34 protein-coding genes and 2 pseudogenes are annotated in these 51373 nt (G+C 71.1%); 23 read left to right on the top strand and 13 right to left on the bottom strand.

Going from position 1 to position 51373, the window contains the following annotated elements:
* Nucleotides 1–144: 144 nt before the first annotated feature.
* Both FJ309_11260 and FJ309_11255 read right to left on the bottom strand, forming a co-directional pair.
* A pseudogene (locus FJ309_11260) lies at nucleotides 145–264 on the bottom strand (IS91 family transposase).
* Nucleotides 265–297: 33 nt separating this feature from the next.
* Nucleotides 298–867, bottom strand: a complete 570-nt coding sequence (locus tag FJ309_11255; protein ID MBM3955174.1) for a transposase — start codon at nucleotides 865–867, stop codon at nucleotides 298–300.
* Here FJ309_11255 and FJ309_11250 point away from each other — a divergent pair.
* Both FJ309_11250 and FJ309_11245 read left to right on the top strand, forming a co-directional pair.
* On the top strand, nucleotides 788–2281 hold the full coding sequence (locus tag FJ309_11250) for an IS21 family transposase (protein ID MBM3955173.1): 1494 nt from the start codon (nucleotides 788–790) through the stop codon (nucleotides 2279–2281). The two genes, FJ309_11255 and FJ309_11250, sit on opposite strands and share 80 nt — an antisense overlap.
* Nucleotides 2278–3051, top strand: a complete 774-nt coding sequence (locus tag FJ309_11245; protein ID MBM3955172.1) for an ATP-binding protein — start codon at nucleotides 2278–2280, stop codon at nucleotides 3049–3051. Before FJ309_11250 ends, FJ309_11245 begins: the two co-directional genes overlap by 4 nt.
* Nucleotides 3052–3470: 419 nt before the next feature.
* On the opposite strand, the pseudogene FJ309_11240 reads toward FJ309_11245, so the two are convergent.
* Nucleotides 3471–3686, bottom strand: a pseudogene (locus tag FJ309_11240) (ribbon-helix-helix protein, CopG family).
* 227 nt (nucleotides 3687–3913) lie between these two features.
* Here FJ309_11240 and FJ309_11235 point away from each other — a divergent pair.
* A complete protein-coding gene (locus FJ309_11235; GenBank protein ID MBM3955171.1) occupies nucleotides 3914–4948 on the top strand; it encodes a phosphodiester glycosidase family protein in 1035 nt (344 codons plus the stop codon).
* On the opposite strand, the gene FJ309_11230 is transcribed toward FJ309_11235, so the two are convergent.
* The 3 genes from FJ309_11230 to FJ309_11220 form a co-directional block, all read right to left on the bottom strand.
* Nucleotides 4863–5900 carry a serine/threonine protein kinase gene (locus FJ309_11230; GenBank protein ID MBM3955170.1) on the bottom strand — a complete coding sequence of 346 codons (1038 nt, stop codon included), beginning with the start codon at nucleotides 5898–5900 and terminating at the stop codon, nucleotides 4863–4865. The genes FJ309_11235 and FJ309_11230 overlap by 86 nt on opposite strands.
* Nucleotides 5901–5908: 8 nt before the next feature.
* Nucleotides 5909–6499: a sigma-70 family RNA polymerase sigma factor gene (locus FJ309_11225; GenBank protein MBM3955169.1), complete on the bottom strand. Its 591-nt coding sequence runs from the start codon at nucleotides 6497–6499 to the stop codon at nucleotides 5909–5911.
* Between the two features lie 224 nt (nucleotides 6500–6723).
* Nucleotides 6724–8004, bottom strand: a complete 1281-nt coding sequence (locus tag FJ309_11220) for a metallophosphoesterase family protein (protein ID MBM3955168.1) — start codon at nucleotides 8002–8004, stop codon at nucleotides 6724–6726.
* Nucleotides 8005–8175: 171 nt separating this feature from the next.
* Here FJ309_11220 and FJ309_11215 point away from each other — a divergent pair, with 171 nt between their 5' ends.
* The 3 genes from FJ309_11215 (at nucleotide 8176) to FJ309_11205 (ending at nucleotide 13145) form a co-directional block, all read left to right on the top strand.
* The gene (locus FJ309_11215) at nucleotides 8176–8586 is read left to right on the top strand and encodes a rhodanese-like domain-containing protein (protein ID MBM3955167.1); all 411 of its coding nucleotides are present in this window, start codon (nucleotides 8176–8178) and stop codon (nucleotides 8584–8586) included.
* A 271-nt stretch (nucleotides 8587–8857) separates the two neighbouring features.
* Nucleotides 8858–12166, top strand: coding sequence for a hypothetical protein (locus FJ309_11210; GenBank protein ID MBM3955166.1), 3309 nt, complete (start codon nucleotides 8858–8860; stop codon nucleotides 12164–12166).
* 13 nt (nucleotides 12167–12179) lie between these two features.
* Nucleotides 12180–13145 carry a sugar phosphate isomerase/epimerase gene (locus FJ309_11205; GenBank protein MBM3955165.1) on the top strand — a complete coding sequence of 322 codons (966 nt, stop codon included), beginning with the start codon at nucleotides 12180–12182 and terminating at the stop codon, nucleotides 13143–13145.
* 26 nt (nucleotides 13146–13171) lie between these two features.
* Here the strand turns inward: FJ309_11205 and FJ309_11200 are convergent, their stop codons facing one another.
* Nucleotides 13172–14365, bottom strand: a complete 1194-nt coding sequence (locus FJ309_11200; protein ID MBM3955164.1) for an ATP-binding protein — start codon at nucleotides 14363–14365, stop codon at nucleotides 13172–13174.
* Nucleotides 14366–14550: 185 nt separating this feature from the next.
* Between FJ309_11200 and FJ309_11195 the strand changes: the two genes are divergently transcribed.
* From FJ309_11195 to FJ309_11175, 5 genes are all read left to right on the top strand, one after another.
* Nucleotides 14551–15129 carry a Uma2 family endonuclease gene (locus FJ309_11195; protein MBM3955163.1) on the top strand — a complete coding sequence of 193 codons (579 nt, stop codon included), beginning with the start codon at nucleotides 14551–14553 and terminating at the stop codon, nucleotides 15127–15129.
* Nucleotides 15129–15782: a DUF1559 domain-containing protein gene (locus FJ309_11190; protein ID MBM3955162.1), complete on the top strand. Its 654-nt coding sequence runs from the start codon at nucleotides 15129–15131 to the stop codon at nucleotides 15780–15782. Before FJ309_11195 ends, FJ309_11190 begins: the two co-directional genes overlap by 1 nt.
* 159 nt (nucleotides 15783–15941) lie before the next feature.
* On the top strand, nucleotides 15942–17399 hold the full coding sequence (locus FJ309_11185; protein MBM3955161.1) for a PhoPQ-activated pathogenicity: 1458 nt from the start codon (nucleotides 15942–15944) through the stop codon (nucleotides 17397–17399).
* A 509-nt stretch (nucleotides 17400–17908) separates the two neighbouring features.
* Nucleotides 17909–19015 carry a DUF1559 domain-containing protein gene (locus FJ309_11180; GenBank protein MBM3955160.1) on the top strand — a complete coding sequence of 369 codons (1107 nt, stop codon included), beginning with the start codon at nucleotides 17909–17911 and terminating at the stop codon, nucleotides 19013–19015.
* A 184-nt stretch (nucleotides 19016–19199) separates the two neighbouring features.
* The gene (locus FJ309_11175) at nucleotides 19200–19673 is read left to right on the top strand and encodes a carboxypeptidase regulatory-like domain-containing protein (protein MBM3955159.1); all 474 of its coding nucleotides are present in this window, start codon (nucleotides 19200–19202) and stop codon (nucleotides 19671–19673) included.
* Here FJ309_11175 and FJ309_11170 read toward each other — a convergent pair.
* On the bottom strand, nucleotides 19660–20571 hold the full coding sequence (locus FJ309_11170; protein ID MBM3955158.1) for a prepilin peptidase: 912 nt from the start codon (nucleotides 20569–20571) through the stop codon (nucleotides 19660–19662). The two genes, FJ309_11175 and FJ309_11170, sit on opposite strands and share 14 nt — an antisense overlap.
* A gap of 261 nt (nucleotides 20572–20832) precedes the next feature.
* Here FJ309_11170 and FJ309_11165 point away from each other — a divergent pair, with 261 nt between their 5' ends.
* The 7 genes from FJ309_11165 to FJ309_11135 all read left to right on the top strand — a co-directional run bounded on the left by FJ309_11165 (nucleotide 20833) and on the right by FJ309_11135 (nucleotide 34829).
* Nucleotides 20833–22158, top strand: coding sequence for a DUF58 domain-containing protein (locus FJ309_11165; GenBank protein MBM3955157.1), 1326 nt, complete (start codon nucleotides 20833–20835; stop codon nucleotides 22156–22158).
* Nucleotides 22019–24520 carry a transglutaminase domain-containing protein gene (locus FJ309_11160; GenBank protein MBM3955156.1) on the top strand — a complete coding sequence of 834 codons (2502 nt, stop codon included), beginning with the start codon at nucleotides 22019–22021 and terminating at the stop codon, nucleotides 24518–24520. Before FJ309_11165 ends, FJ309_11160 begins: the two co-directional genes overlap by 140 nt.
* Nucleotides 24517–25467 carry a MoxR family ATPase gene (locus FJ309_11155; protein MBM3955155.1) on the top strand — a complete coding sequence of 317 codons (951 nt, stop codon included), beginning with the start codon at nucleotides 24517–24519 and terminating at the stop codon, nucleotides 25465–25467. The genes FJ309_11160 and FJ309_11155 overlap by 4 nt, the downstream gene beginning before the upstream one ends.
* Before the next feature lie 206 nt (nucleotides 25468–25673).
* A complete protein-coding gene (locus tag FJ309_11150; protein MBM3955154.1) occupies nucleotides 25674–26981 on the top strand; it encodes a DUF1501 domain-containing protein in 1308 nt (435 codons plus the stop codon).
* 98 nt (nucleotides 26982–27079) lie between these two features.
* On the top strand, nucleotides 27080–29557 hold the full coding sequence (locus FJ309_11145; protein ID MBM3955153.1) for a peptidase: 2478 nt from the start codon (nucleotides 27080–27082) through the stop codon (nucleotides 29555–29557).
* A gap of 87 nt (nucleotides 29558–29644) precedes the next feature.
* On the top strand, nucleotides 29645–32044 hold the full coding sequence (locus FJ309_11140) for a DUF1549 domain-containing protein (GenBank protein ID MBM3955152.1): 2400 nt from the start codon (nucleotides 29645–29647) through the stop codon (nucleotides 32042–32044).
* Nucleotides 32045–32096: 52 nt separating this feature from the next.
* Nucleotides 32097–34829 (top strand): hypothetical protein, encoded by a 2733-nt coding sequence (locus FJ309_11135; protein MBM3955151.1) that lies wholly within the window; start codon nucleotides 32097–32099, stop codon nucleotides 34827–34829.
* Nucleotides 34830–34925: 96 nt separating this feature from the next.
* Here FJ309_11135 and FJ309_11130 read toward each other — a convergent pair whose 3' ends face one another.
* Nucleotides 34926–36314 carry a DUF1501 domain-containing protein gene (locus tag FJ309_11130; GenBank protein MBM3955150.1) on the bottom strand — a complete coding sequence of 463 codons (1389 nt, stop codon included), beginning with the start codon at nucleotides 36312–36314 and terminating at the stop codon, nucleotides 34926–34928.
* 211 nt (nucleotides 36315–36525) lie between these two features.
* Between FJ309_11130 and FJ309_11125 the strand changes: the two genes are divergently transcribed.
* Both FJ309_11125 and FJ309_11120 read left to right on the top strand, forming a co-directional pair.
* Nucleotides 36526–39387: a DUF1553 domain-containing protein gene (locus tag FJ309_11125; GenBank protein ID MBM3955149.1), complete on the top strand. Its 2862-nt coding sequence runs from the start codon at nucleotides 36526–36528 to the stop codon at nucleotides 39385–39387.
* A 35-nt stretch (nucleotides 39388–39422) separates the two neighbouring features.
* Nucleotides 39423–40838 (top strand): DUF1501 domain-containing protein, encoded by a 1416-nt coding sequence (locus FJ309_11120; GenBank protein MBM3955148.1) that lies wholly within the window; start codon nucleotides 39423–39425, stop codon nucleotides 40836–40838.
* Nucleotides 40839–40863: 25 nt separating this feature from the next.
* Here the strand turns inward: FJ309_11120 and FJ309_11115 are convergent, their stop codons facing one another.
* Nucleotides 40864–41508, bottom strand: a complete 645-nt coding sequence (locus FJ309_11115) for a hypothetical protein (GenBank protein ID MBM3955147.1) — start codon at nucleotides 41506–41508, stop codon at nucleotides 40864–40866.
* A gap of 85 nt (nucleotides 41509–41593) precedes the next feature.
* Here FJ309_11115 and FJ309_11110 point away from each other — a divergent pair, with 85 nt between their 5' ends.
* Nucleotides 41594–42166, top strand: a complete 573-nt coding sequence (locus FJ309_11110; GenBank protein ID MBM3955146.1) for a thermonuclease family protein — start codon at nucleotides 41594–41596, stop codon at nucleotides 42164–42166.
* A gap of 109 nt (nucleotides 42167–42275) precedes the next feature.
* Complete coding sequence (locus tag FJ309_11105; protein ID MBM3955145.1) at nucleotides 42276–43544, top strand: beta-ketoacyl-[acyl-carrier-protein] synthase family protein; 1269 nt, start codon at nucleotides 42276–42278, stop codon at nucleotides 43542–43544.
* 155 nt (nucleotides 43545–43699) lie between these two features.
* Here FJ309_11105 and FJ309_11100 read toward each other — a convergent pair whose 3' ends face one another.
* Nucleotides 43700–45133 (bottom strand): hypothetical protein, encoded by a 1434-nt coding sequence (locus FJ309_11100; GenBank protein MBM3955144.1) that lies wholly within the window; start codon nucleotides 45131–45133, stop codon nucleotides 43700–43702.
* A gap of 296 nt (nucleotides 45134–45429) precedes the next feature.
* Between FJ309_11100 and FJ309_11095 the strand changes: the two genes are divergently transcribed.
* Nucleotides 45430–45717 carry a hypothetical protein gene (locus tag FJ309_11095; protein ID MBM3955143.1) on the top strand — a complete coding sequence of 96 codons (288 nt, stop codon included), beginning with the start codon at nucleotides 45430–45432 and terminating at the stop codon, nucleotides 45715–45717.
* A gap of 12 nt (nucleotides 45718–45729) precedes the next feature.
* On the opposite strand, the gene FJ309_11090 is transcribed toward FJ309_11095, so the two are convergent.
* Nucleotides 45730–47172 carry a DUF1501 domain-containing protein gene (locus FJ309_11090; GenBank protein MBM3955142.1) on the bottom strand — a complete coding sequence of 481 codons (1443 nt, stop codon included), beginning with the start codon at nucleotides 47170–47172 and terminating at the stop codon, nucleotides 45730–45732.
* Nucleotides 47169–50459, bottom strand: coding sequence for a DUF1553 domain-containing protein (locus tag FJ309_11085; GenBank protein ID MBM3955141.1), 3291 nt, complete (start codon nucleotides 50457–50459; stop codon nucleotides 47169–47171). Before FJ309_11085 ends, FJ309_11090 begins: the two co-directional genes overlap by 4 nt.
* Nucleotides 50460–51373: the final 914 nt, after the last annotated feature.

Genomic DNA, 51373 nt, shown 5'->3' with positions numbered 1-51373 from the left:
TGAAACCGCCCTTCTCACGGGCCGTCCGCACCGTGACATGGGATCCCGTCAGAGGCTGCGAATGTCGATCACGGGCAGTTCGTCGGGCGACGTCTGAGTCACGTCGCATTCGTTGTGGACCTGCACGAGGTCTCCCCAGTCGGTCGGTGGGCCACGGGCGGGAGAGACGGGCGGTGGTTCGAGCGGTTCGCCGAGATGTGTAAGGATCTTCCGGATCGGCCCCGGATCGGTAATGAACGCGATGAGGCGGATGTCGCCACCACACCGGCCGTCGGGTTGTTCTTGTTTAGAGCCTCCTCAGCAGAATCTGTGGGTGGAATCCGGCTCTGGTAGTCGTCCGAGGACGTGAAACAGGGCGATTTCGATGCCCTGTGACGTTCGGAAGCCGAACGCTTTTCTAGTGGTCAGTTTCGCCTTGCCGTTGAAACCCTCGACGACGCCCGCCGAGATCGTGCCTCCGGCCCGTAACCAGTTGAGGATCAGATGGCGATGGCGTCGCATGCTGCGGGCGACCTTCTTCATCGGGTCGAGGCGGCTCCGCATCGCGCCGGTGGTCCACTCGTCGAGGAAGTTTCCAGCCGCCGCAGGATTCGTGTACTCCCAGAATCGCTGGAAGGCCTCGCGGAGCAGATGGCGTGAACGCCGGTTGAAAAGTGCAGCGCGCGGCGGGTAGTCCCGCCGGTCGAAAAATGCAGCGCACAACTGTGCAGCGGTGTCGGTCAGGAGAATCGCGGCGAAGCCGCGATCTCCCCCTACCGAGAGCGAGGCACGAGGAGTGTATGCAGCGATGGAGATGTGGACCGAGGTCCGGCGCCGGGTGCTGACCGGCGAATTGTCGAAGCGGGCGGCCTGCCAGGAATACGGCATCAACTGGCGGACGCTTGCGAAGATGCTCGCACACGCCGAGCCGCCCGGGTACCGCCGTCGGACGAAGCGTGAGAAGCCGATCCTGGGGCCGCACCTGGCGTGGATCCACGAGGTGCTGGAGCAGGACCGGGAGGCGCCCAAGAAGCAGCACCATACGGCGCAGCGGATCTTCGACCGACTGAGGGCCGAACGCGGCTACACCGGCGGCGTCACAATGGTGAGGGCGGCAGTCCGGGAGTGGAAGGACTCCAGGAAGGAAGTCTTCGTGCCGCTCTCGCATCCACCGGGCGAGGCCCAGGTCGACTTCGGCTTCGCCTATGTCGACCTCGCCGGTGAGCGGCATCAGGTAGCGCTGTTCGTGATGACGCTGCCGTATTCGGACGCGCTCTACATTCAGGCGTTTCCGCGGGAGTGCACCGAGGCTTTCCTCGAGGGGCATAATCGGGCCTTCCGCTTCATCGGTGGCGTGCCGCGAAAGATCCGCTACGACAACAGCAAGATCGCGGTGGCGAAGATCACCGGCAGCCGCGAGCGGCAGGTGACGAGGGAGTTTCAGCGGCTCCAGAGCCACTGTCTGTTCGAGACGCAGTTTTGCCTGGTGCGGCGGGCGAACGAAAAAGGGCACGTCGAATGCCTCGTCGACTTCGGTCGGGCGAACTTCCTCGTACCGGTGCCGAGCGTCGAGTCGCTCGCGGAACTCAACGAGACGCTCGAGCAGCGCTGCCGGGCGGATCTTGCCCGGCAACTGCGGGGCAAGGATGGCACGAAGGGAGAGAGGCTCTTGGAGGAGCGGAGTGCCTTGCTGCCGCTTCCGGCCCAGGAGTGTGAGGCGCGCCGGATCACGCAGACCGGGGCCAATTCGCTGTCGTTGGTGCGCTTCGACACCAACAGCTACAGCGTGCCGGTGAAGTACGCCCACCGGACGATCACGGTGGTGGCGACGGTCGATGACGTGAAGATGATCTTCGAGGATCGTCTGATCGCGAGGCATCGCCGCCACTGGGGCCGGGAACGCTTTTTCTTCGATCCGATCCACTATCTGGCGCTCCTGGAGCGCAAGCCCGGTGCCTTCGACTACGCCCGTCCGCTTGCCGACTGGCAGCTCCCAGACTGCTTCGATGTGCTCCGCCGTCGGATGGAGCGCACCCCTGACGGACTCGGGACACGCGAGTTCATCCGGGTGCTCTTGCTCTTGGAGAAGGCGACGCTCGATGAACTCGCCACGGCGCTCGACTACGCGCTCGGACAGGGCGTCGCCGATGCTGACACGATCCGCGTCATCCTGGAGCACCGCCGTGAGTCTCCGGTCGCGCTCTTCTGCCTCGACAGCCGTCCCCACCTGAAGCTCGTGCACGTCCCACCGACCGACATCAGCGCGTACGCGTCGCTGCTGGAGACGGAGGTGTCCGTATGAGCAAGACGAAGTGCGCGGTGCTCGTGAAGCATCATCTCAAGGCGCTCAAGCTGCCGACGATGTGTGAGGAGTGCGAGAAGGTCGCCTCGCAGGCGGCGATCGAGAACCTCGATCACATCGCCTACCTCCAGCGGCTGTGCGAACTGGAGCTGATCGAGCGGGAGCGGCGAGCCGCCGAACGGCGGCTCAAAGCGGCCCGCTTCCCGCAAACGAAGACGCTCGACGAGTTTGATTTCGATCAGCAGCCCTCGATCAACAAACCGCTCGTGCTCGAACTCGCCAAGGGGCAGTACATCGACGAGCGCGAGAACGTCCTCCTCATCGGCTCCAGCGGCGTGGGCAAGACGCATCTGGCGATCGCCCTCGGCCTGGCGGCCTGCGGGCAGGGGCGGAAGGTGCGATTCTTCGGGGTCACCGAGCTGATCACGCTGCTGCTGGAGGCCAGAGAGGAGAAGTCACTCATCCGCCTCCGCAAGCAGATCAAGCAACTCGACCTCGTGATCCTCGACGAACTCGGCTACGTGCCCACCGGTAAGGCCGGGGCCGAGCTGCTCTTCGACGTGCTGTCGACGGCCTACGAGCGTCAGAGCCTGATCGTGACCACGAATCTCCCCTTCGAGCAGTGGACCGAGGTGCTCGGCAGCGAGCGGCTCACAGGGGCTGCCCTCGACCGCCTCACACACCGCTGCCACATCCTCGAGGCGAAAGGCGAGAGCTATCGACTCAAGGATGCCCGGAGACGGCAACGCAGGGCAGGACCGTCGGCCTGACAGATCGATCCTTGGAGCAAGTGACTTGACGGAGTAGATTCCAAACCCAACCCCAGCGCTGCACTTTTCGGCCGCTGCGCGCTGCACTTTTCAACCGGCGTTCACAGCCCGTTGCGACTTGCTGCAAACCCTTGCGGCGCCGGCTTTTTTCCCACCCCGCGCGCCGGTTTTTCGCGCCCCTCGCTTCAGCTGCTCATCGGCTTGGCGACGCCTGCCGCATCACCGGCCAGTCCAGGCAGGGCGAATTCCGCCATCGCAACGGCCGTCGGCCGGCCGCGGAGCGACGAGTCGCCGCTTCCCAGGTCGCCTGCGTCAGAAACCGGCGGCCGATCACGTTGGCCACCGCGCCCCCCTATCCACCCTTGGCTGCGCGGCGGTGGCGGCGATCACCACGTTGGCATCGAGGACGACCCGCGTCTTCACGACAGGGCCTTGAAGACATCCTCGTCGGTCAGGAGCCCCTGAGCCTCGGCAAACGGAAGAGCCCTTCTCCGCAGCGCCCTGAATCTCTCGACGGCGATCTAGCGCCGCAGCGATTCCCTGACGATGTCGCTGACGGCTTTGTTCTCGTCTCGACTGAGTTTGTCGAGCTCGCGGCGCAGCTCGTCGGGAAGCCGAATCGTCAACGTCGACATGGTAGACCCCGTTGCACGACATTGTCTTGCAGCGATGATCGGGGTGTCAACCGATCGCGGCTGACGTCGCCGCGACCCCGGCAGGGCCACGGGCTCCTCCCGGGGACCAGGACCGCCCCCCCATCGCGCGCCACCGGTTTTCAGACGACACAGAAAACAGCGTGATTGGACGACCGAGGGCGCCACGACCGCCGCCGCTGTCCGAGGAACGCGCGGAGACACTCCGAATGCATCAGCGATACCACCATCGCGTCACACGCTCCCCCTTGGTCGAGCCGCACTCGTGCTGCTGCCGCATCACAGGGACACGCGCGGGGGCGGTCCTGCTCGCGGCCGCGGCAGCGGTTCTCGCCTGCAGCGTCCGCGTGGCCCGCGCCGACTTCGATTGGGCGCGGGCCGAGGCACTCGCGCCGGGTGTCGAGATGGTGACGACGACGATCGTCAAGGAGCCCGAGGCCGGGCTCACCTGCCCGCAGTACGCCGCGTTCGATCCGGCGGCGCCGCGGAAAGTGGCGCTCGGCTGTGTGCGCGTCGACCTCACCCGGCCCGGCACGCGCTGCGAGGCCACGCCCCGCGCGGCCGGGTGGGGCCAGCCGATGCCTCCCCATGGAGACAAGGCGTTTCCCGACCTCGTGATCCGCACGGCGCTCCAGACCGTGCCCGATTTCGTCGCCGCCGAACGGGCAGCCGGCGTGCCGGTCGTGCTCGGGGTCAATGCGTCGCCGTGGGAGCCGTTCGTGCCGGGGAAGGCGTTCGAACATGCCGACCGGATGGGGCTGGTCGTCGACGACGGCGTGGTCGTGTCGCCGGCCACGGGGCGACCAGCGCTGGTGATCGGCCACGACGGCAGCGCGGAGCTGCGCGTCGTGAATCCTGGCGACGACCTGACCGCGATCGAGACGGCCGTCAGTGGGTTTTCATTCTGCTTGATCGACGGCGTGCCCTCCGCCCCCGACGATGTCCTCCATCCGCGGACCGGCTTCGGGCTGTCGGCCGACGGAAAGACGCTGTTCATCCTCGTCGCCGACGGCCGCCAGGCGGCGAGCCAAGGACTGACCGTGCGCGAGGTCGGCGAACTGCTCCGCGACATGGGCGCCGATGACGGCGTCAACATGGACGGTGGCGGCTCGACGACGCTCGTCGCCGCGCCGCCCGGAAGCGACGGGTTTCGCGTCGTCAACCGGCCAAGCGGCGGCCTGCGGCGCAACGGCGCCAATCTGGTGATCGCGGTTGACAGGGCCCCGCGCGACGGCCGCGAGTGAGCGGGGCACCGCCGGACCGACGGCGCACAGTTGCCCGCGGCGGGGTCAGATCGGCGGGCACGCCGGCGACGAGCGCGCCCAGCGGCCGGAACTCCCCCGCCGCGGCGCGGCGGAGCGATTCGGACGTGCTCTTGGCATCGAACGGCGCCGAGCCGCACAGCAGCCAGTAGAGCAGGCCGCCGAGGGCGTGGATGTCGGCGGCGGTGCCGACCTGCCCGAGCGCCGGATCGAGGCCGGTCTGCTCCGGGGCCATGAACGAGGAGGTGCCGACGGCGATCCCGTCGCGCGTCACCGCCGGCCCGGGATCGGCGTCTGGCCGGGCGAGGCCGAAATCGACGAGCTTCGGCGTCGGGCGACGGCCGCCGGCGGCGGGGGCGAGGAGCACGTTGGCGGGCTTGATGTCGCGGTGGATAATGCCGCGCGCGTGGAGCGCCGCCACGCCCCGGCCGACGTCGGCGACCAGCGCCGCGGCCTCGGCCGCCGGCAAGGTGCCGGCACCGACGCGCTCGTCGAGCGACGGTCCGTCGATCCATTCCATGACGATCGCCGGTGCGCCGGCGACATCGGTGACGTAGAGGATCTGGACGACGTTGGGATGGACGATGCGCGTCAGGAGCAGCGCCTCGCGCTCGGCTCGCGAGCGCCGCTCGGGCGTCGGTGTGGCGTCGGGGGCGAGCACCTTGACGGCGACGACCCGGTCGAGTCGGGATTCGCGCGCCCGGTAGACCACCCCCATGCCGCCACGGCCGACCTCGACCAAATCGGTGAGCCCGGGCACAGCCAGAGGTGGCGACGGCGGTGGCTCGGGTGGCCGAGCCGCGAGGCGACCGACGATTGCCATCGTGTCGGGCCCCGGCGCACGGCGCGGGCGCGTGATCAATTCCATCAGGGCCACGTCGGCGGCGGGGAGAGGCGGGCCCGCGGCAGCGTCGTCGGGAACGGGCGCCGTCATCGCCAGCCTCACGACGGTTGGTGGACGGAGTCGGCCGCCGACCGTTCCCGCCGGGCGACCGCCCGGCGGAGCAGGCGGAGGACGTAGCTGCGGGCGCGGTAGGCGTTGTCGACCGTCATCCCCAGCCGGCCGGCGACGTCGGCGGCCGGCACCCGCTCGATCGCCAGCAAATGGAAGGCCTGCCAGGTCCGCGGCTGCACGCGTCGCTTGACGTCATCGAGGGCCAAGTCGAGCACCTCCATGTCGAACGCCTCCTCGATCCGGCGGACGAGACTGTCTCGCGCCGGCACGGTGGCGAGGAAATCCTGCAGCGTCGCGGCGCCCGTACCGAGTCGGTCGGCACGGCGCGCCGCGCTCCAGTCGGACACGGCGGCGACGACCATCTGCCGGAGGTAGCCGCGGAACCGCCGCGCCGGGTCGTGGCGAAACACCGCCGCATGGCGCCAGAAGCGGACGAGCACGTCCTGCGCGACGTCGTGGGCGTCGTCGTGCTGGAGGCCGTGACTACGGCACCACTGCACGACCGGGCGCCCGTAGATGGTGACGAACTCGGTCCACGCGCCGGAATCGTCGGGCTCGTCGCGAAGCCGCGGGAGCAGACTCGCGCGTGGTGCGCAGCGAGGCCATGGGAAAACCTTCGAGGGCGTTTGTCACCCACGCCCGGCAGCGATTCCCGTCGTCAGTGTCAAAGATACCCGCGCGCGGGAGGCGGTCCAGCCGACCAGCCCAGGGAAGCCCGGATCCGATCCGCTCATGATCCGCCCTGCCCATGATCGGCTCACGATCCACGGGCGACTCCCGCCCGCGGTCTCGCGCCAGGCCGTCAATCCGCAGCCGTGACCGGCTCGGCCTGGGCCTCGGGACGTGTGCGGATCGGGAGCAGCTCGAATTCGTCGAACACCACGCCGTCGGCGTCGATCGCCCGGACCAGGGCCGTGGGGGGCCCGCCCGCCGCGCCCGGCCGCAGGTTCACGCACCACAAGTGGTTCCTCGCTTCGGCCCGTGCCAACCACCAAGCCGCCTCCGGTGACGGCACGGGACGCGTGCGCACCCCCCAGGCGCCGTCGCCCAGGTAGAGGATGCCGTTGGTGTCGTCGCGGCGGTGGCCGCGAAGACGGTGAGAACGCTTGAACGTGTGGTGGTCGTGCTCGAACACCGCCGAGACACCGTGGCGCTCGAGGTGCGGCGTCCAGTGCTCACGGATCTCGACAGAGCGCGGGTGCTCGATCGGCAGCTTGTCGGCAGGTGCCTTGGCGGTGCCGTAGGCAGGAAAGTGGTAGGCGGCAAACAGGAATGGCCGCGCCTGGCGGGCAGCAAGCGCCTCCCCGAGCCAGTCGGCCTGCGCGGGGATCGGCACGGTGTGACCCGAGTCGAGCATCACCAGCGACAGGTAGTCGCCGACGTCGGCCGCGAAATGGCTCCGCCCCCCCGGCCGGACGAACAGGCCGTAGTAATACGGAGCGTCGTTGGGGATCGCGCCGCCGTAGCCGCCGCGGACCTCGTGGTTGCCGATCCCGATCACCAGCGGAATCAGCCGGCGGTCGGCCGCCGCGCCGGCCGTCGTCCACGAAGAGAGCCAGTCGATCCAGCGCATCGCCAGAGCGCCGTTTTCGTAGGCCAGGTCGCCGCCGAGGAGGGCGAAGTCGGGGTCGAGCCGGGCCGCCTGGCGGTTCATCCGGTCGAGCGACTCGCGCGCGTGCATCATGTCGCCGCCGGCGACGAAGCGCACCGGCCGGGAGAGCGTGGCCGGCATCGTGCGCGCAAGCCACCCCTGCGAGGGCGTGTCGGGGCGGCTACCGATCCCGAACCTGTACAGCGTGTCGGGGGCGAGACCGGCCAGCTCCACGCGGCGCAGCACCAGCGCCGACGGCGCGAGCTGGAGCTCCTCCGCCTCGGCGCTCGACCAGTCGGCATCGTCGGCGGCGTCGGCGCGGCGGAAGAAGACGGTGGTGGCGTTCTTCGGGTACAGGTTCACCCAGTTGACGACCATCCCCCGGGTCGGGTCGTCGGGCCAGGTGAGGAACACCCCGACATGATCCTGCCCGACAGCGCGGCCGGCGAAGAGGAAAACCGTGATCGCCAAGGCCAGTGAGGGGCGCCGCATGTCGTGCTCCTGTCGCGGTCGATCGGCCGACGGGTCAGCGTTGCCGGCTTTCGGCCGCACCATCGTAGTCGCCGCGGTGGGGCCGCACCGGCCGGGCCGGGAGCCCTTCCGGCATCGGCCGGCCATGTGCTATGCCATGATCAACCGTCATCCCGTCCCGAGGAGATCCCGATGTCCACCCGTCTGACTCGCCGCGACTGTGCCTTCGTCGTCGCCGCCCTGGCAGGGGCCGCCGCCCTGCCGGCCCTCGCCGAGCACACCACGGACACCCTCGAGATGGTCAAGAAGGGGCTGGTCGAGAAGAAGGCTGTGATCGTCGACGTCCGCGAGGCCGACGAATGGGAGGACGGGCATCTCCGCGAGGCCCGCCACCTGCCGATGAGCAGCCTCAAGCAGATCGACAAGGAAGCTGTCGCCAAGGTCCTTCCCAAGGACAAGGTGATCTACCTCCACTGCCAGGCGGGCGGACGCTGCCAGAAGGTGGCCGATCTGCTCGAGCCGCTCGGCTACGACGTCCGTGCCCTCAAGCCCGGCTATCCCGATCTCGTCGAGGCCGGGTTCCCGGCGACGAAGGGGAAATAGCCGGCCGGGCGGAAGCGAAACCGGCGTTCGTTCACGTCCAGCGCGCGATCTCGTCCCCGCTGCGGGCGCCGGTCGCGAGCGGCAGCGCGGCCGGTGGCGAGCCGCTGATTCTCCTGCTGCCTCCGCGCGGCGCGGTCCGTATACTGCATACTGACGCTCTGTCCGGGGGAGGGGATCACGTCGGCGGGGATCCGGCCAGGCGGCCGACCGCCGCGATTCGTCGTTGGCGATGCCGTGGTGCGCGCGGCCGCATCCCGGGGAGGAGGCTTCCATGTCGAACCGACGGCGGCGGGGGATGGCACGGCGGGCGGCAGCCCGGCGGCAGGCAGCGGCGGCGGTGGAACCTCTCGAGGCGCGGCTCGCGCTGTCGGCGTCGGCACTACGGCCGTTCATCGACCTCGGCCCGAGCGACAACGTCGCCCTCGACCAGCCGCGGGTGACGGTCGAGCTCGGCAACTCCCAGGGGCAGTCGATCGGCCCCGACATCTTCAACAGCTGGCTGCTCGACACCGGTGCCAACACGATCCTCGTGTTCAAGACCGGCGTCGACGACATGAACGAATCGCCGCCGCCGTACCAGGTCGAGGGAGTGTTCGAGGAGCTCGGCGTCGGCGGCGCGCAGCTGTTCGACATCTCCGCGCCGTACCAATTCGACTTCGCCGGCACGTCGGGGGTCCGGCAGACGCTCGTCGACGCGCGGGTGATCTCCGACGCGACGCGCGACGTGAGCATGTTCGGGCCGTTCGGGATCGTGGGGATGCCGGCGATGACCGAGCGTGTGACGACGCTCGACTTCACCCCCTGGCTCTCGTTCGACGAAGGCAACTTCCTGATGGCGACCGACTTCGCCATGGAGGTTCCGGCGGCGACCGTGCCGCGCTACACGGTGAGCGTCGACGACCGTGTCAACTTCTCCCCCGACGGCCACGTCATCGAAGGCGAGTTCCCGCCGGTCTGGGCCGACATCCCCTTCTTCTCGGCCGAGGTCCACCACGGCGACGCCGTCGTCGGCGGCAACTTCATGTTCGACACCGGCGCCCAGGTGACGATCATCTCCTCGGCGATCGCGATGTCGCTCGGCCTCGACTCCAACGGCGACGGTGTCCTCGACGAAAACGACGTCGGTTACACGCGCACCGAGACCGTCGGCGGCGTCGGCGGCTCGCGCGACGCGCCGGTGTACATGATCGACGCCGTCCACGTGCCCACCGACCAGGGCGTCGACCTGGTGTGGACCAACCTCTTGTGGCTGGTGATCGACATCGCCCCGGGGATCGACGGCGTGTTCGGCTTCGACACCATGACCAGCGGCTGGATCGATGCCGTGTTCTCCGGCGGCGAGGCGGGCTACCTGCGGCAGGCGCACCTCGACTTCCGCGGCTGGGAGGCGAACGGACAGGGGAAGATGCATTTCGACATCAACCCCGACCTGGCGGCGATCCAGACCGTCGCCGGCCCCGGAGCGATCGTCGTCGAGACCGGCGGCGTGACGACCGTCGCCGAGTCGGGCTACGAGGATTCCTACACGATCGTCCTCCGCGAGCAGCCCACGGCCGACGTCGTCGTCGATCTCGTCGCCCCATCGCACAAGCTCCGGGTCTTCCCGACGGGCGACGAGCAGGCGACGAGCGTCGTGTTCACGCCCGACAACTGGAGCGTGCCGCGGAGCGTCACGGTCCGCGCCGTCGACGACACCGTCGAGCAGAGCCTCCACCGCTCGACGATCCGCCACGTGCCCCGCAGCGCCGACCCCGCCTACGACGGCGTGGGGATGCCGCGCGTGCTGGTCAACATCGTCGACAACGACTACCCCGCCGTGCTCGTGATGCCCACCGACGGCGAGACGCGCGTTGTCGAGGGGGGCGAGCCCGACACCTACGCGCTCGTGCTCACGCGCGCCCCCGGACAGGACGTGACGATCAACCTGGCGCCGGCCGACGAGGGCATCACCGCCGAAAACGCCGCCGGCGGCACGGCGCTGACGTTCACGCCGGCCAATTGGAACGTCCCGCAGGTGGTCGCCGTGACAGCGGCTGCCGGCAGCGCCGCGCCGGGCGGGCGGAAGTCATACGTCAACCACCAGATCGTCACCGGCGACACGCTCTACGCCGAGGCGTACGTCCTCCCCGAGATCGTGTTCATCGACGATGCCGCCCCCCCTGCCGCCACGCCTCCCACGCTCACCGCCGGGTCCACGGCCGTGAGCGGCACCGTCGGCGGCACGATCGGCAACATGGGCACATGGGGATCCCCCGACGCCGGCCACACGGTGGTGCTCACGGCGTCGGCAGGCACGATCACGCAGGATCCCGCGGGCACCTGGACCTGGTCGCTCGTGCCGGCCACGACGCTCGGACTGGAGCCGATCACGATCATCGCCACCGACGACCGCGGGCTGTCGTCGCAGGCGGCGTTCACGGTCACGGCGCGCGGGTTCCCCACGGCCGTGGCGGGAACTGCCGGCGACCGCCGGGTCGACCTCGCGTGGAGCGCACCGCCGGCGGTCCCCGGCCTGCCGGTGACGGGGTACCGCATCCAGTCGAGCACCGACGACGGGGCGACCTGGAGCGATCTGCCCGACACCGCGTCGGCCGACACGGCCCTCGAGATCACGGGCCTCACCAACGGCACCCCGTATCGGTTCCGGATCGCGGCCCGCGACGCGGCCGGCACCGGGCCGTGGAGCGATCCGTCGGCGGCCGTCACCCCGGTGGCCCCCCCCGCTCCGGCCAGCGCCCTGCTGGCGACCGGCGGCAACCGAAGCGCGACGCTCCAGTGGCAAGCGCCGGCCGACAGCGGCGGCACGCCGGTCACCGACTACGTCATCCAGTACCGGCGGTTGAGCGCGGTCGAGTGGTCGACGTTTGCCGACGGCGTGTCGACGGCGACCCAGGCCACGGTCACCGGTCTGGTCGGCGGTGCCAACTACGCCTTCCGGGTGATCGCGCGCAATGCCGTCGGCGACGCCGCTCCGTCCGGCCAGCGGACGGCGACGGTGCTCGGGCCCCCGGCCGCGGCGACGGGCCTCCGCGCCGTCGGCGGGAACGGCAAGGCCGACCTCACCTGGAACGCGCCGGCCGCAGCCAACGGTTCGCCGGTGACCGACTACGTCGTCCAGTACCGCCGAGCGAGCGCCGCCGTCTGGTCGATGTTCGCCGACGGCGTCGCGCCGCGGACGCAGGCGACCGTCACGGGCTTGGTGCCCGGGGCCAATTACGTGTTCCGGATCGTCGCCCGCAGCGCCTTCGGCGACGCCACGCCCTCGGGCACGGCCGTGGCCACGACCGCCGCTTCCCCCGGCCCGCCAACCTGGCTGTCGCTGTTCGCCGGCTCCGGCTCGGCGACGCTGACCTGGATGATGCCGTCGAACAGCGGCAGCGGGCCGATCAGCGACTATCTGGTCCAGTACCGGCGGCTCAACACCGACTTCTGGAGCACGGTCGAAGACGGCGCGTCGATCTCGCGGACACGGACCGTGACGGGATTGGTGCGCGGCGCGAACTATGCCTTCCGGATCGTCGCCCGGAACGCGGCCGGCGACGGCGCCCCCTCGGCGCAGCGGATGATCACGATCGGCTGACGGGCGCGACGGCATGCGACACGGTCGACGACCGCGGCAGACAACCGGGCGCTCCGCTCCGGCGGCCGTGCAGCGGCGCCGCCTGCTGGCCGCAGCGCTGCTGGCCATACCGCTGGCGCGGGCCGACGAACAGCGCGCGGCGCGGATCACGCTCGGCATCGGCACCTACGGCATGCCATCGCTTTCCCCGGCGGCGGCCGTCGATCTCGTCGCCGACACCGGCTTCGATTCGATCGAGATCGCGGTCCTCACCGACTGGCCGACGGCACCCGAGCGGCTCACCGCCGTCGACCGCCACGACCTCCGGGCGCGGCTGGCCGGCCGGGGCCTTGTCCTCTCGGCGCTGATGGAAAACCTCCCCCCGGCCACCGACGAGACGGCGCACCGCATGCAGCTCGATCGGCTCGTCCGCGCCGCGGCGCTGGCGCGCGACCTCGCCCCCGACCGGGTGCCCCTGGTGCAGACCGTGCTTGGCGGAGGGCGCTGGGACGACGTGCGCGCGCTGCTGCTCGACCGCGTCGGCGCCTGGCGCGACCTCGCGGACCGCGACGGCTTCCGGATCGCCGTCAAGCCGCATCGCTTCGGCGCGATGTCGACACCGGCCGAGGGGCGCTGGCTGATCGACCAGCTCGGCGGTCCCGGATCGGTGGGGCTGGTGTTCGACGCCAGCCATCTCGTGTTCCGCGGCATCGATCTCGCCGCCGCACTGGCGACGGCAACGCCGCGGCTGTTCCACGTGGCGGTCAAGGACGCGGCCGAGGCGGATGGGAAGGTGGGCTTCGAGCTGCCCGGCACGACGGGCACCCCCGACCACGCCGCGACGCTTCGCGGCCTCGTCACGGCCGGCTACGGCGGCGACGTCTGTTGCGAGGTGAGCAGCCAGGTATCGAAACGCACCGGCTACGACGCCGCGGCAGCGGCCCGGCAGTGCCACCGCGCCATCACCGCCGCCTGCGTCGCCGCGGGGATCGCGCGGTGACGGCGAGAAGACGACGGACCTTCCGGTCAGGTGGCGGCAGTCGCGAAGCCGGCGGCTTCCTCGACCGGCAGGGCGAACACGGGGACTGGATCGCCGGACGAGAGACGGTGCCGGTGGGCCGTGCGGCAGATCAGCGCCATCCGCTGCACACGGCCGCGGGGGAGTTGATCGCCGACCCTGCGGAGGCGCGCCGCGTCGGTGCCCGACGGCGTCTCGGCCCACTTGGCGTCTGCGAGTGCAAACCTGCCGCCGGCGTGGATGAGAAAGTCGGCTTCTTTCGTCCGGTCGCGCCAGAAGTGCAACTGCCGGCCGGATCCGGCATCGGCGAGGGACTTCCGCAGTTCGGCACAGACGAAGGTCTCCCACAGCGGCCCGACCAGCGGCGAGCCACGGAGCTCGGCGACGCTGCCGATTCCCGTCAGGAACGCCGCCAGACCGGTGTCGCGGACGTAGAGTTTCGGCGTTTTCACCAACGCCTTGCCACGGTTTGAGAACCAGGGCTCGAGGAACGACACGATCGAGCCGCGCTCGAGCAAACCGAGCCACTCTCCGGCGGTCGACCCGGCGACTGCGACATCGCGGGACAACTCGGCGCGGTTGACCAGACAGGCCGTGCGCAGCGCCACGGCACGGACGAAACGCTCGAAATCGCGGAGGCTACCGACACGGAGCTGGCTGCGGAGGTCGCGCTCCAGGTAGGTGGCCACGTAGGCGTGCATGAACTCGACAGGTTCGATCGCCGGATCGGCGTGGAGCTCGGGAAAGCCGCCGCGGAGGATGACCTCCTCGATCCCCACGTCCGGCCGGGCACGGCGGATCTCGGCGAGCGACAGGCCCTCGACCTCGACGATCGCCGCCCGCCCGGCCAGTGACTCCGCCACTCCACGCATCAGCGTGAAGGGCTGCGAGCCGGTGAGGATGAATCGCCCGGGTTCGCCGCGCCGCTCGTCGACGGCGCGCTTCAGGTACCGGAACAGCCCGGGCGCGTACTGGACCTCGTCGATCACCACCGGCGGCGGGTGCGACTCGAGAAACGTCGCGGCATCGTGTTCGGCCTGCGCGGCGATGCTCGGGAGGTCGAGCGACACGACGCGATGGTCGGGAAACAGCCGCCGTGCCAGGGCCGTCTTGCCGGTTTGCCGCGCGCCGGTGAGGACGACGACCGGGCGCGTCGCCGCGAGTGAGTGAATCCTCGGCTCGATCGAACGCTCTATCCACATCGTGCAAATCGTAGGCTGAAATCCTACGATTTGCAATCAGCGAGGGGCGGCCTCGGCGGCGGCGAACGTGGTAGTCTCCCGACTGCCAGGCCGGCAGGTCGTCGCCCCATGAGCCCTCCGCGCGGGATCTTCCGCGGGGCGACTCCCGCGCGGCGCGTCCACGCAGTTCCCGGACCAGTGCCGCCATGAGCACCGCACCCCGCTACGAACCGCGCTCTACGGTCGCCGACTGGCGGCAGTGGGAGGGGCGCTGGGAACTGTGGAACGGCTTGGCCGTCGCGATGACCCCGAGCCCGTTCGGACGGCACGCCAAGGCGCTGACCGACGCGGCGGCAGCATTCAAGTACGCCGTCGATGACGCCGAGAATCGCCCCGGGGGCTGCCGGGCGACGGTCCTCACCGAGATCGATTGGATCGTGGCCCATGACACCGTGGTCCGCCCCGACCTGGTCGTCGTCTGCGGGGGCGTGCCGGAGCGGCACGTCGAAACGGCACCGGCGATCGTCGTCGAGATCCTCTCGCCGGCGACCCGCGAGCGGGATCTGACCGTGAAGAAGGACCTGTACCTGGACCAGGGTGTCGCGTGGTACGTGGTCGTCGATCCCGACGACGGCACGGTCGAGCTGTTCGAGCGCGTCGCCACCGGTGCGACCGCGCGGTGGACAAGCCACCCTGTCGGCAGCGGTACGGCCGACATCATGATCTGCGACCGCTGCCGGGTGACCGTCCCCCTCGCCGCGCTCACCGCGGCACGAGGTGCCTGATGACACGCTGCGCCGTCCGCCGCCGTGGCGTCTCGCTCGTCGAGCTGCTCGTCTGCCTGGCGATCATCTCGATCATGGTGTCGCTGTTGTTTCCGGCGATCCAATCGGTCCGTGCGGGGATGGCACGGGCCGAGTGCGCCGACCACAAGCGGCAGCTGTCGCTGGCCCTCGACATGTTCTGCGACTCGAGCCGGGGCGTCCTGCCGCCGCCGCCGGCGCCCCCCAACCCCGGTGGCTGGGCGCGCGAGATCCTCCCGTTCATGGAGGAGCGGGCGCTGTTTCAGGCCCTCGACGTCCGTCTGCCCGTGGCCGCGCCGGCCAACGCCACCGCCGCGCGGACCCGGCCGCCGATGATGCGCTGCTCGTTCGCGCCGTGGCGCGACAGCGACGTCGCCGGCGTCGCGCCGAGCGATTTCCTGCTGGTGGTCTCCCCGAACAACCCCGGCAGCCAGCCGCGCCGCCCCGGCCCACGGCGAACGAAGGACTTCTCGGCGTTTTTCTACCACGCCCCCAAGGACGCCACCGCCCCGTGGCCGGCGTCGGTCGAGATCGACCTGGAGTCACTGAACCGGCGCCACGCGGTCGACTGGCCCGTGTGGCATCCCCCGGCCCCGTCGACCGGCCTCGGGTCGCTGACCGACGACGGCCTGTGACGCGCCGGCGCGCACCCCTCGGACCGAAGGCCGCTTGCCGAACAAGCGCGTTGAAGTTGAAGAAGAGAGCACGCGGTAGCCCGCTATACTCCGCGGGAATGCGGGCGGCGGTGCGCGTCGCCCGCCGGGTTTCGCGGCAATCCACTCGGGGAGGTTCGTATGGTCGCGGCACGATGGATGGCGTGGGGCTTGATCGTGGCGGCAGGGTTCGCGGCCGCCGCCGGGCGCGGGTGGAGCCAGGCGGTGGTCGAGGCCGACCTCGCCACGGCGATCGACGACTACGTCGCCCGCCCGGAGGCGGCCTACGGCTGGACGGTGGAAAACACGTTTCCCGGCAATCCCTCGAAGACGTTCGTGATCAAGCTCACGTCGCAGACATGGCGCGGCCCCGAGGAGGTCGATCGCCCCGTCTGGCAGCACTGGCTCACGGTCGTCAAGCCGGAGTCGCTCAAGACCGACAAGCTGTTTCTCTTGGTCAGCGGCGGGGCCAACGACCGCGGCCCCCCCGACAAGCCCAACCAGGTGATCGCGCAGATCGCCCAGGCCACCGGCAGCATGGTGGCCGAGCTGCGGATGATTCCCAACCAGCCGCTCGTGTTCCACGGCGACGGCGTGCCGCGCAAGGAAGACGACCTGATCGCCTACTGCTGGGATCAGTTCCTCGACAGCGGCGACCCGACCTGGCTGCCGCGGCTGCCGATGGTCAAGAGCGTCGTCAAGGCGATGGACTGCCTCCAGGAGTGGTCGGCCAAGGAAGGGGCACCGGTGGCGAAATTCGTCGTCGCCGGCGGCAGCAAGCGCGGCTGGACGACCTGGATGGCGGGCGTCGTCGACAAGCGCGTCGAGGCGATCGTCCCGATCGTGATCGACGTCCTCAACGTCGACGAGTCGATGCGCCACCATGGCGCCGCCTACGGCTTCTGGGCCAAGGCGCTGGGCAACTACGTCCAGCACGGCATCGTCCAGCGCCCCGACCATCCGCGGATGCAGGACCTGCATCGGGTCGAGGATCCGTTTTCCTACCGCGAGCGGCTGACGCTCCCCAAGTACATCGTCAACGGCAGCGGTGACCAGTTTTTCCTCCCCGACTCGTCGCGCTTCTACTACGCCGAGCTCCTCGGGGAGAAGCACATCCGCTACGTCCCCAACACCGACCATGGCGTCGACGGTTCGTTCGACGCGGTGACGAGCATCGTCGCCTTCTACCAGATGCTGATCGCCGGCAAGCCGCGACCGGAAGCCGCCTGGACGTTCACACCCGACGGGTCGATCCGCGTGACGAGCGCCGTGAAGCCCAAGTCGGTCACGCTCTGGCAGGCCCACAACCCCTCGGCACGCGACTTCCGCGTCGACACGATCGGCAAGACCTGGACGAGCACGCCGCTCGAGGCCGGCGCCGACGGGGCCTGGACAGGCAAGGCCAAGCCGGCCGACAAGGGATGGACGGCGGCGTTCGTCGAGCTCGCATACGAATCCGGTGGCCTGTTTCCTTTCAAGGTGTCGACCGCCGTCCGCGTCACCCCCGACACGCTGCCGTTTGACGGGCTCGACCAGAAGACCTTGCCCTGGGAGGGGGACCCGGGGTTCGTGCGGCCGGCCGCCCGAGGCGCCGAATAACGCGAAAAAGCGGCGATTCGAGGTCTCCTGTCGCGGCGCGGATTCACGGCCACGACACGGCCGGGGTGGATGGGCGGAAACGGGGACCGGTAGGGAACCTGTGTCCCGGACCCACATGACGCCACCGATCCATTGCAGCAATTGTCCCGACTCCGTATAGTGAGGGGTGGGGAAGGGAATGGTGGTCGTCCGCATCCGTGGGTCGGCGTGCATCGAGAGCGAACGCACACGCGATGCACTGCGTACGACACCTCGGTCGTTGGCCGACCGCTCACGAAATCTGCCAACCAGGGGCATCTCCGCCGAGCTCGGTTTCGACCTCAACGAAGCTCACCATCCGATTCGATGAAGATTCGATGAAACTGTCGTCCATCCGCGTCGCCTGCAAAGGTCGTCGCGGTGTCGCCCGGCTCTCCACCATTCGGTGAACCTCCCGGGCTGGTCTCTCGTCAGCGATTTTTTCTTCATTACCTGTCCTTCATTCCGCTCCGGAGAAGAGGAGTCTCATCATGAATCGTCCCCGTCCTGGCTCACGGGCCGGCTTCACGCTCGTGGAGCTGCTCGTGGTCATCGCCATCATCGGCACGCTCGTCGGTCTCCTCCTGCCCGCCGTCCAGGCGGCGCGCGAGGCTGCCCGGCGCTCGGCCTGCTCCAACAACCTCAAGCAGCTCGGCCTCGCGTATCACAACTACGAAGGCAGCTACAAGGGTTTCCCCACGTGGAACCGTCACTTCTCGCAGGCCGAGCTGAACGCGCTGTCCCCGCCGGCGCCGTTCGCCAATGCTTCTCAGGACACGCGCCGTGGCTTCGCCGCCAACGGTCAGGTCCTGCCGTTCATCGAGGAGGCGACAAGGTTCGCCCTGTTCGATACCAAGCGGCCGCTGGTCGATCCCCGCAACCTGCCCTCTCCCTATCCGGGCGCGACGGTTCCCGCCTCGAGCCGTGAGAACGTCCAGGTCTTCATCTGCCCGTCGACGCCGAGCGACAAGAGCGACTACGGGCCGTGGGGGCAGTCCGGCGGCCTGCCGGGTTGGCCCCCTTTGTACAAGCTGGGACGGACCGACTACGTGCCGACCCGCGGCGTCGCCGGCAATCTCGCCGCCTGTTCCGGCTTGTCCAACGCCAACCTGGACAACGGCATGCTGGGCGCGTCTGACGCCGATTGCTCGGGACTCAACTGCCCGACGCTCGAGCGGACGCCGCGGATCAAGCTCGCCGCCGCCACCGACGGCACGTCGAAGACGATCCTGCTGGCCGAGATCGCCGGCAAGCAGGAACGCTACTTCATGGGCAAGCTCGTCCCGGCGTCGGTGGTCGACGGCATCAACGACCGCGGCGTGTCGGGGGAGCCGATCCACTTGAACTCGTTCTGGGGCGATTGGAACACCGCCCGCCGGATCCAGGGCTACAGCGGTGCCGACGCGACCATCCCGTCGCAGGCCGGTTGCTCGGCGATCAACATCCTTAACCGCGACGGCATCTATTCGATGCATCCGGGTGGCGCGATGGTCGTCCGGGCCGACGGGTCGGTGAGCTTCCTCTCCTCCGAGACCGCGGCGAACATCGTCGTGGCGATGATCACCCGCGACAGCGGCGAGAACTTGGCGATGGACTGATTCACCGGGGTCGCCGACCGGCCCGCCCTGGTCGATTCCATGGCGGTCGGTTGTGTTTCCCCTGTCAGAGCGTGAACAATACGCCCGCCCGTCCGGGACCGCGCGTCCCGGACGGGCGGGCCGCTTTCCCGGAGCCTGTGAGCCGAGTCGCTGCGTTCGTGTCGTCCCCGAGGGAGCCGTCGCCATGCACCGTTTCGTGACTTCTCATCCCCTGTCCGGTCGCTGCCATGGCGGATCGGTGGTGACGGCACTCGTCGCCGCGGCCGGCCTGGCACTCGCCGGCTGCGGTGGCCCGGCGAGCGAAAAACTCTATCCGGTGACCGGCCGCGTCACCGTCGATGGCAAGGCACCCGAAGGCGTCGTGCTGCTGTTTCACCGGGAAGGGGCGCCGGGCGACGTCGGCACGGGGACGACCGATTCAAGCGGTTCCTACAAGGTGGTGTTCAAGACCAATCCCGGCCTCCCCGCCGGAAAGTTCAAGGTGACCGCCTCGTGGCCCGATCCTGCCAAGAGCAAGTTGCCGGTCAGCATGGGAGCGACGCCCGACATCCCCGACCTGCTCCGCAGCCGGTACGCCATGCGCGACCGTTCGGAGATGTCGGTCGAGGTCAGCGCCTCGACGACCGAACTGCCGACGATCGAGCTCAGCACCAAGTGAGCGCGACGACCGAGGCCTGCGCCGCGCCGAACAGAAATCCGTGAATCCAGCGCCACGCCACGAGGTGAATCGTGGCGGAGGCGAGAAACAGCCACGGCGCCGGAAGCGGCAGCCACGGTGTCGATCGCGATGCGAGGCGGTCGGCCGCGACCAGCCCGGCCATCACCAGGGCGGTTCCCACGACGGCCTGCCATCCGCACGCCGCCCCCCACAGTGCCAGGCAGGACGCCGACCACCATGACGGGCCGATCGACCGGCCGGCAGCGCTGCCGACGACACCGCCGACCGCGAGACCGACGAGTGCCACGGCCAGACCTCGGGAGAGCCAAGGTGGCCCCGGCATGTCTCCCGGGACGAGCGGCACGGGATGGAGCCACGGCCACGCAGTCGTCACCGCGACCACCAGGCCGAGCATCGTCGCCAGGTGGCGGGGCGGAAGCCGGCCGCCGTCGGTGGCGACGAGGGTCCAGACCACCAGGACCACCATCACGCCGACGTGGAACAGGAACAGGCCGATCAGGTCGAGACGCGGGTAGAGGATGACCCACGCCAGCCCGGCAAACAGGTTCGGGGGGCGGACCGGGAGCGTGGCGCCTCCGGAGAGCAGCTCGCACTCCCACAGGAGCAGTGCAAGACCACCACAGATCGCCTCGACGATCGGATAGCGGGGGGAGATCTCCGAGCCGCAGTCGCGGCAACGCCCCCCGAGCCGCAGCCAGCCGAGGACCGGAACGTTGTCGCGGGCGCGGATTCCATGGCCGCAAGCCGGGCAGTGGGAGCGGCCGTGGAGCGGCGAACGCCCCAGCGGCAACCGGTGGACGACGACATTGAGGAAGCTTCCGATCGTCGCCCCGAGAGCGAACACGCCGGCGGTCAGCAGCGCCTCGACGAGCCCCATCCGTACTTGCTCCGCCGCCGACTCCTCGACGAGGCGGCGTACGGGGCGGGCGCTCGCGTCGACCGCCACGGCGACCGGACGAAGCAGCGGCAGCCCGATGCACAGGGTCAGGACCGCGAGCACCAGCGGCCGGTCGGAGTGCCGCTCCGCCGGGGACGGCAGGTGGGGGAGGCCGGGCTCCGGGTCGTTCACCGCCGCGTTCTCCGGACCGATGCCGGCGGCCGCATGGTGCGGCCCGATCGCTGACCCCGCCGGCCCCGCATGATACGATGCGCTTGTGCAACCACGTTGCTCGTGCAGACTGGTTGTCGATCCTCGTTGGCAGGGTTCACGATGCGGCTCCAGGTGCAGGCCCTCGGCGCGGCGCTGGGGCGCCTCCTGACACACGATTTCTGCCCCGGCGCCAATCGCTGGGTGTACTGGATGAAAAAGCCGATCGCCAGCCTTTCACTGGCGCTGGCGGCGGCCGTGTTGTGCGCCGTGTTCGTCAAGCCGATCGCGCTGGTCGCCGCGGTGGCGATCGGCGTCGTCGTGGCGCTGGGATATGCCTGGCCGTCGATCGCGGTCCGCGGCCTGTCGGCCACGCTCCGCTTCCAGCAGCCGCGCGTCGTCGAAGGAGACGTGGCCCGCGCGGAGGTAGCGGTCCGCAACTCGTGGCCATGGCCGGTGTGGGGAATCTCCCTGGAGGGCGATCTGGGGGGGCCGGCGAGCGTGGCCCTGGCGCGCATCGCGGGACTGTCGACGGCGACCTTCACCTGGGAGTTCGTGCCGCGGCGCCGTGGCTGCCATCCGGCACTGCCGCTGCGTCTGGTGACCGGGTTTCCGTTCGGCCTGCGGCAGGCGAGCCGGACGGTCGCGACGGCGCGCCCGATCCTCGTCTGGCCGCGGACGGTGCTCCTCGAGACGCTCCTCGACGCGGCCGAGACGCGCCCGTCGAGCGACCTCGTCTCCGAGTCGCGCGCCGGCGAGTCGGGCGATGCCATCGGCACGCGCCCGTTCCGCGACGGCGACTCACTGCGGCGCGTCCATTGGCCGCTCACCGCGCGCGGCGGGACGATGGTCGTCAGTGAGAGGCAGGCGCCGGTCCTGTCCGCGGTGCGGATCGTGTTCGATCCGGAGCCGGCGCTGCACGAGGGGGAGGGGCCCGACGGGACGCTCGAACATGCGATCCGGATCGCCGCCAGCATCGCCACCGCCTACCAACGCCAGCACGCCGCGGTCGAATGCTGCTTCGGCCACACCACCCTTCGCGTCGCCCCCGGTGAAGCCGGGCTGCGCCGCTTCCTCGACGACCTCGCCCGGTTCCTGCCACGGACCGACCGCGACGACTGCCACCACGGCACCGCGCCGGGGTGCCGTCGGATCCACCATCGAAACTGCGGCGTGTTCCAGGTTTCGATCGTCAGCCGACGGGCGCTGACGCGGCGCGTCGAACACCGCCACGTCCATGGCGACCGGCTGTGGATCGTCATCGACAACGACACCGCCGGCCCGCGGTCCCCCCTGCCGGGCCGTAGCCTGTGGCTTTCGGGCGACGTCGCCGACAGCTTCCGCCGCGGCTGGAGGAACCTCTGCCATGCCGGCTGAGACGACGCCCCCCGCACCGGCCACGGGCACCAGGCTGCTCGCCGTGGGGCTGGCCGTGGTCGCCGTGGCGACGCTCGAGGCGACGGGGCTGTTCGTCGACGGCGCACGGGATGTCTTCGCCTTCGGGGCCGCGGCTGTGGCCGGCGCGGTCGGCCTGTGGCTCGGGGCCCGGACGGTGGCCCACGCCCCCTGGCTGGGGCGCACGCCGCGGCAGCGGCTCGCCCTCGTGGCCTGCGGCACGGTGGCGGCGTTCGCGGCCGAGGTCGCGGTCCGCCTCGCCGTCGAGGCACCCCTGCCGGTCGAGAAACTCCCCTTGGCGCTGTTCCGCAACGCGGTCCTGCTGCTCGCCCTGTTTTCGCACCATGCCGATGCCCAGCGGATCGGCGGAGTGCTGGCGACGTTCCTGGTGATCTTCGCCTCGGCGCTGGCCGGCCATTTGTGGATCCAGGGGCTGGTCGTGGCCTTCGCGCTGGTCGGGGTGTGGTGGCTGATGGGGAGCTACTGGGAGAGCCTCGACGGTCAGCTCGTCGCCAGCGCCCACCGTGGCGTGCCGCGGCCATGGCTGGTCGCCCTACCCGTGACGCTCCTCCTCCTGCTCCTCGCGCTCCCGGTCGCCGGGAGACAGATCCACGCCCTCGACGGATTCATGCCGACCTCGGGCGGTCAGGACCGCGGTGCTCCCTGGGCGAGCTCCGGTGTCGGTGACGGCGACGACCTCGTCGCCGGCCTTGACAACATCAAGAGCTTCGCGCCGATCGACGACGCGCCCTTCATGACGTCGCACGAGCCGGCGCTGTACGACATCTTCAACGACACCTACAACGAGCCGCGGAAAACCACGCAGCAGCAGCGTGCGATCAGCCTGCCACCACAGACGGCGCAGGTTCCGGAGCGCCATGATGCGGCTACCGCCAGCCGCGCCAGCCGCGAGTTCTCCCTGGTGCGCAAGCCGGGGCGCCCCGACCGCCGCGCGATCGGCGACGTCGCTTCGCCGGCGGTGTTTCACGTCAAGGGACGAGTGCCGCTCCACCTGCGACTCGAGTCGTTCGACCGCTACGACGGAGTCGAGTGGCATCCCGAGCCCGAGCCCGCGCCGGCCGACGGAGTCCTCGTTCCCCGGCTCTCGATGGACACCGTCCACGGGCGCCCCTGGCTGCGGATCGAGTCGGTGGTCACGCTCAACGGCTACGGTCCGCCGGAAACCCACGCCGTGAAGATCGTCAACCTCCAGAGCAACCGGATCCCGGCCCCCGCACGCCTCACCGGCGTCCACGTCGACAAGCTCGGCCAAGCCGATTTCTTCCGTTGGGCGCAGCCCGGGATCCTCCGGCTCGACCGCGATACGATCCCGTCGCTGACCCCGATCCACCTCCAGACACGCGCCGAGAGCCTGCGGGCCCGCGACCGCCTCCCGCTGTTCGCCAACTCCGGCCCCGACTCCTACCGGCAGTGCGGCGACGATCCCGAATCGCACCGCGTCCGCGAGCTGGTGGCGTCGTGGGTCGCCGACCTGCCGCGCGGCTGGAAGCAGATCGACCGAGTCCTGGAACGGCTCCGCACCGACTACGTGCTCGATCCGGAAGCCCGGGCCGGCGCCGACACCGGTCACGCCGTGGCCGACTTCCTCCTCCGCACGCGCCGCGGTCCCGACTATCTGTTCGCCTCGGCCGCCGTGGTGGCGCTGCGCGGTCTCGGCTATCCCGCACGGCTCGTGAGCGGGTTCTACGCCCGTCCCGAACGCTACGATCGCCGCGCGGGTCACACCGCCGTGCTCGCCGACGACGTCCACGTCTGGGCCGAGCTGTTCCTGGCGACGGGAAACTGGGTCACGCTCGAGGCCGCGCCCGGCTACGAGGTCCTGCGTCCACCGCTGTCGTGGGGCGAGTGGGTCGCCGCCGCAGCCCACGGGGCCCTCCGCGCCGTCGCGCGGAACCCGCTGCTCGCGGTGCTCGCGGTGGCGACGCTCATGGCCGCGGTCGTCCTGCGGCGCCGTTTCGTGGACGCCGTCGATGCAGCGGTGCAACGGCTCCGGCCGACACCCTCGGGGCGCGACGCGGTGCGGGCGCTGGTCGCCAGGCTCGACCGGCGCTGCCGGCGGGCAGGAGTGCCTCGGCCTCCCCATGTCACACTTCCGCGCTGGCTGGCGGCGCTCGCCGCGGCATCGGAATCCGATGCCGTCGGCGCCGCGGAGGCCCTCCGCTACTTCGAGACCGCGCTCTACGCCCCGGCCGGCATCGACATCGGGGAGCGGGCCGTCCGCTCCGCGGCGGCCGTCTCCGAGACCTGCTGGTCATGGGCGCGGCTGCGCCAGCGCGCCAGCGTGCCGACGCCACTCCTTCCCACCCCGGGAGCCCGACGATGACCGCGACGACGATGCCCCGTCTGGCCGCCGACGACCGGGTGGCGATCGATGCCGTCCGCCTGCGCCTCGAGGTGGTGCTCAAGGGCAAGCCCGGTGTCATCCGCCGCGTCCTCGAATGCCTGCTGGCGCGCGGCCACCTGCTCCTCGAGGACCGTCCCGGCCTCGGCAAGACGACGCTCGCCAAGGCACTCGCCGATGCCCTCGGCGGCCGTTTCGCACGGCTGCAGTGCACCCCCGATCTCCTCCCCAGCGACATCACCGGGTTTTCGATCTACAGCCAGAAGACGCAGGAGTTCGAGTTCCGCCCCGGTCCGGTGTTCGCCGAGATCCTGCTCGCCGACGAGATCAACCGGGCCACGCCGCGGACGCAAAGCGCGCTGCTCGAGGCGATGGCGGAGCGGCAGGTGACCGTCGACACACGGCGGTTTCCGCTGGCCGAGGCGTTTTTCGTGATCGCCACGCAAAACCCACACGAACAGCATGGCACCTACCCGCTCCCCGAGGCGCAGCTCGACCGGTTCGCGATGAAGCTCGAGATCGGCTACCCCGCCGCCGACGACGAGGTGGCGATGCTTGCCGCCGCGATCGAACACCCCGACCGACCACACACCACCCCCCCCGCGGCCCTGCTCGCCCCCGGTCAGCTCGACCGCATCCAGGCCACCGTCGCGGCGGTCCCGGTGGCGACCGACGTACAGCGCTATCTCGCCGAACTCGCGCGCCGGTCGCGGAGCCATCCCGGGGTGAGTCTCGGGGTGAGCCCCCGCGGACTCCTCACATGGCAGCGCGTCGCCCAGGCACGGGCCTGGCTCGAAGGACGCGGATTCGTCAGCCCTGACGACGTCCAGCAGGTCGCGGAGCCGGTGCTGTCGGTCCGGCTGGGCATCGAGGTCGGCGAGGCCGGGGCCGTGACCGACGAATTGCTCGGCAGCGTGGCCGTGCCCTGACGCATCCCGGCTGTCTTCCCGTGGACGCGGAACGTGTTCGCACGAAGGGTGTTGCGCGCGGCGGTCGTGCCGCGCCACCCCGCCCTGCGGGGGTTTTTTCTCGACAGCGCTTTCTCCGTGTGGCAGACTTTCGGGCCTGCGTCAGACCGTGATCCCCCGCCCTCTCGCACCGCGCACTCGGCGCGGCCCCCCCCCGGAGCAGTCTGATGAAGTGCACCGGCAACTGGCTCGATCGCCGAGGATTCCTTTCGGTGGGCGTCGCCGGCGGACTGGGGATTACGCTCGCCGACATGCTGCGGATGGAGCAGGCCCGGGCCGACCTCAAGAACTACGAGAGCAAGGAGGGGGTCGCCAAGAGCGTGATCTCGATCTTCCTCCCCGGCGGCATGGCCCACCAAGAGACGTTCGATCCCAAGCCGTTCGCCCCGGTCGAATACCGCGGCCCGCTGGGGAGCATCGAGACGGTCGTGCCGGGTGTGCGCGTCGGCGAGGTGCTGCCGCACACCGCCAAGGTGGTCGACAAGCTCGCGATCTGCCGGTCGATGACGCACGGCGAGGCGGCCCACGAGCGCGGCACGCACAACATGTTCACGGGCTACCGGCCCAGCCCGGCGCTCCAGTATCCGAGCATCGGCTCGGTGGTGGCCCACGAGTTCGGCCCGCGCAACAACCTCCCCCCCTACGTCTGCATCCCCAACCAGCCCAACGAGTTCGCCGGCACCGGCTACCTGAGCAGTTCCTACGCCGGGTTCTCGCTGGGGAGCGACCCCGCCGACGGCAATTTCCAGGTCCGCGACCTCGCCCTCCCCGGCGGCGTCGACGCCGGGCGCTTCGACAAGCGCCGCAAGATGCTCGACGTCGTCAACGGCTACTTCCGCGCCAAGGAAAAGAGCGATTCACTCGACGCCCTCGACACGTTCTACGACCGTGCCTACAGCCTGATCAGCTCGGAGAAGGCCCGCGAGGCCTTCGACATGACGAAGGAACCCGACGCGATCAAGGACGAGTACGGCCGCAACCAGGCGGGGATGCGGATGCTCCTGGCCCGCCGGCTGGTCGAGGCGGGCGTCCGGTTCGTGACGCTGACCTACGGCGGCTGGGACATGCACGACAACATCGCCGGGAGCATGAAGGGGCAGATGCCGGTGCTCGACCAGGGGTTCGCGACGCTGATCCGCGACCTCGACCGGCGCGGCCTGCTGGCCTCGACGCTGGTCTGCATCAGCTCGGAGTTCGGCCGGACCCCGAAGATCAACGGCACCGCCGGCCGCGACCACTGGCCGAAAGTGTTCAGCGTGGTGATGGCCGGCGGCGGCATCAAGCAGGGGCTCGTCTACGGATCGAGCAACGCCACCGCCAGCGAGCCGGAGGACGACCCGCTCACCGTCGAGGACTGGGCGACGACGATCTACGACCGGCTCGGGATCGTCGCCGACAAGGAGCTGATGGCCCCCGGCGACCGCCCGATCGAGATCGTCGACGGCGGCAAGGTGCGGCGCGACCTGGTCGTCTGACGCCTGTCCGCCGCCGCTGCGGCGGTCTGCGGGCGTCGGTTTCCCTCCCCCTTCCTTCCCCTGGAGCGCGACGCGGCGGTCTCCGTCGTACGACAGCCATGCAACCGAAGCGGGGCCTGGTGGGGTGCCACTGGATCGCGGTGGCGATGGCCGGCGTGGCCTGGGGACTCGGTGCGGCGGACGCCCTGGCGTCGTTTCCGCAACTGAGCGTGATCCTCCCTCGCGGCGTCCAGCGCGGCGGCCAGCGCGAGCTGCTCTTCCAGGGGGCGCGGCTCAAGGACGCCGAGGAGCTGCTGTTCCACGCCACCACCCCCGACGCCCCGGCCGGGTTCGTCGTCACGGCACTGACCCCCGTCGACGACAATTCCTTCAAGGCCGTCGTCGAGATTCCGGCCGATTGCCGGCTCGGCGAGCACCTCGTCCAGGTGCGCTGCAAGTCCGGGATCTCCGACTTCCGCTCGTTCGTCGTCGGCGCGCTGCCGGTGGTCGACGAGATCGAACCCAACGGCGCGCTCGACGAGGCCCAGGCGATTGTTCCGGGCACGACCGTCCATGGCGTGGTCACCAGCGAGGACGTCGACCTGTTCGCCATCAAGGTGGCCAAGGGGCAGCGGATCGCCGTCGAGGTCGAGGCCCTGCGGCTCGGCAGCCACCTGTTCGATCCGGCGATCGCGATCCTCGACGGGCGGCGCTTCGAGGTGGCGAGTGTCGACGACGCCGCGATCGCCCAGCAGGACGGCGTGCTCTCGATCCTCGCCCCCGACGACGGCACGTACTACGTCCAGGTCCGCGAGACGAGCTACGCCGGCGACGGCAACTGCCGCTACCGTCTCCACGTCGGCTCGTTCCCACGCCCGACGGCCGTCTACCCGGCGGGCGGCAAGGCCGGCGACACGACGGCCGTGACTTTTCTCGGCGACGCCGCCGGGCCGATCCGCCAGGACGTCGCCGTGCCGGCGGCCGGCAGCGTACTCAAGCTGTTTCCCACCGACGGCAGCGGGATCTGCCCGTCGCCGTTGCCACTGCGGATCTCGGCCCTGGGCAACACGCTGGAGCAGGAGCCGAACAACGACCTGCCGGTGGCCACCGCCGCGGCAGCGGAGACCGCCTTCAACGGCGTCGTCGAGACCCCCGGTGACGTCGATTGCTTCCGCTTCGCCGGCACCAAGGGCCAGGCGGTGGCGATCGAGTGCTACGCGCGCCGGATCCGCAGCGGCCTCGACCCGGTGATGAACCTGTTCCACGCCGACGGCCGGGCGATCGCCGGCAACGACGACTCGCGCGGCCCCGACTCGTTCCTCCAGCTGCAGCTGCCCGAGGACGGCGACTACGTGGTGCGGATCACCGACCACCTCGGGCGCGGGCGGCCCGACTTCGTCTACCGTGTCGAGATCGAACCGGTGAAGCCGAGCCTCGCCCTCTCGATCCCGCGCGTCGACCGCTACTCCCAGACCCGCCAGCAGATCGCCGTGCCGCGCGGCAACCGCTACGCCGTGCTGGTCAACGCCACCCGGGCCAACTTCGGCGGCGAGCTGGTCCTCGAGCCGGGGCAGCTCCCCTCCGGCGTCACCGTCCACGCCCGGCCGATGCCGGCGAGCGTCGCGCAGATGCCGGTGGTCTTCGAGGCGGCCGCCGACGCCCCCGTCGCCGGCGGCCTGACGGTCCTCGAGGCCCGGCCGACCGCCGACGAGCCGAAGATCCGCGGCCGCTTCGAGAACTTCGCCGACTTCATCCTCGGCCCCCCCAACAACGCCGTGTATTACGGCGCCCGCGTCGACGCCCTGGCGATGGCGGTGATCGAGGCGCTGCCGTTCCGCATCGAGATCGTCCAGCCCAAGGCGCCGCTGGTGCGCAACGGCTCGATGAACCTCAAGGTCGTCGTCACCCGTGCCGAGGGCTTCGCCGGAGCGGTGACGGTCGAGTTTCCCTTCCGTCCGCCGGGGATCGGCGCGCCGCCGTCGATCACGATCGCCGCCGACGCCACCGAGGGGCTCTGCACGCTCAATGCCGACGCCAACGCGGCGCTGGGCAACTGGCCGGTCTACTGCATCGGCCAGGCCGACGTCGGCGGCCCGGCCTGGGCTGCCTCACAGCTGGCGAGCCTCGACATCGCCGAGCCGTTCACGACCGCGACGCTCGCCCGCGCCTCCTGCGAGCAGGGGCAGCCGGCGCAGATCGTCTGCACGCTCGAGCAGAAGGCGCCCTTCGACGGGGAGGCGGTGGCCCGGCTCCAGGGCCTGCCCCCGGAGACGAGCGCTCCGGAATTGAAGTTCACCAAGGACACCACGCAGCTGGTGTTCGACGTGGCGACCTCCGACAAGAGCCCGGTCGGCAACCACAAGACGCCGTTCGTGGAGCTGATCGCGTCGGTCGCCGGCGAGCCGGTCCAGGCGCGCGGCGGCCAGACCGAGCTGCAGATCGCCGCCCCGACCAAGCCCGCCGCTCCCTCCGCCGCCGCGCCCCAGGCGGCAGCGCCCCCCCCGCCCGCTCCCGAGGCGGCCCCCGCCAAGCCGCTGTCGCGCTTGGAAAAGCTCCGCCAGCAGGCCAAGGGCCCAAGCCCCTCTCCCGCCCCCTGACCGCCCGTTCAACCCCACCCGAACCCCGCCCCACCTCACCGGATCCCTCCCGTGACCTTCGCCGTCCGCGTGCTTTCGCTCGTCGCCATGTCGCTCACGGCCCTTGCCGCCCCGGCGCTCGCCGACGGTCCGGCGCTGGTCGCCGTCGACGTCCATCCCGCGACCGTGCAGCTGGCCGGGAGCCGTGACCGCCAGTCGCTCGTCGTCCAGGCCACCTACGCCGACGGGATCACGCGCGACGTCACCGCCACGGCGACGCTCACGGCCGCCGATCCGGCGATCGCCGCGCTCGACGGCCGTGTCGTCCGGCCGGTCGCCGACGGGACGACGACGATCGCGGTGAGCTTCGGCGACCGCACGCTGTCGGTGCCCGTCACCGTCGCCCGTGCCGCGGAAACGCCGCCGCTGAGCTTCAAACTCGACGTCATGCCGGTGTTCATGCGCTCCGGGTGCAACACCGGCAGTTGCCACGGTGCGGCGCGCGGGAAGGACGGCTTCCGCCTGTCGCTGTTCGGCTTCGACCCCGACGGCGACCACCACCGGCTGACGCGCGAGATCGCCGGCCGCCGCCTCAACCTCGCCCTGGCGGCGGAGAGCCTGCTCCTCGAGAAGGCGACCGGCACCGTGCCCCACAGCGGCGGCGCGAAGATCAAGGTCGGCGACCCCGCCTACGCCACGTTGCTCGAGTGGCTCGAGAAGGGGGCGGCCACCGATCCCGGCCCGGTTCCCGCCGTGACGAAGGTCGAGATCTTCCCGGCCGGCGCCGTCCTCGACGGCGCGGGGGAGACGCAGCAGCTCACCGTCCGCGCCATCTACGCCGACGGCAGTGACCGCGACGTCACCCACCTCGCCGTGTTCCTCACCGGCAACGACAACTCCGCCGCGGTCTCTCCCGACGGGCTGATCACCGCCAAGAACCGCGGCGAGGCGTTCGTGATGGCACGCTACGACACGCACACGGTGGGGATGGACGTGATCGTCCTTCCCAAGGGGCTGTCGTTCACGTGGGCCGATCCCCCGGCCGCCAACGCCGTCGACACCTTCGTCAACGCCAAGCTGCGGAAGCTGCGGATCAACCCCTCGGAGCCGTGCAGCGACGAGGAGTTCCTCCGCCGCGTGTCGCTCGACATCTGCGGCGCGCTGCCCACCGCCGACGAATACCGCTCGTTCATGGCGAGCACCGATCCCGACAAGCGTGCCCACCTCGTCGATTCGCTCCTGGCGCGGAAGGAGTTCGTCGAGATGTGGGTGATGAAATGGTCGGAGCTGCTGATGATCCGCACCGCGCAGCAGATCAGCTACAAGGCGATGCTCCTGTACTACAACTGGCTCCAGGAGCGGATCCAGGCCAACGTGCCGATCGACCAGCTCGTCCGCGAGCTGCTGTCGGCCAGCGGCGGGACGTTCACCAATGCCGCGACGAACTACTACCAGAACGAGACCGACACACTGAAGGTGGCCGAGAACGTCGCCCAGGTGTTCCTCGGGATGCGGATCCAGTGCGCCCAGTGCCACAACCATCCCTTCGACCGCTGGACGATGGACGACTACTACGGGTTCGCCAATTTCTTCGCTCAGATCGGCCGCAAGCCGGGGGAGGATCCGCGCGAGACGGTGGTCTTCAATTCCGGCGGCGGCGACGTCAAGCACCCGGTCGGCGGCCGTGTCGTGCCGCCGAAGTTCCTCGGCGGCGCCTCCCCCGACCTCGCCGGCCGCGACCGCCGGGCGGCGATGGCCGAGTGGCTCACCGCCCCGGACAATGCCTACTTCGCCCGGAACCTCGTCAACATCGTGTGGGCGCACTTTTTCGGCCGCGGCCTCGTCGACGAGGTCGACGACGTCCGCGTCAGTAATCCGTCGGTCAACGAGGAACTGCTCGACGACCTGGCGCGGCGGTTCGTCGAATCGAAGTACGACTTCAAGAAACTCGTCCGCGACATCTGCACCTCGCGGACGTACCAGCTCTCGACCGCGACCAACGAGACCAACGCGACCGACGAGCGCAACTTCTCCCACGCCCTCCTGCGGCGCGTGCGGGCGGAGGTCCTCCTCGACATGGTCTCGGCCGTCACCGACACGAAGAACAAGTTCTCCGGGCTGCCGCTCGGGGCCCGGGCCGTGCAGATCGCCGACGGCAACACGTCGACCTACTTCCTCACCACCTTCGGCCGGGCGACGCGCGGGAGCGTCTGCTCCTGCGAGGTGAAGATGGAGCCCAATCTGTCGCAGGCCCTGCATCTTCTCAACGGCGACACCGTCCAGGGCAAGATCCAGGCCGGGGGCCTGGTGAAGCGGCTCCTCGACGCCGGCCAGTCGCCCGAGCAGGTGATCGAGGAGATCTACGTCCGCGCCTTGTCGCGCCGGCCGACCGACACGGAAAAGGCCGATCTGCTCGCGCTGGTGACGGCCGAGGCGAATCCGCAGCAGGCCCTCGAGGACGGATTCTGGGCGATCCTCAACTCGCGCGAGTTCGTCTTCAACCACTGACGCCCGGCACCGGCGCGCTTTGACGGTGGCGCCGCATCCCGCAGGTGACCCGATGAGGTTTCCCTCCGTTCTCCCCCGGTTCGCCATCGCCGCCGCGCTCCTCGGTGGGGCAGCGCCCGGCCATGCCGCCGACGGCGAGAAGGTGACGTTCGACGACCATGCTCTCCCGGTCTTCCGCCAGCGCTGCGGCACCTGCCACAACCCCGACAAGAAGGCCGGCGGGCTCGATCTGACCACGTATCCCGGCCTGATGGCCGGCGGCGGCTCCGGCGCCGTGGTCGAGGCCGGTGACCCGTCGGCGAGCTATCTGTACCAGCTCGTGACGCACTCGAGCGAACCGAAGATGCCCCCCGATTCGCCGCCGATCCCCGAGGCGGAGGCGAAGATCCTCGAACGCTGGATCGCCGGCGGGATCCTCGAGAACAAGGGGAGCAAGGCGGCGGCGCCGAAGAAGAAACCGATGCTCGCCGCGACCGACGCCGCCCCGTCGCAGCGCCCGGCCGTGGTCCCGCTCCCCGCCCGGCTGCCGCTCGAGCCGGTGGTCCGCACGGCGGCCGACGGCGCCTGCTGCTCGATCGCCACCAGTCCCTGGGCGCCGCTGGCGGCAGCGTGCGGTCAGAAGCAGATCGTCCTGTGGCGCACCGACACCGGCCGGCTCGCCGGCATCCTCCCCTTCCCCGAGGGCCGGCCGCAGGTGGTGGCCTTCAGCCGCTCCGGCAGCCTCGTCCTCGCCGGCGGCGGGCGCGGCGGCGCCAGTGGCCGCGTCGTCGCCTGGAACGTCGAGGATGGCCGTCGGGTGCTCACCGTCGGTGACGAGCTCGACACGGTCCTCGCCGCCGACATCAGCGCCGACCACGCCCTGGTCGCGCTCGGCGGCCCGCAGAAGGTGGTGCGGATCCACTCCGCTGCCACCGGCGAGAAGCTCCACGACCTGCGCAAGCACACCGATTGGATCACGGCGCTGTCGTTCAGCCCCGACGGCGTGCTCCTGGCGACCGGCGACCGCAACGGCGGCGTGATCGTCTGGGAGGCGGCCACCGGCCGCGACTACCTCGTCCTCGGCGGCCACGGCGCGAGCGTCACCGCGCTCTCCTGGCGGCCCGACTCCAACCTCCTCGCCAGCGCCAGCGAGGACGGCACGATCCGCCTCTGGGAGATGGAGAACGGTGGCCAGATGAAGAATTGGAACGCCCACGGCGGCGGCGTGGCGGCGCTCGAGTTCACGCGTGACGGCCGGCTGGTGAGCGTCGGCCGCGACAAGACGCCGAAGCTCTGGGCGCAGGATGGCAACCAGCAGAAGGCCTTCGAGGCCTGCCCCGACCTCGGCCTCGCGGCGTCGTATTGCGACGAGACCGATGCGGTCGTCGTCGGCGACTGGACCGGCGCGATCCGTGTCTTCAAGGGGGCCGACGCCGTCCGGCTCCCCGACCTCTCCACGAACCCCCCCACCCTGGCCGAACGGATCGCCGCCGCCGAGAAGGCCGTGGCCGACACCGCCCCGGCGGTCGAGCCGGCGGCGGTGGCCGCAGCCGCCGCGGCCGCCAGGCACGGCGACATGCAGCGCGCGTTCGCCGGGCTCATGTCCGAGCGCGACGCGGCCATGGCGCGGCTCACCGAGACCGAGAAACAGGCCGAGGCCGCCACCGCGGCGCGGGCCGCCGCCGAGGCTGCACGGGCGGCTTCGACCGCGGCCCTGGCGGAGGTGGAGGGGCAGCTCACCGCGGCGGTCGAATCCCATTCCACGGCGTTGGCCGCGCTGGCCGCCGCGCCTGGCAGCGCCGACCGCGCCGCCGTCGCCGCCGGCGAGGTCCGCCTCCGCGCCGAGCGCGAGCGCCGCGCCGCGGCGGCCGCCGACAGCGCCGCCCGCGAAGCGGCGCTCGGCGCCGCCGATGCCGCGCTGACCGGCATGAACGCCGCCCGCGACGCCGCCCGGACGACCGCCGACTCGATGGCCGCCCAGGTCGGGGCGCTCGAGCCGGAACTGGCGTCTCTCCGGGCGGCGGCTGACGCCGCCGAGGCAGCCCGTGCCGAAGCCGCGGCGCGGCTCGACACCGCCCGGGCCGAACTGGCCCGGTGGCAGGACGAGGGGGCGTTCGTGGGGCGCTACCGCGAATTCGCCGCTGCCGTCACCGCCGCGGAGGAGGTGCTCCGCCAGGCGGAGCAGGCGGCAGCCGACGCGGAGGCGAAGGTCGCCGCCGACGAGGCGGCGCGGCGGGCGATGACCGACGAGCGCACCGCGAACCAGAAGGAGCTCGAGACCCTCGTCGCCGCCGTGGCGACCGCGGAACAGGAACACCGGGCGTTGCTCGAACGCGTCGCCGTCCGGCAGACCGAATTGGCCGCCGCGCAGGCCACCCTCGAACGCCTCGCCACCGCCGCCGGCCTCCTCGGGGCGGCCGCCACGCAGGCCCAGGCCGCGGCCGCCGCGGCTCCCGGCGATGCCGAGTTGGCCGCAGCGGTGAAAGTCCTCGGCGACACGATGGCCGCCAAGGCCGCCCAGATGAAGGCGATGCAGGAGGCCCTCGCCGCGCAGACCGCCGAACGCACCGCCTGGGAGCAGGAGGCCGCCGGTCGGGTCGAGGTGGCCGCCAAGGCGAAGGCGGCGATGCCGGTCGTCAGCGCGAAGATGGCCGAGATCGACGGTCGGATCGCCGCCGCCGCCGCGGTCGTCGCCGAATCGACCGCGGCGCTCGAAGCCGCCCGCGCCCAGGCGACGGCGAAGCAGGCCGAGGTCGACGCCGCGCTGACGGCGTTGCGGACGTTCCAGGGGATCACGGCGAAGTGAAAGGCGCGCGCCGGCTGCTCCTCGCTGCGGGGTGCAACGGTCCGCACTGGCCGCGCCCGTCGCCGCGCCCGGGGCGCCGGCGTGCCCGACCGGCCGCTACCCGACCAGCTCCGCCAGGGGCTCACCACCGGTGACCAGCGCCAGGGGCCGGCCGAGGCCGTCGCGGAACTCGGTCGCCGGGGCGATCCCGAGCAACTGGAAGATCGTCGCCGCGAGGTCGGGGGGACGGACGGGGCGGAGCGTCGGCTGGGCGCCGTGGGCGTCGCTCGCGCCGATCACCGCGCCGCCGGGGAGGCCGGCGCCGGCCAGCGCCACCGAAAACACGCTCCCCCAGTGGTCGCGGCCGCCGGAGGGGTTGATCCGCGGTGTGCGGCCGAACTCCCCCATCGCCACCACCAGCGTGTCGTCGAGGAGGCCGCGTTCGGCGAGGTCGTCGAGCAGTGCCGCCAATGCCGTATCGAACGACGGGCAGAGGACGCGCTCGAGCCGGCCGGCGTTGTCGACGTGGGTGTCCCACAGCGGATTGTTGGAGGTCGTGTCGCCGGGCTCGCGCGGGTAGTTGACCTGCACGAGCCGGACCCCCGCCTCGACCAGGCGGCGGGCGAGGAGCACGCTCTGGCCGAACTTCGTCCGGCCGTAGCGGTCGCGCGTCGCCTCCGTCTCGCGCTCGATCTCGAGCGCCCGGCGCGTGGCGCCGGCGGAGAGCAGCTCGAACGCCTCGTGGCGCACGCGCTGGGCCTCGAGCAGCCCCTGGCTGCCGGCAATCGCCAGGCCGTCGAGAGACTCGAGCAGGCCGCGCCTGGCGCCGAGGCGACGGACGGCCTCGGCGGGCACCGACAGCCCGTCGATCTCGAGGCGCGCCGCCGACGGGTCGCAGCGCAGCAGGTGCGGATGCCAGGCCGCCCCCATGAAGCCGCCATTCTGGCCGGGCCAGGGGATGGCGGGGTTGTTGACGAGGCCTTCGGGGATCACGACCGCGTCGAGCGGGCCGTCGTCGGCCGGCCGCAGCGCTCCCACCGCCGCGGCGATGCTCGGCCAGTCGGCGGCGCTGGCGGGGACGTTCTCGGCGACGCTCGCCGGCTCGTGGCCGGTGAGCATGAAGCAGCCGCTGGTGGAATGGGAATGGATCCCGGTGGTCATCGAGCGGATCACGCACAGCCGGTCGGCGCGCCGGGCCAGCCGCGGCAAGAGCTCGCAGAACGCCACCCCCGGCACGCTCGTCGATACCGGCAGGAACGGCCCGCGGATCTCGACGGGGGCCGCCGGCTTGGGGTCGAACGTCTCGTGCTGCGGCGGACCGCCGGCGAGGAACAGCACGATGCAGTTGCGCGCCCGGGCAGTGCCGGCCGGCGCGGCCGCACCGGCGACCTTCCGCCGCGAGACGAGGTCGCCGAGGCTCACCCCCAGCGCCCCCAGGCCGCCGATCCGCAGCACCTCCCGGCGGGGGACGGGACCGCGGCAGGGATGAGGCAACCGACCACCCACGGCACACCCCCTCGACCGCGACCCAGTGCCCGCACGGGCCGCCGCTGCCCTGCCGCATCACGGCCCGATTGTACCCCTCCCGCGCGCCCCCTCCAGGGCAAAACCACGCTGTTTTCAGCCTCGGCGTGATCGGCCGCACCGCACCCTTCCCGCCCCGGGGTCGGCCGGACGCTTTCGGTCATCCCCCGCGCCGGGCGGATACGATGAACGTATGGTGAAGCTGGTTTTTTCCTACCGCCGCGTTCGGTCACGCCCGGCTGCGGCGGCGATCCTGCTGGCGGCCATGCTCGTGGCCTGGGCGGCAAGCGCGCGTGCGGCCGAGCCTCCCCCCGCCGACGCCCGAGCCGCCGAGACGCAGTTCGAGCAGCGCGTCCGGCCGGTGCTGGTGGCGCGCTGCCAGCGGTGCCACGGCCCGGGCGTCGCCGAGGCGGGACTGCGGCTCGACAGCCGCCAGGCGCTCGACAAGGGGGGCGACGGCGGGCCTGTCGTCGTTCCGGGTGACGTCGCCGCCAGCCGGCTGGTGGCCGCGATCAGGCGGACCGGCGACCTGGCGGCGATGCCCCCCGACGAGCCGCTTCCGGCCGAGGAAGTCGCGGTGCTCGAATCATGGATCGCAGCCGGTGCACCGTGGCCCGACTCCGGTGGCGCGATCGACCTGGCGAGCCTTCCCCTGGCCGACAGGATCGCCGCCGCCCGCGGTGGGCACTGGGGCTACCGCCCCCCCGTGCGTCATGCCCCCCCAGAACCAGCCACCGCTCCCGCTGGATCGACGTGGACTTCCCCGATCGATCGCTTCCTTCTCGCCGCGATCTCCGCCGCCGGTCTGTCGCCGTCCGCGGAGGCGGCACCACGCGAACTCCACCGCCGGCTGTGGTTTGACCTCGTCGGTCTGCCGCCACCGGCCGACGAGGCCGATGCGTTCGTCTCGGCGCCGACCGAGGAGGCCTACCGGGCGCTCGTCGACCGTTTGCTCGCCACGCCCGAGCACGCCGAACACTGGGCCCGCAAGTGGCTCGATCTCGCCCGCTATGCCGACACGATGGGCTACGCGTTCGCGAACCAGGATCCGCGCTATCCCTTCGCCTGGACCTACCGCGACTGGGTCGTGCGGGCGCTCGCCGCGGATCTCCCCTACGACCGCTTCGTCACCCTCCAGCTGGCGGCGGACCGGATCGAACCGCCGGTCGATTCCGCCGACCTCGCCGCCCTCGGGTTCCTCACCGTGGGGCGGACCTTCCTCGGCAACACCCACGACATCATCGACGACCGGATCGATCTGGTGACGCGCGGCCTGATGGGGCTCACGGTCGCCTGCGCCCGCTGCCACGACCACAAGTACGAGCCGATCGGGACGGCCGACTACTACGCCCTCCACGGCGTGTTCGCCAGTTCGCGGATCCCCGACGCCCTGCCGGTGATCGGCCCGGCACCCCCCGGCCCCGAGGCCGAGGCGTTCGCCGCCCGGTTGGCCGAGCTCCGGGCGGCGATCCCTGCCCACGAGCAGGCGGTCCAGGCACGCGGCTCCCGCGAGGCGGTGGCCCACGCGGCCGACTACTTCATGGAAACCGCCCGCCCGGCGCCGCGCAACGCCGACAACCGCCCCCCGCGGACGGCCGATGGCTACGACCTGCAGCAGTTCCTCATCGACCGGCTCGCGGCGCTCGTCAACCGCCATGATGCGAATCATCCCGTCCTCGGGCCGTGGGTCGCCCTCGAGGGTCGCCCCGACGCCGAACTGGGGGCCGCGGTGCGCGACCTGCTGGCCGTCTGGGGCGAGGCCCCGCCCGCCACGGTCGTCAATCCGCTCGTGCTCGCCGAACTGCGCTCGTCCGCGCCCGACTCGCTCCGCGCGCTGGCCGAGGCCTATGCGCGGGTGATCCTGCGCGCGGCACCGGAGATGGCCGGCGGCCCTGCCCCGGGGACCGATCCCGACGGGATGGCGGAGGTCCGGGCGCTGCTCGGGGCGGAGGGCACACCACTGGTGCTGGCGCAGGCGGAGGCGATGCGGGTCGCGACCGTCGCCGAGCAGAACGAAGCGCGCAAGCGCCGGCAGGACATCGTCCGGCACGAGGCCGAGGCTCCCGGCGGACCCCCCAAGGCGATGGTCCTCGTCGACGCCGATCAACCCCACGACAGCCAGATCCTCATCCGTGGCAATCCCGGCCGGCCCGGCGACCGCGTGCCCCGGCGCCTCCCGGAGATCCTCGGCGGTGTCGAGCTACCCACGCAGACGAGCGGCCGGCTGGAGCTCGCCAAGGCGATCGTCGCCGCCGACAATCCCCTCACCGCACGGGTGATCGTCAATTGGGTCTGGACGCATCATGTCGGCAGCGGCCTCGTGCCGACCCCCGGCGATCTGGGCCTCCGCGGCGAGGCCCCGAGCCACCCCGAGCTGCTCGACGATCTCGCGCGCCGCTTCATCGAGGAGGGGCACTGGAGCCTCCGCTGGCTGCACCGCGAGATCGTCACCAGCCGCGCCTGGCGGCAGTCGAGCGCCACCGCCGCCGCTGCCGCGGCGATCGACCCCGACAACCGGCTGCTCGCCCGCGCCAACCGCCGCCGTCTCGATTGGGAGGCGTTCCGCGACTCGCTCCTCAGCGCGGCCGGCACCCTGTCGACGAACCGCCGGGGTGGACCGGGGAGCGATCCGCTGACGAAGGATTCTGCCGACCGGCGCAGCCTCTACACGCGGCTCGACCGCCAAGACGTGCCCGGCACCCTCCGGATCTTCGACCTGGCCAATCCCGACACCGCCGTCCACGTGCGGCCGCGGACGAGCGTGCCGCAGCAGTCGCTCACGGTGCTCAACGCGCCGCTGGTGGTGGAGGCCGCCCGGGGGGTCGCCGGGCGATCGGCGCGCGAGGCGGGCAGCGGGGCGGCCGACGACGAGCGGCTCGCGCGACTGTGGCGGGCGGTGCTGTCCCGCGGTCCCACTGCCGGCGAGCGGATCACCGCCCGCGCCTGGCTGGAGCGTGATCGGGAAGCGGATGCGGCCGGCCCCACCGATTTCGACTGCTGGTGCCGGCTCGCCCAAGCCCTGCTCGCGACGGCGGAGTTCCAGTTCGTCGATTGATCCGCCGACGGTGCCCCGAATTTGGGAACGATCCCATGGATGCCCTCACGCGACGTGATGCCCTCGTCCGCACCGGCCTGGGGATCGGCTGGCTGGGGGCGAGCGACTTGCTCACCGGGACGGCGGCCGGCGACGGCGGCGGACCGGCGGCTCCGCGCTCACTGGCACCGCGGCCCCCGCATTTCGCCGCGCGGGCGCGGGCGGTGATCCATCTGTTCGCCAACGGTGGCCCGAGCCACCTCGATACCTTCGATCGGAAGACAGCCCTCGAGAAGTACGCGGGGCAGGAGGTGCCCGGTCGGCTGCCCACGGAGCGGCGCACCGGGGCCGCCCTCCCCTCGCCGTTCGCCTTCGCCCGCCACGGCGACAGCGGGCTGGAGATCAGTGATCTCTTTCCGTCGGTGGCGCGCCACGCCGACCGGCTCCTCGTGGTGCGGTCGATGCACGCCGACGTGCCCAACCACGAGCCGTCGCTGATGCTGATGAACTGTGGCGACGGCCGGCTGGTGCGCCCCGCGGCCGGCGCCTGGGTGACCTACGGACTGGGAACCGAGAACCAGAACCTTCCCGGATTCGTCGCCATGTGCCCCGGCGGCTATCCGATCAAGGGCACCGAGAACTGGCGGAGTGCCTTCCTCCCCGGGGCCTACCAGGGCACCTACGTCGACACTCGGAAGAAGACGGTCGAGGAGCTCGTCGAGCACGTCCGCCACCCGGTGCTCGACCGCCCCACCCAGCGCCGCCAACTCGACCTCACCGCGACCCTCGACCGCGACCACCTCGCCGCCCGCCCCCACGATCCGCAGCTCGAGGCCCGTCTGGCGTCGATGGAACTGGCCTGGCGGATGCAGGCGGAGGCGAGCGAGGCCTTCGACGTCACCCACGAACCGAAGCATGTCCGCGAACGCTACGGCGACGACGTGCAGGGGCGGCAGATGCTCATCGCCCGGCGCCTCGTCGAGCGCGGCGTCCGCTACGTGCAGGTCTGGCACGGCGAGGGACAGCCGTGGGACAGCCACGAACACATCGAGAAGGCCCATCGCAGGCTCGCCAAGGAGTGCGATCAGGCGATCGGTGCGCTGCTCGACGACCTGGTGGGTCTGGGGATGCTGGAGAGCACCGTCGTCCTCTGGGGGGGCGAGTTCGGCCGGACACCGACGATCGAGCTCCCCTCACCGGGCAACGTGACGGTCGCCTCGGGCCGCGACCACAACCACCACGGGTTCACCGTCTGGATGGCCGGTGGCGGGGTCCGTGGTGGAACGGTCCACGGCGCCACCGACGAGCTCGGCTTCAAGGCGGTGGAGAAACCGGTGCACGTCCACGACCTCCAGGCGACCATCCTCCATCTGCTCGGGCTCGACCACACCCGCCTCACCTACCGGCACAGCGGGCGCGATTTCCGCCTCACCGACGTCCACGGCCGGGTGATCGACGACTGGCTGGCCTGACGCACGCCGCCGCCGAGCGCCACCGTCACGTTCCGTCGGTGCGCTTCACGCCGGCGGACTTGGAGCGGGTGCCGATCGCCTCGGCGAAGATCGTCGCACCGGGCAGCGACTCGCGGAGGCGTTCGACTCCTGCGGGCGACAGATCCGTCCCGGACAGGCCGAGCTTCCGCAGGTTCGTCATCGTCGCCAGCACGTCGATCGCCTGGTCGTCGATCGCCGTCTGCACCAGATAAAGATCGGTGAGCTTCGGGCAGCCGGCGAGATGGCCGAGGGCGGCATTGGTGATCTTCGTGCTCGACAGCGTCAGCTTGCGGAGCTTTCCGAGCCCCGTCAGCCGGGCGACCCCCTGGTCGGTGATCCGCGTCTGGGTGCATTCGATCTCCTCGACCTCCGGCACCCAGCCGACGAGTTGGCCGAGATCGTCGTCGCGGATCCGGGAGCGCTGCATCTCGAAACGGAACAGCCGGTCGTCGTCGAACACCGCCCGGCCGCCGAGACTCCGCGCGAGGCTCTCGGCACGCTTTTCCGGTGGGCGGGAACAACCGATGGTCACGGCGACCGTGACGATCACGAGCCAACGTACCCACGCCATGGCCACGCCCGCATCCCATCGTCCGCCGCGACCGATGCACCGCTCCCCTGCGGTGTCCACCGGCCCACCTCCCACCATTTCGGGGGCAGCGTGGGCCCTGCCTGACGGGTAGTTTAGATTTCACATCCGCCCGATCATCTGTCAACTCCTGACGCACCCCCCGATGGCGTCGCGCGACCAGCCGCCCGATCGCTCTGCCCCGCGCCGACCCCCACGGCGGCGGAGGCGGCGCGGCGTGCCGGTGCAGCACCTCGTGGCGGCGCTTGCCGCGAGCCTGATCGTCGCCGGGGTCGAACGCTGCCGGAGGCAGGACGCCGCGACCGCAGGCGATTGGCTGGTGGTCACGGTGAACGACGGCGACACGGTGACCGCGAAAGCCCCCGACGGAGGCAATCAACCGATCCGCCTGGTCGATATCGACGCCCCCGAATACGACCAGCCGTTCGGCCGCGAGGCCCGTGATGCCCTCGCCGCCCAGGTGGGGGGACGCCGGATCGCGGTCGAGTCGCACGGGCTCGACCAGCACGGCCGCGTGCTGGGACGGTTGCGGGTGGAGGGCGTCGATGTGAACACCCGGCTCGTCAGCCAGGGGTATGCCTGGGTCTTCAACCGCGCGCCCGATCCCGACCTGGTGGCCGCGGAGAGCGCCGCCCGGCGCGAACGGCGTGGCCTGTGGGCTGCCGACAACCCCATCGAACCCTCATCGTGGCGGGCACGCCATCCGCGGCAGCCGTAGCCTCTGGCTCCGACGCGGACCGAGGGCCGGGCGGACCCTGGCCGCGGACGGCTGTCGCCCCCACGGCGAACCACTTCCTGCCGGCCGGGGATTGGTTTAGGGTTCCCGCATGGGGTTTACCTTCGAGGTCGTCGTCACCGGGATCGGGGTCGTCAGCCCACTGGGCATCGGCACCGACACGTTCTGGCGCCGGCTCGTGGCCGGCGAGAGCGGGATCAAGCCGCTCGACCGCTTCGATGCCAGTGCCCTGTCGGTGCGGTTCGGCGGCCAGATCACCGACTTCGATCCCAAGGAACATGTCCGGCCGCGCAAGAGCCTCAAGGTGATGAGCCGGGAGATCCAGCTCGGCTTCGCCGCCGCCGAACTGGCGATGGCCGACGCCGGTCTGGTGGGCGCGGCACGCGACCCCGACCGGTTCGGCGTGGTGTTCGGCGGCGACATGATCTACGCCGACCTCGAAGACCTCGCCGGCGCCTACCGCCGCTCGCTCCGCGGCCGGCAATTCGACTTCAGCCTCTGGTCGGAGGCGGTCCACGAGGAGCTCCATCCACTCTGGCTGCTCAAGCATCTCCCCAACATGACCGCGTCGCACATCGCCATCGCCCACGACGCGCGCGGCCCGAACAATTCGATCGTTCTCGGCGACGTGTCGGGGCTGCTGGCCGTCGGCGAGGCGGCGAGCGTGATCCAGCGCGGCTGGGCCGACGTGATGCTCGCCGGCGGCACGGGCTGCCGGCTCCACCCGACGGCATTGGTCGCCCGCGGCGACGCCCTGCTGAGCCACCGCGCCGGCGACGGCCGCGGCGCCTGCCGCCCCTTCGACCGCGACCGCGACGGGCTGGTCAACGGCGAAGGGGCCGGTGTCCTCGTCATCGAGTCGCGAGCGCATGCGGTGGCCCGCGGCGCGAGGATCCGGGCCCGGATCCTCGCCACGGCGTCGCGCTGCGAGCCGGGCGCGCGCCGCACCGGCCTCACGGGGTCGTCACTCCGCCAGGCGATCGCCGCGACGATGACCGCTGCCGGCCTCGACGCCGAACGGCTCGGCCACGTCAACGCCCATGGCGTCGGCACGATCGACATGGACCGCGCGGAGGCGACGGCGATCGCCGCCGAGCTGGGAGCGGTACCCGTGACCGCGCCGAAATCGTCGTTCGGCCACCTCGGCGCCGGCGGGGGCACCGTCGAACTGGCCGCCAGCGTGCTCGCGCTCGAACACGGGCTCGTGCCGCCGACGCTCAATTACGAGCATCCCGATCCGCAGTGCCCAGTCCGCGTCGTCCACGGTGGGCCGCTCGCCGGAAGGCCGGCGACGGCGCTGGTGGTCAATCTCTGCTCAACCGGCCAGGCGGTGGCGGTGGCGATCGCCGCCGACGGCTGAACCGCCGTCGCTCCCGGCATGGAGCCGGTCACGCTCCCGGCCACTGTCTGCTCGGCAGGCTGTCGTTCGCCGTCTGCTCGGCTCGCTGTCGTTCGCCGTCCGCTCGGCTCGCTGTCGTTCGCCGTCCGCTCGGCTCGCTGTCGTTCGCCGTCCGCTCACCATGTCCCGTTGATGCCGAACGCGAAGCCGTTGAGGAACATCTGCCCGCCGCCGTCGATCGGGTTTTGCCGGATCTTGTTCATGTTGAACTGCCGCGTCGCGGTCGCCAATCCGCCGATCCAGAGGAAGTCGTAGCTGCACTGGACGGCGAAGTTGGGGGTTACGTTCCAGCCGGCGAGGACCGTCAGGTCGCCGAGGAATCCCGGCGCCGTCTGCTTGGCGGCCATCTGCCAGCTCTCCGTGCCCTGCGGCACGGTGACGGTCTGCGGGACACCGTTGAACACGATCTGATTGCCGTCGAGGTCGCGGATCGGGATCTGCGACGGCAGGTAGGTGTTGACCCCGTTGAACGACTGCTGGTTGGACGTGAACGAGATCGCCGGTGCCGCCCGGCCGCGGAGGCCCCAGTAGAAGAACTCGTTCTGGCTGATCAATTCGCCGCCGAGATTGAGGCCAAGGAGCCAATTCTGCGTCTCGATGTTGTAGTCGCCGCCGAAGCTCGTCACCGGCTGCCCGGGCATCCGCCCCATGAAGTTGACCGACTCGTTCACGTTGGCGACCCGCGGCCCGATGATCAGGCTCGGCAGCCATCCGCGCTCGGCATGGCGCGTCCATTCGCCGTTGGGCGACATCGTCACCTTGTCGCGGCCGAGCCGGCGGTGGATTTTCCAGTTCAGCTCCATGCTGTTGAAGTTCGAGGTCGTCTTGAGGTCGTATTCCTGGGCGCCGGTGAAACCCGGCGAGGCGGCCGCGAGCGTCGGCACGAGAAACGACGACGCGGTTCCGCTGTTGAGGACGATCGCGTTCCAGGTGTCGTTGACCACGAAGGCGAAGCCGCCGTAGTAGGTGAATTCGAGCGACTGGTCGCGATTGAGATAGTCGCGCCCGACGTAGGTACCGAGTGTCACCCGGGCCCCGGGGGAGAGGTCGTAGGGGATCGAATCGGTGACGAACACCCCCTGCTTGTTGCGCCCCGCCGGTACCGGCACGAGGATGTCGTGGCCGACGACGCGGCGGTATTCGCGATCCCGCCCCATCCACACGCTCTCGGCGGAGCCGTACCACTGCCCGAGCGAGAACCAACTCCCGGAGCTGACCTCGTCGGGCATCCGCTCCATGAACGACTCGTCGAGCCGCATGTCGTCGGCCATCCGCTGCGGCAGGTCCGGCACGCCCCCGAGGATCGGCTCAACGGGCACCAAAGCCCCTTCCACGGCCGATGGTTCGAGGATCATGCCCGGGTCTGCGGCCGGGGCTTCCTCGAGCTCGAGCGCCGGTGCCCCGAGCACCGCGGGGCTGGCGAGGACGCTCTCGGCGCGCGAGTCTGGGAAGACAGGCGCGACGTCGGCGGCCAGGCCGGTGGTGGCACAGCAGACGGCCGTCAACAGGCCGCTCCACACCGTGCCAGGCAATGTCGTCCTCGTCCGCATGAAGTGCTTCACGGTCGGCCCCGTGTGCGAAAAGTCGTCGAAACCCGAACAACCGGCATACGCGGTGGAGTTATCGTCACCGTCAGAATCGATTCACGAGAAAAATCCGTCGTCTTCACCGGCCGCTTGCCCAGCTTTCCAGGGTTGTCCATGCGGCCGTCGAGGCCTCGCCCCCGTGCTGGCCGTCACGATCCCCCCGCGCGGAAACTCCCCGCCCGGCCTCCAGTGCACCCCCGCCGCGGCACGATCCACAATAGGCCGCGTGGGCGGCGCGAGACGGCCGCGGAGGTTGTGCGATGCGAATGATGGTCAAGCGACAGCACCTGCTCCTCGCCGGGCTGCTCCTGTTCTTCGCGGGGGTCCAGTTCCGCGTCGTCGAGTCGTTCACCCTGTCCGAGAAGTCGACCCGGTTCATCGCCACTCAGCTCGGGGCCCAGCCGGCCGCCCCTGCCACGGCAGCGGGCATCTGGCAAGCACCGACGGGGCGGAAGATCCTCGCCCCGCCGCGCTGGCTGGGGCTGGCGCTGATGTCGGCCGGCTCCGTGCTCACGCTCCGCAGCCTGTCGATGCGCGGCGGCGACTGAGCATTCGCCGGGTCAGGCGAGCGCCTCGCGGATCACGGTTCCCGCCACGTCCGTGAGGCGGATGTCGCGGCCGCTGAAGCGGTAGGTGAGCCGCGTGTGGTCGATGCCCAGCAGCCAGAGCATCGTGGCGTGGAGGTCGTGGATCGTGCAGGCCTTGTCGACCACCCTGTAGCCGTAGTCGTCGGTCGCCCCGACGACCGTGCCCCCCCGGACGCCCCCGCCCGCCAGCCACATCGAGAACGCCTGGGGGTTGTGGTCGCGGCCGTCGGACCCTTGCGCGAACGGCGTCCGGCCGAACTCGCCGCTCCAGACCACGAGCGTCGAATCAAGCAGCCCGCGCTGCCCGAGGTCGGCGAGGAGGGCGGCGATCGGCTGGTCGACCGCACGGGCGTTGCGCGCGTGCCCCTCGCGGAGGTTGGAGTGCTGGTCCCAGCGGTCGGTCCCGACCGACGGGCAGGTCAGCTCCACGAACCGGACGCCGCGTTCGACCATCCGCCGCGCCAGCAGGCACTCGCTGGCGAAGATTCGCGTCGGCTCGTACTCGCTCTCCAGGCCGTAGGCGCGCTTCGTGACGGTCGACTCGGCGGCGAGATCGAGGAGGCCCGGGACCTCCGTCTGCATCCGCCACGCCAACTCGCGGTTGGCGATCGCGCTGTCGAGCGCGTCGGGCACCGCGGGATAGGCCGCGGCGAACCCACCGTCGAACCGCCGCGCGAGGTCGACCTTCGCGCCCTGCCGCGCCCGGCTGCCCTCGCGCGGCGCGACGTTGGCCAGCCCCGCCGCCGTCGGCCGGATCACCGACCCCTGGAACGTCGCGGGGAGGAACCCGGCGGTGAAGTTGTCGAGGCCACCCGGCGGGATCAGGCCGCCGTTGATCACCATGAAGCCGGGGAGGTCGGCGTTCTCGCTCCCCAGGCCGTACGTCGTCCACGCCCCCATGCTCGGCCGCCCCTGCAGCCCGCTGCCGGTGTGGAGGAAGTAGTTGGCGTTGGTGTGCTCGGGAAAGGCACTGGTCATCGAGCGGATCACCGCCAGCCGGTCGGACTCGGCGGCGATGCAGGGAAACAGGTCGCTGACGAGGATGCCGCTCTCGCCGTGGGCCCGGAACGTCCACGGGCTCGGCAGCACCGTGCCGACGTTGTTGAACTGCGTGGCGTCGACCTTGAACAGCTCGCGCGGGTTCCGGCCGGCGTCGCGCGCCAGACGCGGCTTGGGATCGAACGAATCGACCTGCGACACGCCCCCGTCCATGTACAGGAAGATCACCGATTGCACGCGCGCCGGATGGTGGCACGCGGTCACGCCGGCCGCCGCCGCCCGCTCCCCCTCCAGCAGCGCCGTCGCCGCCACGGCACCGAACCCGCAGGCCGTCTCCGCCAGCCACTGGCGCCGCGACGGCGCCGCGGGGCGGACGCGGCGGCAGGGAAACGGCGAACCGGAGCCGGGCGCGCTCATGGCAGGTAGATGAACTCCTTGGCGTTGACAAGCGCGTGGGCGAGATCCGCCCAGCTGGCCTCGTGGCGCGGATCGGCCGCGAAGTCGACGCCATGGAGTGCTGCCTGCTCGGCGAGAAACGCCTCGGCGGCGGTGATCTCGTCGGGGCGCGGCGGGCGTGCGAACACGGCGCCGACCAGCACCGCGATCCGCTCGCGCGGCGTGGCGACCGGCTCCGCCAGCACGCGTGCCGCCAGGAGCCGCGCCTGCTCGTGGACGAACGGATCGTTGAGGAGCACCAGCGCCTGCGCCGGGACGTTGGTGACGTTGCGCCGCCCCATCGCCTGGAACGGCACCGGCATGTCGAAGGCGAGCTGGAACGGGGGGAGGAAATTGCGGCGGATCTTCGTGTACAGGCTGCGGCGACCGGCCCCGTCGAGCGGCCCGGGGGACGGGCGCCCGCGCCCCTCCTGGAACTCCGTCAGGTGGACCTCGACCGGCGGTCCGCCGACCGTGCGGTCGAGCCGCCCCGACACGGCCAGCAGCGCGTCGCGGACCGCCTCCCCCTCGAGCCGCCGCAGAGGAGCATGGTGGAGGAGATGATTGGCAGGATCGACGGCCAGCGCCTCGGGAGCCGCGACCGACGACATCCGCCAGGCGTTGCTGACGACGACCTCGCGGATCAGCCGCTTGAGGCTCCAGCCCTCGGCGCGAAAGCGCACGGCGAGCCGGTCGAGGAGCGCCTGGGCGAGCGGATCGGCGGGGGCCTCGCCGAGGCGGCCGAAGTTGTCGGGGGTGGCCACCAGGCCGCGGCCGAACAGCCAGTGCCAGACGCGATTGACGACCACGCGCGCCGTGAGCGGATTGGCCGGATCGACCAGCCGTTCGGCCAGTTCGCGCCGCCCTGAACTCGCCGCCGGCCAGGCCGGCTGCCCGGCGCCGTCGATCGCCTCGAGGAACCGGCGCGGCACGGTGTCGCCGCGCCGCGCCGACGATCCCTTGAGGAGGATCTGCTGCTCGATGCCGTTGCCGTCGAGCAGCGCCGGCGCCGTCGCACTCGCCAGCCGGACGTCGGCCGCGATCCGGGCGCGCTCGGCGCGCGCCCGTGCCGCGGCGGCGGCCAGCCGGGCCGCGGCACCGCCGGTCCAGTCGGTCGCCGGGTCGCCCAGCGCCGTCTCGAGCACCGCGGCCTGCGCCGTCCCGATCGGGCCACCGCTGCGGCAGGCGGCGAGGGCGTCGTCGAGGAGCGTTACCAGCGCCGTGGCACCGTCGGCGCCCGCCGCCACGCGCCGTTCGACCTCGAGCGCCACGGCGTCACCACGGCGCGGCTCGTCGGGCGCGGCCACGACCTCGGCGACGTCCACCGCGCCGGCGATCGGCGCGTATTCGACGTGGACGAAATGGCCACGCGACCAGTCGATGTCGGCGCGCAGGTCCTGCCGCACCCAGCGCCACTGCCCCTGAGTGTCGACGGTGGTCACGGTGCCGCCGTACAGCGGCCCGATGATCACCACGTGGCCATCGACGCAGGTGAAGATCTGCACGTGGCCGCGGACGCGGTGCCAGAGGACGCCCTGCGTGAGCCACACCTTCGGCGTCCGCAGCACCTTGCCGCCCCTGTCGACCCCACCGAGCGGACCCGGCTCGCGCTCGCCGGTCGACGTCGTCCGCGCCCAGACCTCGTCGGCCCGCGCGACGGACACCGGCAGGATGCCGAGGCCGGCCGCGGCGGCCCGCGGCAACGGCTGGCCGGCGACCACTCGCCGCCAGGCGGTGCCGTCGCAGACCACGGGGGTCGGCGCGGCGTCGTCGCCGTAATCGGCGATCACGACCGCGCCGTCGCGGGGCACCGGCGGCGCGGCGCCGGCGAGGCGCTCGCGGAGTCGGGCGAGCACCTCGTCGGGCGGCCGGGAAGCGATCGCCTCGGCGACGGCGGGGAGAAGGCCACGGCGCTCGGCCGCGTCGGCGGCAGCGAGGCGATTCGCCACGGCGCGGTTGGCGGGGAGCGTCTCGAACGGCACCTGGCGGTAGCTCGCCGACATCACCGTTCCGGCCAGCGCGTAATAGTCGGCGGCGGAGATCGCGTCGAACTTGTGGTCGTGGCAGCGTGCACAGCCCAGCGGCAGCCCGAGAAACGCCTTCCCGAACGTGTCGATGCGGTTGTCGATCCGATCGGCCTCGTCCTGCTGGATGTCGACCGGCGAGTGGACCTCCTCGCCGAGGAACCAGAATCCCGTTCCGACCGTCGATTCGTCGGCGCCGGCGGCGTCGAGCCGGGGCGTGGCGACCAGATCCCCCGCCACCTGCTCGACGAGAAACCGGTCGAACGGCAGATCGGCGTTGAAGGCACGCACGACCCAGTCGCGGTAGCGCCAGGCGTTGGGGATCGGGAAGTCGAACTCGTGGCCACGCGTCTCGGCGTAGCGGACGACGTCGAGCCAGTGCCGCGCGAAGCGCTCGCCGAAGTGGGGCGACGCCAGCAGCGTGTCGACATAGTGCTCGAACGCCGCCGGATCGGGGTCGGCACCGACACGCGCCACGTCGGCCGGATCGGGGGGCAGGCCGGTGAGCACCTCGGCGGCGCGGCGGACGAGGGTCTCGCGCGCGGCCTCCGGCGCCGGCCGCAGCCCCGCCTTCTCCAGCCGCGCGAGAATGAACCGGTCGATCTCGCCGCGGCACCAGTCGGGATCGGCCACGGCTGGCGGATCGACGGCAACCGGCGGCTGCCAGCACCAGTGCTCGGCGCGCCGGGCGGCGAGGTCGAACGTGGCGCGCGACGCCTGCTTGCCGTCGTCGGGCCAGGGGAGGCCACGGCGGACCCATTCCTCGAGCGTGGCGATCGCCTCGGCCGGCAGCCGCCCGGCCGGGGGCATCTGCAGGTCGCCGTCGTAGCGCACCGCCTGGATGATCAGGCTGTCGTCGGGCTTCCCGGCGACGGCGATGCCCTCGGCAGAGAGGAAATCGGCCCGCGAGTCGAACGACAGGGCCGCTTCGGGTTTGCCGTCGGCGGCCGAATGACACTCGGCACAGTGCGCGACCAGGAGCGGCCGGACGTTGGTCTCGAAAAACGACCCATCCTCGGCCGACACCGCAGCCGGCGCGGCGGCGACGGCCGCGGAGAACGCCACGCACGCCAGCGGAGTTGCCAGGGCAAGGACCACCCTGGCAACGCTCCGGTCCACCGCGGAACGACTCGCACTCACCACGCTACACCCCTCGTAGGGAGTACATGCCTTGCGACGTTCGGCATCTCCGGCCGAACCGGCCGGTATCACCCCAAAGCAGTCTATCAGCGGGCGATTTGCCATCTTTCCCCAGGACAAGTTGCGAAGGCGTTCGTTGTGCTCCAGTAATGGAGCACATGAGAACCGCTACCGTTCGCGATCTTCGCAATCGCTACCAGAGCCTGCTGCGGTGGCTGCTGGCGCCGGGCTGACGGTTCCGCTCTGACAAGGATCGCGCTGTGCCCCGCCCAGTCGGGCCCCCCCTCGTGTGGTGCGAACCGCCCCACCCACCAGGTCCACCTGGGCTGATTCGCTCCAGGACCGGACCGACGCTCTCCGTTACCTGGGGTGCTCGGCAGACTGTAGACACGCCCTAACACCCTGCTCATCATCGACTTTCGCCCACCTGTCGAAAGTGTGGGGAGGGATGGCGCGAGGGTTGCGCAGCGATTGGCGGGGCAATCTCGTTCGCTCGCGCTATCGACCGTTTTACGACCGTGCGCGCAGCCGGTGAGGAGGCTCCGTGTCGTCGCGCGTCCAGGTGTCTGGACGCCGGGCGGCGGCACCGATTCCTTCCTGAGTCTGCCACGGGAACACGGACGAATCGGTTCGGTTTCGGGGTCTCGCTGCGCATGTGGCGACGCCCTCTCTCGACGTGAAGCGCGCGGAGCGGCGCGCGACGACGCGTCGGGGCGGCTGCGGTCTCACCGCAGTGCCGGGATGCGCAGGCGCGCGGCGCCTGCGCGACCGGCCTGGGTGAAAGCACGCCATCCGCGCCACATCCGATCGCGCCGTGCCATGCCTGCGCACCCTTGCCGGTGGGCTATTGCGGTAGTCGGTTTTGCCGCCGTCGGTCTGCCCCGGCTCCTCGTGTCACCGTTCACATCCCGTTTCCCTGTCCTTGAAAGGCCTGCTCATGCCTTTGCGTCGCCTCGCGCCCTGCTCGAGTTCGCGTGCCTGTGGTCTGGCCGCGCTGATCAGCCTCGCCCTGATGTCGC

The sequence above is a fragment of the Planctomycetota bacterium genome, assembly GCA_016872555.1.
GTDB lineage: Bacteria > Planctomycetota > Planctomycetia > Pirellulales > UBA1268 > F1-20-MAGs016.
Note: the sequence above shows the minus strand (reverse complement) of the source record. Positions and strands in the feature narration are given on the sequence as shown.

What these genes read in the sequence shown, in the direction of transcription:
- FJ309_11180 (MBM3955160.1), top strand. Translation starts at nt 17,909, where the DNA reads ATGAATCGTCCCCGTCCTGGCTCACGGGCCGGCTTCACGCTCGTGGAG.
- FJ309_11150 (MBM3955154.1), top strand. Translation starts at nt 25,674, where the DNA reads ATGAAGTGCACCGGCAACTGGCTCGATCGCCGAGGATTCCTTTCGGTG.
- FJ309_11195 (MBM3955163.1), top strand. Translation starts at nt 14,551, where the DNA reads ATGAGCACCGCACCCCGCTACGAACCGCGCTCTACGGTCGCCGACTGG.
- FJ309_11115 (MBM3955147.1), bottom strand. Translation starts at nt 41,508, where the DNA reads ATGGTGGGAGGTGGGCCGGTGGACACCGCAGGGGAGCGGTGCATCGGT.
- FJ309_11100 (MBM3955144.1), bottom strand. Translation starts at nt 45,133, where the DNA reads ATGCGGACGAGGACGACATTGCCTGGCACGGTGTGGAGCGGCCTGTTG.
- FJ309_11145 (MBM3955153.1), top strand. Translation starts at nt 27,080, where the DNA reads ATGCAACCGAAGCGGGGCCTGGTGGGGTGCCACTGGATCGCGGTGGCG.
- FJ309_11215 (MBM3955167.1), top strand. Translation starts at nt 8,176, where the DNA reads ATGTCCACCCGTCTGACTCGCCGCGACTGTGCCTTCGTCGTCGCCGCC.
- FJ309_11235 (MBM3955171.1), top strand. Translation starts at nt 3,914, where the DNA reads ATGCATCAGCGATACCACCATCGCGTCACACGCTCCCCCTTGGTCGAG.
- FJ309_11105 (MBM3955145.1), top strand. Translation starts at nt 42,276, where the DNA reads ATGGGGTTTACCTTCGAGGTCGTCGTCACCGGGATCGGGGTCGTCAGC.
- FJ309_11175 (MBM3955159.1), top strand. Translation starts at nt 19,200, where the DNA reads ATGCACCGTTTCGTGACTTCTCATCCCCTGTCCGGTCGCTGCCATGGC.
- FJ309_11120 (MBM3955148.1), top strand. Translation starts at nt 39,423, where the DNA reads ATGGATGCCCTCACGCGACGTGATGCCCTCGTCCGCACCGGCCTGGGG.
- FJ309_11230 (MBM3955170.1), bottom strand. Translation starts at nt 5,900, where the DNA reads ATGACGGCGCCCGTTCCCGACGACGCTGCCGCGGGCCCGCCTCTCCCC.
- FJ309_11205 (MBM3955165.1), top strand. Translation starts at nt 12,180, where the DNA reads ATGCGACACGGTCGACGACCGCGGCAGACAACCGGGCGCTCCGCTCCG.
- FJ309_11085 (MBM3955141.1), bottom strand. Translation starts at nt 50,459, where the DNA reads ATGGCAAATCGCCCGCTGATAGACTGCTTTGGGGTGATACCGGCCGGT.
- FJ309_11125 (MBM3955149.1), top strand. Translation starts at nt 36,526, where the DNA reads ATGGTGAAGCTGGTTTTTTCCTACCGCCGCGTTCGGTCACGCCCGGCT.
- FJ309_11110 (MBM3955146.1), top strand. Translation starts at nt 41,594, where the DNA reads ATGGCGTCGCGCGACCAGCCGCCCGATCGCTCTGCCCCGCGCCGACCC.
- FJ309_11170 (MBM3955158.1), bottom strand. Translation starts at nt 20,571, where the DNA reads ATGGGGCTCGTCGAGGCGCTGCTGACCGCCGGCGTGTTCGCTCTCGGG.
- FJ309_11210 (MBM3955166.1), top strand. Translation starts at nt 8,858, where the DNA reads ATGTCGAACCGACGGCGGCGGGGGATGGCACGGCGGGCGGCAGCCCGG.
- FJ309_11185 (MBM3955161.1), top strand. Translation starts at nt 15,942, where the DNA reads ATGGTCGCGGCACGATGGATGGCGTGGGGCTTGATCGTGGCGGCAGGG.
- FJ309_11095 (MBM3955143.1), top strand. Translation starts at nt 45,430, where the DNA reads ATGCGAATGATGGTCAAGCGACAGCACCTGCTCCTCGCCGGGCTGCTC.
- FJ309_11135 (MBM3955151.1), top strand. Translation starts at nt 32,097, where the DNA reads ATGAGGTTTCCCTCCGTTCTCCCCCGGTTCGCCATCGCCGCCGCGCTC.
- FJ309_11255 (MBM3955174.1), bottom strand. Translation starts at nt 867, where the DNA reads ATGCCGTATTCCTGGCAGGCCGCCCGCTTCGACAATTCGCCGGTCAGC.
- FJ309_11250 (MBM3955173.1), top strand. Translation starts at nt 788, where the DNA reads ATGGAGATGTGGACCGAGGTCCGGCGCCGGGTGCTGACCGGCGAATTG.
- FJ309_11160 (MBM3955156.1), top strand. Translation starts at nt 22,019, where the DNA reads ATGGCGACCGGCTGTGGATCGTCATCGACAACGACACCGCCGGCCCGC.
- FJ309_11090 (MBM3955142.1), bottom strand. Translation starts at nt 47,172, where the DNA reads ATGAGCGCGCCCGGCTCCGGTTCGCCGTTTCCCTGCCGCCGCGTCCGC.
- FJ309_11140 (MBM3955152.1), top strand. Translation starts at nt 29,645, where the DNA reads ATGTCGCTCACGGCCCTTGCCGCCCCGGCGCTCGCCGACGGTCCGGCG.
- FJ309_11155 (MBM3955155.1), top strand. Translation starts at nt 24,517, where the DNA reads ATGACCGCGACGACGATGCCCCGTCTGGCCGCCGACGACCGGGTGGCG.
- FJ309_11190 (MBM3955162.1), top strand. Translation starts at nt 15,129, where the DNA reads ATGACACGCTGCGCCGTCCGCCGCCGTGGCGTCTCGCTCGTCGAGCTG.
- FJ309_11200 (MBM3955164.1), bottom strand. Translation starts at nt 14,365, where the DNA reads ATGTGGATAGAGCGTTCGATCGAGCCGAGGATTCACTCACTCGCGGCG.
- FJ309_11165 (MBM3955157.1), top strand. Translation starts at nt 20,833, where the DNA reads ATGATACGATGCGCTTGTGCAACCACGTTGCTCGTGCAGACTGGTTGT.
- FJ309_11245 (MBM3955172.1), top strand. Translation starts at nt 2,278, where the DNA reads ATGAGCAAGACGAAGTGCGCGGTGCTCGTGAAGCATCATCTCAAGGCG.
- FJ309_11220 (MBM3955168.1), bottom strand. Translation starts at nt 8,004, where the DNA reads ATGCGGCGCCCCTCACTGGCCTTGGCGATCACGGTTTTCCTCTTCGCC.